Raw genomic sequence first — 56,878 nt, 5'->3', positions numbered from 1 at the left:
GCGGACGGCGCCGAGACCAGGACGGCCGCCGTCGCGGTGACCGCCAGCGCGATGCCGACGTTCCTCCTCAGAAAACGCCTTGCGCTGGATGTACTGCGCCGGGCCGTGTGCTGCTGTTGCTGCTGCATGACTCTCCTGGGTGACTCAACGAGTGGCTGATCAATGGACTTTTTCGAGGAGGCTCGGGCGGTATGGCGCCCCTGAAGCCGGACCGGGATGCCAGGCGGGCAGACGGTTGTTCTTGCAAGACACGCCGCCGTTTTCGGACGGGTGCGGGCAGGCGAGAGAGGTGGGGGTCAGTTCGGCATCCGGTTGAACCTGCGGACGATGCGGTCGAAGATCCGGGCCGGAAGGACGCGGTGGAAGAGGCTGATGCCGGCGGCCGTCGTGCCGGCGGTGCGCCGCAGTTTCGGGTTGCGGTCGGTGGCCGCCGCGACGATCACCTTGGCCACGGTGGCGGGGTCGTCGCCGCCGCTGGTGTTCTTCGCCAGCACCTCGTCGAAGGTGTGCCGTCCCGAGGCGTAGAGCGGCAGGGGGGTGTCGCCCTGCACGCTGTGGTCCCCGAACGGGGTGTTGATCGGGCCGGGCTCGACGAGCAGGATCCGCACGCCGTGCTCGCGGACCTCGTGGTCCAGCGACCCGGAGTAGCCCTCGACCGCGTGCTTGGTGGAGGTGTAGATGGCCATGAACGGACTGGGGACGAACCCGCTGAGGGAGGAGACGTTGATGACGCGCCCGCTCCGTTGCGCGCGCATGTGCGGCAGGACCGCCTTGGTCATCCGCATGATGCCGTAGACGTTGACGTCGAAGACCTCCTGGGTCCGGGCGACGGAGAACTCCTCGGCGGCGCCGTTGGCGCCGACGCCGGCGTTGTTGACCAGGACGTCGATACGCCCGAACCGGTCGATCACCTGCTTGACCACGGAGGAGACCGATTCGTCGCTGGTCACGTCGAGGTCGAGGTAGGTCACCCCGGCGGGCGCGGTGACCCGCGCGATGTTGCGAGCGGTTCCGATCACCTCGAAGCCCGCCGCGGCGAAGGCACGGGCCGTCTCCTTGCCGACCCCCGAAGAGGCACCTGTCACGAGCACTACCGGCCGGGTTGTCGCCATCACGAGCTCCCTGAGTTTTGAAGTACGTTCGTATGCCTTACGTTCGTACGACCATATGGCGATCGTCAGCCAATGGCAAGTGGTCATACCCGGCGAGTCGAGAGAGATCTGAGAAATGTGGCGCACGGATGACGAACAGTTGACACATCACCTGAGATCGCCATCGGGCGCATGAGCGGGTACGCCCAGCGCCGACGGACGAGCAGACTGTCCGACCAGGGGGCCGCGGCTGCAGGAGACGCGCGCCGGGCCGGCGTGAGTTCGGTGCGCTACCAGGCGGGCGATGATGCTGCCGGCCTCGGCCGGCGGGAATTGTGTGCGGTGATTCGAGCCTCAATGGGCGGGAGGCCGTCCCCGCCAACTCACACCTGCGCGAAGTCCACGGCCGCATGAAACGCCGGACGGTCGAGCGGATCCACCGGACCAACTCCGCATTCCGGGATGAAACAACGGGAAGAGCTGACCTCTCAAACGCGCCGCCTGACTCCACAGGCTTGACCCCGACGCGCCCGCCGCCGCGGAAACAGCGCGCCGAGAGTCGCTGCTACGGCTGTTCCCAACCGCAGCCCACCCCACGGCAGCGCCCCGGTCGTCCCGTGCGAGATCAACCGGTACGTGAAGACCGGACAACCTGCCACCACCAGGTTTCGTCAGCCTTGCGCCCCGTCCACCTGCTCATCGTCCTCAACCGGGCCGGTGCCGACACCACCACCCGCGCCAGGGGCCGCGGGCCGCCGCCGAGCGGAATACCGATGCACCCTCCAGCGTCCCGGCTGTCCTCCCCCGGCGGACCGAGGGCCCCACCCGCGGAGTCACACCCGAGGGGCGGGTACCGGGAAGAGCATGCAGCTGCTGGTGGCGTGGGCGAGGATGCGGTCCTTCGCGTCGACCAACTGGGCCTGTGCGAGGGCGGTTTGGCGGCCCTTGTTGACGACTGTGCCGATGGCGCGCACCGGGCCGGTGTCCACGGTGACCCGACGCAGGAACTTCACCGTCAGGTCGAGCGAGGTGTACGCCATCCCCTGCGGGAGGAGCGACTGGACGGCGCAGCCCGCCGCCGAGTCGAGCAGCGTGGCGAAGACGCCGCCGTGCATGCTGCCGATCGGGTTGTAGTGCTCCTCCCCCGGCGTCAGCGAGAAGACCGCCCTGCCGGGCTCCACCTCGTCCAGGGCGAAGTCGACGGTCTGGCTGATCGGCGCCCTCGGAAGCCGGCCCGCCTGCACCTCGCGCAGGAAGTCGATACCGGCCATGCGTCCGGCGGCCTCCGCCGAGATCGCGGGATCGTCCCATTGATACGTACGCGTTCGCCCCACGGTCCAGCGCCCTTCCCTCTGACTGTCAGCTGACTTTTCCAAGCGAAGCTAGACTTTTGTTCACCTGACTGTCAATGGAGAAGCCAGCCCCTTACGATGGCGGGATGGAGTGGCTTGAGGCGAGCACGGAGAACTGCCCCGTCCAGCGCACGCTCGACGTGATCGGGGAGAAATGGACGCTGCTGATCCTGCGTGACGCAGTCAACGGCGTCCGCCGCTTCGACGACTTCCACCGCCACATCGGCCTCTCGGAAGCCGTGCTCAGCGACCGCCTCCGCAAGCTGACCTCGGCCGGCATCCTGAAGACCGTCCCCTACCAGGAACCTGGCAGCCGCCCCCGCAACGAATACCGCCTGACCCGCAAGGGCTGGGACCTGTGGCCCGTTCTGATGGCACTGACCCAGTGGGGCGAGGCATACGCCCTCGGCCCCGAGGGGCCTGTCCTGGACGTCCGCCACACCGACTGCGAAGCCCCGGTCCGTGTCGTCGTCGAATGCTCCGCGGACCACTCCGCCCTCACTCCGCGCGAAGTCACCGCCCGGCTGGGAAAGGGCGCCCGCCTCCGGTCCTGAGCCGCTCAGTTCAACAGCAGCCTGCTCAGACACGTGGTACCCCCATGGGGCCATACCGGTCGGCCAGGACCGGTATGGCCGCGTCGGTCAGGCGGAGAGGGTGGGGTAGTCGGTGTAGCCGGCCTCGCTGCCGCCGTAGAAGGTGGCGGGGTCGGGGGTGTTCAGCGGCGCGCCGGTGCGTACGCGCTCGACCAGGTCGGGGTTGGCGAGTGCCAGCACGCCGACGGTGACGATGTCGGCGAGGCCGTCCTCGATGTCCTTGGCGCGGGTGGCGACGTCGGTGCCGGCCCGGTTGAGGACCAAGGTGTTCGGCCACAGCTTGCGGAGGGTGTGCAGGAGTGCGTCGTCGCCGCCGTGGCCGATGTGCAGGTAGGCGAGGTCGAGCGGGGCGAGGGCGCGTACGAGTGCCGGGTACAGCTCGTGGGTGTCGCTCTCCGCGATGTCGTTGAACGGGTTGCCGGGAGAGATCCGGAAGCCGGTGCGGCCGGCGCCGATCTCCTCGGCCACGGCGGTGGCGACCTCGACGGCGAAGCGGATGCGGTTGTCGATGGAGCCGCCGTACTGGTCGGTGCGCTGGTTGGTGTTGTCGGCGAGGAACTGGTGCACGAGGTAGCCGTTGGCGCCGTGGATCTCGACGCCGTCGGCGCCTGCCGCGACGGCGGCCGCTGCGGCGCGGCGGAAGTCGTCGACCGCCGCGGCGACCTCCTCGGTGGTCAGCTCTCGCGGCACTGGCATCTCCTGGAGACCGGACGCGGTGAACATGGTGCCCGCCGGCTGGACCGGGGAGGGAGCGACCGGCTGCCGGTGGTGGAGGGTGTTGTCGGGGTGGGACATCCGTCCGGCGTGCATGAGCTGGATGACGATGCGTCCGTCGGCCTTGTGCACGGCGTCGGTGACCTTGCGCCAGCCGGCGATGTGCTCCTCGGTGTAAATGCCGGGGGTGAGCGGGTAGCCCTGGCCGTCGGCGTTGGGCTGGGTGCCCTCGGTGATGATGAGGGCGTGCGAGGCGCGCTGGGCGTAGTACTCGGCGTTCAGCTCGGTGGGTACGCCTTCAGGGGTGGACCGGTCCCGCGTCATGGGGGCCATCGCCAGTCGGTGCGGCAGGGAGAACTCCCCGGCGACGATCGGGTTCCACAGGGCGTTCGGCATGGGTGTTTCCTCAAGTAAGGGTGCCAGGGAGCTGCGGGGTGGCGGGCAGCCTGCCCCGCGGGAAGTAACGCGTACGCGGTGATGTCGCGCACCTGACCGTCGCCGGCGGTTATCAGCCGCGACAGCTGACAACCTCGGTAGCTGTCAGCCGCGGTAGCGATCGGCCGGGACCTTCCGGGACAGGTTCGGGACGAGTGCCTGACGCGCCTTCTCGAACGACTCCCAGTCGCTGATCTCCGGCAGGGACGGGATGGTGACAGGCTCCCCGGCGTCGAGGCCGGCGAGCGCCGCGTCGACGGCGTCGTCCACGCTCATGACCCACTCGTCGGGGAACGCCTCGAGGTCGACGCCGGAGCCGTCCCAGAGCTCCGTGCGGACAGCGCCCGGCAGCACGGCCTGCACCCTGACGGGGCTCTCGGCGAGTTCCTGCTGCAGGGCCTGGGTGAACGTCAGCACATAGCTCTTGGTGCCGCTGTAGACGGCACTGAAGGGCAGGACATTGAGGGCCATGGCGGAGGAGATGTTCACGACGGTGCCGTGCCCGCGGGCCGTCAGCCCCGGCAGGACCGCGATGGTCAGCCTGGTCAGCGCTGTCACATTGAGGTTGATCAGCGCCTCGTAGGCCGCCGCGTCGGAGCCTGCCAGCGGCGTGAGCAGCGCACCGCCGGCGTTGTTGATCAGTATCTCGATGCTCTCGTCGGTCCGAAGGCGCTCCTCGACCACGGAGATCTGCGCCGCGTCGGTGAGGTCGGCGGCGACGACGTCCACCGCGCGGCCCGTGCGGCTGCGGATGTCCGACGCCAGCGTCTCCAGCCGCGCAGTGTTCCGGGCCACCAGGATCAGGTCGTAGCCCCGGTCGGCAAGCCGCTGCGCGTAGGCGGTGCCCAGGCCGGCGGATGCGCCGGTGACGACAGCGGTCTTGTTCTGCGTGGTCATGGGTGGGATCTCATTTCTGGGCTGGCGGATGAGTGGGGACCGAGGCCTCGGCCCCGATCTCGCTTTAGATTACGATAGGTATCTAAACAGATCCAGTCAACGCCCGACGCCGTCCGCGCGGTCGACCGCCCGGCAGTTCGCATACGATAGATGCACTTTGATATCTAACGTGGCAGGTGAGTGATGAGTCGCGTTTCGCAAGCACAAGCGCTCGAGAACCGCAGGCGCGCGGTCGCCGCGGCCTCCCAGCTCTTCCGGGAGCGCGGCGTCAACGGCATCAGCGTCGCCGACCTGATGAAGTCCATCGGGCTGACCACGGGCGGCTTCTACAAGCAGTTCGCCTCCAAGGAGGCACTCATCGCCGAGGCGGCTCAGGCCGCGTTCGGGGACCTCGACCAGCTCCTGGCGTCGTTCGACGCGGCCCAGGGCGATCACGACACCGCGCGCGGCGCCCTCATCGACCACTACCTGTCCCCCGAGCACCGCGACCAGCCCGGGTCCGGTTGCCCCACCGCGGGATTCGCCGGGGACACGGCTCGCGAGTCCACGACCGGGGAGGTGCGCGAAACGTACGCGGCGGGCGTCGAGAAATTCGCCGCGTGGCTGTCCACCGACGCCGACGACGGCCTTCCCATGGTGGCCACCCTGGTCGGCGCGATCCTGCTCGCCCGGGCCACGGCGGGCACGGAACTGTCGGAGAAGATCCTGGCATCCACCCACGAAGCCCTGACCGCACCACACGATGCTTGACCCGGAACCCGGAACCCGGGACGCGGACCATGCGTCCGGGGCCAACGCCACGCGATTGAGCGGCCGTTGGGCCACGGAAGGCCCACCGTGCACATGCTGCGGATCTGGACGCCGACATGCGCACCGCACCCGCGACGCCGCGCCAGGACCGCCGACCCCTCCGGGCCGGCACGGTAGCGGTCGCCCCACTGCGGCAGCCCGACACGGCCGGCACCAGATCCATCCCCGGTGACCCCGACTCACCTGAGTTTACTTTTCTATACTCAAGAAGTAGCGTCATGGTCGGCGCACCAACCGACCGCACGCGAACGGGCGCGCACGTCGACTTGCGCGAAGAATCACATCGAACACCGGGAAACCCACACAGAAAGGCGGCCGGGCATGAAGGCCTTCGTCGTCGAGAAGTACGGCAAGGACGGCGCACGCGCCGCTGACGTACCCGAGCCCACGGTCGGAGACCGCGACGTCCTGGTCAGGGTGAGCGCCGCCAGTGTCAATCCGCTGGACAAAATGGTCCGCAACGGGGAGTTCAAGCAGCTCCTGAAGTACAAACGTCCGTTCGTGCTCGGCCACGACGTGGCCGGCGTGGTGACGCGGGTCGGCTCCGCCGTACACGGCTTCGAAGTCGGCGACGAGGTCTACGCCCGCCCGCGCGACCTGCGGATCGGCGGCTTCGCGGAGTTCATCGCGATCGACATGGACGATGTCGCCCCCAAACCGGACTCCCTCACTCTTCAGGAGGCAGCCGCCGTGCCGCTGGTGGCTCTGGCCGCCTGGCAGATCCTCGTCGACCGGGCCCATGTGCAGCCGGGGCAGAAGGTGCTCATCCACGCAGGTGCCGGTGGCCTCGGCTCGACGGTCATCCAGCTCGCCAAGCATCTCGGCGCCACGGTCGCCACGACCACGAGCACCGACACGGAGAAGCTGGTCGGCAGCCTCGGCGCCGACATCGTCGTCGACTACACCAAAGAAGACTTCTCGAAGATGCTGTCCGGCTACGACCTGGTGCTGGACTCCGTGGGTGGAGCGAACCTCGAGAAGTCGCTGACCGTGCTGAAGCCCGGCGGTCTGGCCATCAGTGTCGTCGGCCCGCCGGACCCCGGCTTCGCCAAGCAGCTGGGCGCCCCCTCGTTCCTGGGCCTGGTGATGAGCATGCTCAGCCGCAAGGTCCGCAAGCAGGCGAAGGCGCTGGGCGTGCGCTACCAGTTCTTCTTCATGCAGGCCAACGGCTCCCAGCTGCGCAAGCTCGGCGCCCTCTACGACGGCGGGAAGCTCCGCCCGGTCATCGACAGCACCTTCCCGTTCGACCAGACGCTCGAGGCGATGGCGTACGTCGAGCAGGGCCGCACCAAGGCGGGCAAGGTCGTGGTCTCGATGGTGCCCGACAACGACTGAGACCGTGCCGGCCCGGATCCTGCGTCCGGCACGGTCACCGCGACCCGCCCCTCCTGCACGGCAGGCTCCCGGCGCGAGGCCATGCCCTCCTCACGGCGGGCATGATCAGGACGGCAACGTCCGTCCGTCGAGCGCCACACGCTGCCAGTCGGGGTTGCGGTCCTTGTCGACCAGGGCCGCGCGGACGCCCTCCAGGAAGTCCGGCGTGCGGATGGTCGTACGCGCGAGGGCGAGTTCAGCGGCAAGGCACTCGCGCAATGTGCGCTGCCTGCCCCGGGACAACAGGGCGTGAGTGATCTCCAGGCTCTGCGGCGAGGCCGACTCCAAGGCGACCAGTGCGCCTGCCGCCCAGGGGGTGTCGAGGTGACGCAGGCGTTTCTCGATCTCGCCGAGGGTCGCCGCGCCGAATGCCCAGTCCACCTCCCCGCGTACCTCCGCCAGCCTGCTCTCCGCCACCGGGGAACCGCCGCCGAGACGGTTGAGGACCACGTCCACCGGGTCGCCGGGGTTGTCGGCCAACGCGTCGCCGACCGCGTCGAGCCCGTCCGCGGGGACGAAGTGCGTGGCCAGCCCCGTGTAGAGGGTGTCGGCCGCGTCGAGCCGGTGCCCCGTCAGTCCCAGGTACATGCCGAGCGCGCCGGGCAGCCTCGGCAGGAAGTAGCTGGCCCCGACATCCGGGAAGAACCCGATCCCGGTCTCGGGCATCGCGAGCACCGCGCGCTCGGTGACGACGCGGAAGCCGCCGTGGACGGACAGACCGAGCCCGCCGCCCATGCACACTCCGTCGATGAGCGACACGACCGGCACGGGATATTCGGCGATCCGGGCGTTGAGCCGGTACTCGGAGGCGAAGAACCGTTCACTGGCCTCGGCGTCCCCGGCGAGGCTGTGCTCGCGGATCGTGCGGATGTCTCCACCGGCACAGAACGCCTTCGTGCTGGTGCTCGCGAGCACCACGGCGGACAGCGGCGTGTCCGCCCACTCGGCGAGCTTGCGGTCGATCGCGGCGACCATGTCCGTGGTCAGCGCGTTGAGCGCCTTGGGCCGGTTCAGCAGGATGCGGCCGACGCCCCGGTGGACGTCGGCGAGAATCTCTGCGGCAGCGGTGTCAGTCATGGGTCAGCACCTCGTGGTCCGCGCGGACCTGGCTGTCGTGGCCTTCATGTTCCTCTTCCTCATTCGCCGGGTGTCAGGCGTAGATCTGCGCGTAGAGATCCTGGATCTCGTCCACGGTGGGTACGACGGGGTTGTTGGCGGGCGACCCGGACGCGAGCGCCTGCTCGGCCATGAGGGGCGACAGGCGGGACCACTCGTCCTTGTCGATGCCGTGGGCCCGAGGGGTGGGCACGTCAAGATCCTGACACAGCGATCGCAGTGCCTCTACGAGCCTGTCGGCGGCCAAGGCGTCACCGTCGCCGTCGGTGGCGGCTCCGAGGGCGCGGGCGCAGTCGGCGTACCGGCTCTCGGCGGCGTGTGCGGAGAACGCGGTCACCGCGGGGAAGAGCATGGCGTTCGACAGGCCGTGGGCGACGTGGAAGTGAGCGCCGATCGGGCGGCTCATGCCGTGCACCAGCGCCACGCTGGAGTTGGAGAAGGCGATGCCGGCCTGGGTCGCGGCGAGCATCATCGCCTCGCGAGCCTCGCGGTCTTCCCCGTCGGGAGACGACGTCACCCAGCTCGCCCACGGCACCGCCGCCGACGCGCAGGATCCTCGGGAGGGAAAGGCTGGCGATCATGGCGGCCCTTTCGGCGGGAACGGCGGGGCAGGTGGCGCCCGCTGCCCTGACTGTGGGGCCCCGCGCAGAGTGCGAACAACGACCAATAGCGCACAGCCGCTGTGCAGAAATGCAGATACGGTCGGGCCGTGCACCCCCACTCCCCGGACGAGAACCCCGCTCCGCGGCCGGTCGGCTCTCGCTCCGTCGATCCGCGCAAACTCCGGGCGGACGATCTGCGCTACCTGCTCGCGGTGTCCCGTACCGGCCGTCTGGTGACAGCCGCCGACGCACTCGGCGTGGATCACACGACCGTGTCACGCCGTATCGCCGCACTGGAGAAGAGCCTCGGCCTGCGTCTCATCGAGCGGGGCGCGGAGGGCTGGACACTGACGGACATCGGTCGAGCCGTCTCGGAGAACGCGCGCGTGATCGAGGAGGCCATCGACCGCGTCGTGGACACCGTGGCGGGCCAGGACTCGCCGTCCCTGCACGGCACGGTGCGCGTCAGCGCGCCCGACGGCTTCGGCACCGTCTTCGCCACGCCCGCCCTCGTACGGGTACGCCGCCGGCACCCCCGGCTCCAGGTCGAACTCATCACCGCGACACGGCAGCTCGCCCTGCGCCCGTCCGGCTTCGATCTCGCTCTCGTCATCGGCGTCCCTGCCAGCAGCCACCTGGTGACGGAACACCTCACCGACTACACGCTGGGGCTCTACGCCAATGACGACTACCTCAGCCGGTACCGCCGCCCTGAGACGGTGGCCGAGCTGCGCGAGCACCCGCTCATCTTCTACATCGAGTCGATGCTGCAGGTCGGCGACCTCGACATCGAACGCCACCTTCCCGGCATGACCCCGGCATTCTCCTCGACGAACGTCTTCGCCCAGCTCGAAGCCACCCAGCAGGGCGCCGGCATCGGCGTCCTGCCGGCCTTTCTGGCCCAGCGGACCCGACTGCGCCGACTGCTCGCCGACGAGATCGACATCCGGCTCCCCATCACCCTGGCCGTCCGCCGCGAGGCGGTGACGCACCCGGCCGTACGCGTCCTGTGGACCGCCCTACGGCACGAGGTCACCGAACGGGCGGCCGAACTGATACCGGAATGAACGCCACGGCGCCTCCGGTGCCGTGAACCCCGCCGAGCTCACTCACACGCAGGGGGATTCCAACCTCATCTGAGTTTACTTTTCCATACTCAGGCCTTAGCGTCGTGACCACCCCATCAACCCGCCTGAGAAGGAGCACCACCATGGGAGTAAGCCCTGAGGCCCACGAGTTCGCGGAGTTCCTGGCGAGCGTGAGCGCGAAGTCGGCCACACCCGGCCTGGACCTGGCCGTCATCCGCGACATCGTCGACTCGAACCACAAGGCGTCGACCGAGCCGGAAGGCGTCACCTACGCCGAGGTGGACGCGGGCGGCGTCCCCGCCCTGTGGGCCATCCCCGAGGGCGCCGACCCCGACCGGGCACTGCTCCACTTCCACTTCGGCGGATCGGTCACCGCCTCGATGCACTCGGACCGCAAGGCCGCAGGCCATATCGCGAAGGCGGCCGGAGCCCGCTCCCTCGTCGTGGACTTCCGCCTGGCGCCCGAACACCCCCACCCCGCGCAGCTCGACGACGCCGAGACGGCCTACCGCTGGCTGCTCTCGCAGGGCTACGAGCCGAGGAACATCGGCAGCACCGGTCACTCGATCGGCGGCACCCTCGCGGTGATGCTGCCGCTGCGTCTGCTCGCGAAGGGCGAGGCGACCCCGGGGGCGATCGTCAGCGTCTCGCCGTGGACCGACCTCACCCTCCAGAACGCGTCGGTGGACGAGAACGAGGACAACGACAGGATGCTCAGCCGGGGCACGCTGGAACTCTTCCGCGGAGCCTGGCTGCAGGATCCCGCCGTGGACTTCACCTCACCCGAGATCAGCATTGCGAACGCCGACCTCACCGGCCTGCCGCCCACGACCGTCCACTACGGCGAGTACGAGACCCTCGCCGACGACGGCGCCGAGCTCGGCCGCCGACTGGCGGACTTCAAGGTCACTTCCGAGGTCCACCCGATGCCCGAGGGACAGCACTCGTTCGTCCTGGGCGCGGGGCGGGTACCCGAGGTGGACCAGGCCATCCAGCAGATGGGCCAGTGGCTGCGTGAGCACCTCGGCGCGTGAGCAGCAGCCGCACTGACCGGCCTCCGGCATGCTGCTCGACCGTACCGGCCGGCATGCGGTACTTGTGTCCGACACCGTTTCGCAGACGGTCCCAACACCGTCCCTCGATGCCACAAAGGAGTGCGCGATGGGAACGTACGAGGATGTCTTCCGCGCCAGTACCGAGGACCCGGAGAGCTTCTGGCTGAAGGCGGCCGAGGGCATCGACTGGGATGTCACTCCGCGGCGCGCCCTGGATCCCTCGGGCGCACCCTTCTACCGCTGGTTTCCCGACGGGCGGCTCAACGTCTGTTTCAACGCGCTCGACCGGCACGTCGAAGCCGGCCGTGGCGAACAACCCGCGCTCGTCTACGACTCCCCCGTGACCGAGGCCCGCCGCGCCTACACCTTCGCGCAGCTGAGGGACGAGGTGGCGGCCTTCGCGGGAGCCCTCGCACAGCTCGGTGTGGGGCACGGCGACCGCGTGGTGATCTACATGCCGATGGTCCCGGAGGCTGCGATCACGATGCTGGCCTGCGCTCGTATCGGCGCGGTCCACTCGGTCGTCTTCGGCGGGTTCGCCCCGCGCGAACTCGCCCTCCGTATCGATGACGCGGCCCCCAAGGTGGTCGTCTCCGCCTCCTGCGGCATCGAGGGAAAGCGTGTCATCGCGTACAAGCCCCTGCTCGACCAGGCGATCGAACTCGCGGCCCACAAGCCGGAGAAGAGCGTGATCCTGCAACGTCCGCAGGAGCCGGCCGCGCTGGGTCCGGACGATCTCGACTGGGCCGAGCTGGTCGCCGCCGCGCCGCCTGCCGGCTGCGTTCCCGTCGCCGCCACCGATCCCCTGTACATCCTCTACACGTCCGGAACGACCGGAAAGCCCAAGGGAGTCGTGCGGGACTGCGGCGGCTACGCGGTCGCGCTGCACTGGTCGATGGGCGCCGTCTACGACGTGGGCCCGGGCGAGACGATGTTCACCGGCTCCGACGTCGGCTGGGTCGTCGGCCACTCCTACATCGTCTACGCGCCCCTGCTGGCCGGCGCGACGACGGTCCTGTACGAGGGCAAGCCGGTCGGCACCCCGGACGCGGGGCAGTTCTGGCGGGTGGCCGCCGAATACCGGGCCAAGACCATGTTCACGGCGCCCACCGCCTTCCGGGCGATCAGGAAGGAGGACCCGAAGGGCGCACTCACCGCCGGCTACGACCTCTCGCACCTGCGCTATCTCTTCCTCGCCGGTGAGCGCCTCGACCCGGAGACGTATCACTGGGCGAGCGCTCTCCTGGGCATCCCGGTGATCGACCACTGGTGGCAGACCGAGACCGGCTGGCCCATCGTCGCCAACCCGGCCGGCATCGAAGTCGCCCCCATCAAGCCCGGCTCCCCCAGCCGCCCCCTGCCGGGCTGGGACGTCCGCGTCGTCGATCCCGCGGGCGAGCCGGTGCCCCCGGGCGTCGACGGCGCGATCGTCGTCAAGCTTCCCCTGCCGCCCGGCGCACTCCCCACCCTCTGGAACGACGACAACCGCTACATCGCCTCCTACCTGTCCGCCTTCGACGGCTACTACCTCACCGGCGACAGCGGCCACCTCGACGACGACGGCTACGTCTTCGTCATGGGCCGCACCGACGACGTCATCAACGTCGCCGGACACCGGCTGTCCACCGGCAGCATGGAGGAGGCCCTGGCCGCCCACCCCGACGTCGCCGAATGCGCCGTCATCGGCGTCGCCGACGAACTCAAGGGACAGGTACCGCGAGGCTTCGTCGTCCTCAAGGCAGGCACCGCCCGCGAACCGGGCGAGGTCGAAGCCGAACTCGTCCAACTCGTACGCGAGCGCATCGGCGCCGTCGCCTCTCTCAAGGACGTCACGGTCGTGGCCGCCCTGCCCAAGACCCGCTCGGGAAAGATCCTGCGCAAGACCATGCGCGGCATCGCCGACGGCCGCGACGAACCCATCCCGTCCACGGTGGACGACCCCGGCGTCATCGAGACCCTGCGCCCTGTCCTCCGCCGCGCCGGTCACACTCCGTAAACGGCTGACCGTGTTTGACCGAGGATGGGGGGAGGTCAGGCGCGGCGGCCGTAGGTGTGCGGGTGGGCAGGCTGCTGAGGCTTGGTAGCCGAGGGTGATCATCACATGCTCGTGACGCAGGGCGGCCCGCTTCGTCGGGGGCCGATTTGAGCATGAAGACCTTGCCGCGCACCTTGAGCGGGGCGGATCACGGTCGGAGGCTCCCCCCGCGCCTCGCTGACTGAGCTGTTCAGCGGAAGAAGAGCTGTTCGCCAGGAAAATATGCGCACCTGTACGCGTGCCCCCGGCCGGTCGGCCGATCAGGCGGGGTCGTCGTCCAGCTTCGCCACCACTCGGTCGGAGATGTCGGCCAGAGTCCGCAGCTCCGCCGGCGTGACATGGTCCAGGAACAGCTCTCGTACCGCTTCCACATGCAGCGGAGCCGCCGCCTCGATCGCCGCCCGCCCGGCGTCCGTGATCACCACGAACGCTCCCCGCGCGTCCTCGGGGCACTCCTCGCGGATCACCAGCCCTCGTCCTGCCATCCGAGCGATGTGGTGGGACATACGGCTCTTCTCCCACTCGAGCGCGCGGGCCAGATCCTGGTAACGCTGCCGGCCGTCCGGCACATCCGTCAGATTGACCAACACGCCGAAATCCGCGGCCGAAAGCTTCGACTCGCTCTGCAACATGCGCGCCAGGCGACCCCCCAGACGCTCATGCAACCGAACAAAACTCCGCCAGGCGTGCTGCTCCTCCGCCGTCAGCCACCGAACCTCTTCATCCATAAAAGCGAGTGTAGGGGAGTTGACGGGTCACCCTTATTAGTTGACACATCACTTATATGGTCAACCTTGACACGTCAACCGTTGGTGCCAGGGACACGTTCGGCGATGTTCCGGAGGACGATTCCGGCGCCCCGGTGTCCGAGCACGGACCATCCGTCAGGTCGTGGACGAGGCCGTTCTCGCGGAGGAGACCGTCGACGTCCTCGTTCCCGGAATCGGAGCGCGGACGGGCCGTCGCCACCGTACGGGCCCGATGAACAGCCATACCGCCACCCTGCTGCCTGGGATTTAGTTGTTACAGCAACTACGATGCCGTGATCACCAGGCCACAACCAGCAGACAACAAGCAGGAGACATGCGGATCTTCATCGACAAGCAGAGCCCCAAGGCCTTCCACGCCCTGGTGCAGACGGCGGAATCGGTGCGCGCAGTCGCCGCCGAAGCGGGGCTCGACCGTACCGCCGTGGAACTGATCAACCTTCGCGTGTCGCAGATCAACGGCTGCGCCTACTGCCTCGACACCCACACCAGGGCGGCAGTACGCGCGGGCGAGTCGGCGCGCCGGCTGGGAGTGCTGGCCGCCTGGCGGGACACCGACCTGTTCACGCCCGTGGAGCGGGCGGCCCTCGCACTGGCCGAGGCCACGACCGACCCCACCGACGCCGTCGCACAGGAATCCGCCTACGAGACCGCTCGACACGCGCTCACCGATGACCAGATCTCCGCTGCGATCTGGGTCGCGGTCACCATAAACGCGTTCAACCGGGTCTCGATCATGAGCAAGCATCCGGTACGGGCGAATCGAGGTGCTCCGGACGAGGAGAGCGGTCCCACCGTGTCCGGTGGGTGATGTGACCCCTGGGAGTGCAGTTCGGGAATTGGTTGACGCATCATCAAATGCCCGCGATCCCTGTCGAGGATCTTGCTGCACTCACCGTAGGCCTACTCCGCCTTGCCAACGCGGAGTCCTCCTTAACCCGGGCGACGGCAACCGCACTCGTATGGGCTCGTGTGACGCAGGGCGACCATCCGCACAGCCCATCGCTGGAGGCACTCCGCGAAGCGCAGCGAAGTACCAAGGCGTTGGTCTCCGCCATCGGACAGTTGCAGACCCCCAGCAACCGTAAAGGCACCAGACTCCGCTTCCTTCAACGCATCAACGATTACGCCGATGGCCTCGCCCGGGCGCTCGATGAGGGGCGGAGTCGGTTGAAACGCCAGCACCCACTGGCGTCCTTGACAGCCGAGGCTCTCGCCGCAACATGACGCCCCGACAGGGCCGGGCGGTCCCCCAAGCCCGCCGTCCGGCCCTGTCCTCGGCCAGCCGCTGAGGCTGCGGATGAATGAGGCTGTATCAGGGCAAGGGCTCGCTCCCGCAGAACGGCCAGCTGCCGATACTCGTCCTCTTCGAGCTCTCCGCAGGCGTACCGCTGAGACAGCGTCTCTTCCGGAACTGGTGGGGTCTCACCTGTGCGTGGTCGGACGGCGCCGTGGCTGAGGGCGCGGTAGAACAGCACGCCAACAGCGATCAAAACGCTCTGAAGGTCGACTGTGCCCCAGCCGTTCATGGCGTGCGGATACCAGTACGCCTCGACCGCCGACCTTCCTGATGAGCAGTCGTGGACCGTCGGCGTGGCCCACGATCGTCAGTCGTGGGGCACCAGCGCGACCGGCCGAGTCACATGGTGGATCAGGGCATGGGCCACCGTGCCGGTGTACGAGCCGACTGCGCCACGGCGCCTGCGGTGCCCCACGACCAGCAGGCCGGCCCCGTTCGTTGCCCGTACGAGGACATGTGCGGGACGGCCCTCGTGCAGGTTCTCGCGGACAGCCACGTCGGGGTACTTCGCGCGCCACGGTTCGAGCAGTGCCGCGAGTTCGCGTTCCACCTCCGCCCTGATCAGCGCGCGCTCCTCGGTTCCGGGCATCGGCTGGGTGAGAGGAACATGCCAGGCGTGCACCGCGCGCAGCGGTGCCTGCCGCAGTTGCGCCGCCCTGAAGGCGAAGTCGAGGACCTCGTCGCAGGATCCGCCGATGTCCACGGCTACCGCGACATCGCGGTACGGAGTACGAGGCGACGCTGTCCTGGAGCCGTCCGGGAGATGTTCGTCCGCCGCCGTCTCGTCCGCGCGGACAAGGACGACCGGCCGCTCGACGTGGGCCACGGTGGACATGGCGACCGACCCCGCCATGAACCCGCCGATGCCGCCGAGCCCCTGGCTTCCGATGACCAGCAACTCGGCGTTCTCCGCCTCGGCGAGCAGCGCCGGCGCGGGCTGCCTACGCACCTGCTCGGCGGCGATGTACAGCTGCGGGTAACGCTCGTTCAGCCGCTCGACCGCGGCGCGCAGCACCAGAGATGGGGTACGACGGCCACGGGGCAGCCGACGTGATGGATCGCGGCGTGTGTGACGGGGCCGGTGTGTGGGCCCACAGGCCGCTCGGTGAGGCGGTGACCGACCACGAGGAGGCTCGCTCCGGTCGAGGCCCGGACGAGTGCGGTCGAGGCCTTGTCCTCCACCACCGTCTCCAGGACCTCCACATCGGGGTACTTGTCGCGCCACCCCTGGAGCACGGCCTTGAGGAAGCCCAGCCACTCGTCGGAGCGCTGAGGGTCGCTGACCAGACCGATGTCACCGGCGCCGAGGCTGAGAGGGCTGGGCGCCTGCCAGGCGTGCACGGCCCGAAGCCGGGCGTGCCGAAGCCGAGCCGCCTGGAAGGCGAACTCAATGACCTCGTCGCACGCGTCGTGAAGGTCGATGGCGAGGACGACGTCTCGGTAGTCGGCGTCCGTCGGAGCGCCTCCGTCGCCGGCCGGGACATGTTCGTCCGCAGCCTCCTCGGCGGCCCGCACGAGGACGACCGGTCGCGTCGCCTTGGCCACGACGCCGAGCGCGACCGAACCCACGACGAATCCGGTGAAGCCGCTCAGGCCACGCGAGCCCAGGACCATCAGGTCGGCCTGGTCAGCCACCTTCAACAAGGCTGCGGTCGCTGGGCCTTCCATCTGCTCGTCGGACAGGCGGATGTCCGGGTAGGCGGCACGGACCCGCTCCTCCGCCTGCCGCAGGGAGCGCCGCGCCAGGTGCCGCTGGGCGGCGTTGGCGATCTCGCCTTCCTGCTGACGGGGGTGCCAGTTCCAGACGTGCACCAGATGCAGCGGCTGTGCGCGTCGCACGGCCTCACGGGCCGCCCATTCGGCGGCGGCCAGACTCTCGGCGGATCCGTCGACTCCGGCGACAACGGGCAGCACCATGACGACACCTCCAGAATGAGGTCTGGTCCACTTGTCACTACCAGCGTCGCGCCGTCTCGCAGGTGCGGGGAGGGACTGTCCAGGTCCTCCGGGGGACCAACCGGCCCCTGTTGGAGGGGCATCCGGCCGAGTTCGCGGCAGGACGGCGGGGTCAGTCCGGAAGAACCAGTCGGCAGGTCTCGCCCGGCTCCACGCTGACCGCGCGGTCCGGCAGCCGGACGTCGATCGGTGAGCGGTCGGACGAGGGGACCTCGATGTTGAGGCAGCCGTGCTCCAGGCGCAGCCGGACACCCCAGTGCCCCTGGTAGCGGAGGGAGAATCCGTACGACGACAGTTCGGGCACCGGCACCGGGTCGAGCCATAGGGCGCCAGAGCGGGTCTCCAGGCCGGTCAGGCCGCGCTGGACGAGGTCGAGCGTGCCGGCCATGGCGCCCAGGTGGATGCCCTCTCCGGTGGTGCCGCCCTGGAGGTCGGCGATGTCTCCGCGCAGGGCCTCCTGGCAGTACGTCCAGGCGTCCGCGCGGCGCGCCCGGGCCAGGACCCAGCCGTGGACCAGGCCGCTGAGGGTGGAGCCGTGGCTGGTGCGGCGCAGGTAGTGGTCGACCGTGCGGTGCCATGTCTCCTCGTCCAACCGGTGGCCCAATCGTCCGAAGAGGGAGCGGAGTTCGGCCGGGGAGAAGAGGTAGCCGAGCATCAGGACGTCGGCCTGTTTCGACGCCTGGTAGCGGTTGACCGTGTCGCCCTCCGCCTCCAGGATCCGGTCCAGGCGGCGGATGTCGTCGTATCGCTTGCGGTAGCCGTCCCAGTCGAGTTCGGTGAGGTCGCCGTAACCCTCGAACTGGCTGATGACGCCCTCGTGGAAGGGCACGTGCAGGGTGCGGGAGACGGCCTCCCACTGTTCGAGTTCGCCGTCGTCCAGGCCGGTGCGCTCGGCGAGTTCGCGCCGCCGGGGTTCGGGCAGGGTGCGCAGCACTTCCAGGGTGCGGGTGAGGACCCAGGCGGCGGTGACGTTGGTGTACGTGTTGTCGTCGAGCCCGGGCTCCGGCGCGTCCGGGTAGGCCTCGTGGTATTCGTCCGGGCCGACCACGCCCTTGATGCGGTGGCGCCCCAGTTGGTCGTCCCAGGTGGCGGAGTCGGCCCAGAAGCGGGCGATCTGCAGGAGCATTTCGGCGCCCTTGGTGTGCAGGAACTCGGTGTCGCCGCTTGCCTCGCAGTACTGCCACACGTTGTACGCGATCGCCGAGCCGACATGGTGCTGGAGCCGGGAGTGGTCCGGCAGCCAGCGCCCCGAACGGGGGTTGAGATGCAGTTGCTGGGTCTCCTCCCGGCCGTCGCTGCCGCTCTGCCACGGGTACAGGGCGCCGCGCCGGCCGACGGCGCGGGCCGAGGCACGGGCCTGGTCCAGGCGGCGGTGGCGGTAGCGCAGAAGGGCGCGCGATACCTCGGGGAAGTGCAGGTTGAGGTAGGGCAGGACGAACAACTCGTCCCAGAAGACGTGCCCGCGGTACGACTCGCCGTGCAGTCCCCGGGCCGGGACTCCCACGTCAAGGTCCGCCGTGTGCGGGGAGAGGGTCTGCAGGACGTGGAAGAGGTGCAGCCGAAGGATGCGGCCGGCCTGCCCGGGCACTTCGAGTTCGGCTCGCCGCCACAACTGGTCCCACGCGGTCAGGTGTGTCTCCAGCAACTCATCGAATCCGGGCGCCGCGACCACGCGGTCGATGGCGGCGCGCAGTGGGTCGCTGATCGCGGGGTCGTGCGAAGTGTGCACGGCGACCGCCTTGTCGACGGTGACAGTCCGGCCCGGTGTCAACTGCAGGCGCGTCCGCTGTACGGCGCGCGAGGGTTCGTGCTCGTCCGACACCGGCTCGTCCGCGATCAGCTGGGCAGCCAGTGCGATGCGGATGTCAGAGGTGCGGGTACGGCAGCGCAGCCACGCGGTGTCCGGGGCGACGGTACCCGTGTGCACGTGGGTCAGATGACGGCCGTCCAGATCCCGGTAGCGGGGCACCCCCGCGTTGGTGACGCTTCCGTCGAGCGCGGCCTCGACCTCCAGTTCGCCCGTGAAGCCATCGGGGGTGAACTCTGTGCGCAGGGCGGCCAGATGGGGATCGGCCATGTGTACCAGCCGCTGCTGCCGCACGGTCAAGACCCGCCCCGCGCCGAGCCCGAACCGCGTCCTGCGCTCCAGCAGCCCACAGGACAGATGCAGGACGTGCCGGTGGTCGAGCACCTCCGCGGTGTACGGCGTGATCCACTCCTGCCCCGGGAGCCGGAAGCGCAGCGGCAGCCAGTTCGGCAGGTTGACCATGTCCTCGTTCTCTACCCGGCGTCCCGCAACCTCCGAGGTGAGCCGGTTGTAGCAGCCGGCCGCGTAGGTGCCCGGGTAGTGCACGTCGTCCGCCGTGCACTCCGGGAGCGCCCCGCGAGTGGCCAGGTATCCGTTGCCCAGGGTGCACAGCGACTCCCTGAGACGCTCACCGGTGGGCTCGTAGCCGTCGTACTCCCAGGTCCAGGACGTCACCGTCGTACTCCCTCTTGGAGCAGCTCTGCCAGGTCGTGTACGACGATGTCGGCGCCGTGCTCGAGCAGTCGCGCCCCGCTGTCCGGATCGTGGGCTCGGTTCACTCCGACAACGAGGGCGAACCCGCCCCGCCGACCTGCCTCGACGCCCGCCAGCGCGTCCTCCACGACGGCGCACCGCCCGGTGGGCACGCCAAGGCGGCGTGCAGCTTCCAGGAACAGGTCGGGCTGCGGTTTGCCCGCGAGGCCCAGCCGGGCCGCCTCACCCCCGTCGACCAGGACGTCGAAGAGGTCGAGGACCTCGGCCCGGGTGAGGAGCTCGTGTGCGTGCCGGGACGCGGAGGCCGCAGCACACGGCATCCCGGCCCGCCGCAGGGCGCGCACGAGCCGTACGGTCCCCGGGTAGGCGTCGATGCCGTGCTCGCGCAACCGCTCGGTGAACAGGCGCTCCTTGTGCTCCGCCACGGCGCGCACGGTTGCTTCCGTCGGGTCGAGACCACGTGACGCCAGGAATGCGGAGGCACCGTCGAACCGGGACTTGCCGTCCACGTATCGCACGTAGTCGTCGCGGATGCTGAAGGGGCGCCGCTGTCCAGGGTCCTCGGGCGGGTGTTCGGTCAGCAAGGCGTCGAAGGCGGTTTTCCATGCGGCTGCGTGCACTCGGGCGGAGTCGGTGATGACCCCATCGGTGTCGAACACGACCGCCTTGACGTCCCGCAGCACGGCTGCGACCACCTCGTGGGGCTGGACGGTCATTGCTGCTCCTCTCTCGAGGGCCAAGGACAACGTTCACACCAGCTGTGGAACGACCGCCACCGGGCAGTGCGCGTGGTGCAGCAGGGTGTGGCTCACCCGGCCGAGCTGCAGGCCGAAGTGGCCCTGCCTGCGACGGGCCCCGATGATCACGAGGTCGGCGGCGGCCGAGCGGTTCACGAGGATCCTGCGGGCGGGGCCTTCGACAGTGGTACGGCGCACACGGACGTCGGGGTGTTCGGCCATGGCTTCGCGCATTAGCTCGTCGAGTTGGGCCGAGGCCTGCTCCTCGTGCTGATGCATGGGTTCGTCGGCGAGGGCGGGGTGGTCGGCGCCCTCGTGCGCGGGGCAGCGCCAGGCGCGTACGGCGTCGAGGGCGCACCCGCGCACCGCGGCCTCATCGAAGGCGAAGCGCACGGCTTCACCACCGGTGGCCGGGTCTCCCGCACCGAGCAGGATCCGCTCGTGCGTACCTGCCAGGCTTGCGTTGTCGCCCCGGACCACAACGACCGGGCAGTGCGCGCGGGCCGCCACGGCAAGGCCGACCGAACCGAGCAGCAGTCCCTGCAGCTCACCGCGGCCGCGTGCCCCTGTCACCAGGGCGAAGGCGTTGTTGCCCGCACGAAGGAGGGCGTCAGCCGCTTCGGCGGAGACGATGTCGGTGGACACCTTCACGGCCGCGTCGCGTCGTGCGGCACGCTCGGCCGCCGAGGCGACGATGTGCTCGGCCAGCACTTGCTCCGAGGGGCGTTTCCGCCCCGTCGACGGCAAAGCCCCCTCGTATCGCTCCCAGAGGGAGGCGTATATCAGCCGCAGTGGCACATCGCGGCGGGCGGCTTCGTCCACCGCCCAGTCGACGGCCAGCAGACTCGCATCCGATCCGTCGACTCCCACGACCAGGGGGAGCGTCATCGTCCTCACCGCCTTCCGCCAGGCTGCCTCGCAGGCAGCCAGGGCTTTCATCTCACCGTCCCACTCGCTGGCGGGCTGCACGAGAGGCCGATGGGCCCTTGCCGAGGACGTTCGGCCCATGCCATCGGCCTACGTCTCGGGCGTTGGCGGTCGGCACCCTCGTCGACGAACGGCGACGGAACCTCTGGGTCGGTCGGATCCCGCCGTGGCCCATCTGACCCACGGGTCAAGGCCAGGCGCCCCTATCGCCGGAGCACTGCTGGCGGAGAAGCCTGTCGTACATGCGGTGCCGGTGTATCGGCAGACCGCAGCCCTTGAGGAGGCGACGATTATGAAGCGGATGCAGGTGGACAGGCGTCCCTGGATTCCGCGCCGACCGGAGCCCCCCTGACCTGCGGACACCCTGCGGACGTCCACTCCCGTGCTGAGCGCGGTCCGTCCGAGGGACGGCCGACGTGGGTACAAGGGCGTGCGTGGCCGGGGAAGCCCCCGGCCACGCACACCCGTGCGACTCGGCGTGCCCCTGTCTCAGCCGCGCCGCACCGGGATGGTCCTGGTACCCGTCTTCGCCTCCGGGACCGGGACCGTGATCGTCAGGACACCGTCCTTGTACTCCGCAGTCGCCTCCTCGCCCTTGGCTTCGGCCGGCAGCCGGACCGAGCGGGCGAAGTTGCCGTAGCGGAACTCGGTGCGGTGCTCTTCGGTGGTCTCTTCCGTGCGCTCGGTCCGGAGGGTCAGAACGCCTTCCGACACGGTGATTTCGACGTCCTTGGCGGGGTCGATGCCGGGAAGCTCCGCACGCAACACGTAGGTTCCGTCCGTCAGGCGCTCTTCGACCCGGATGCCGTGCAGCCCCGGTACCGCGTGCGCCCCGGGGAGCCCGGACTCGGCCCACCCGAACAGATCGGGAAGCGTCGGCCAGCCCGGGAGCCGCGCGATGATGCCGTTCATGTCTCCCTCCTCCGTACACTTGTCAGCCTTTTCGCCACTTCCAGCTTCCCGCACCGGAGTTGAACCACGCGTGAGCCGAACGGCCCGGTCAGGAGGACGTTTGGCTCCTGCCGTTTCGGATCGATCACATTCCTGCACTACCGGGAAGGTCGGGATCGAGGTTCGGGCGGCGCAGCGGTCCTTGGAGTGCGCAATGAACGTCCACCACACCCTCGACGGCCCGCACCAGGCGGGTGGCCAAGGGCAGGAGTGTGGTGTCGCGGACGCGACCGGTGAGTGTCACGACGCCGTCGCGCACTTCCACCCCGATCGGTTGAACGGGAACCGCCATCAGGTGCGTCGCGATCTCACGGCGGACGTCATCCGCGATGTCTTCGTCACTCCTGAGGAACACCTTGAGGAGGTCGGAACGGCTGACGATTCCTTTCAGGACGCCTTCGTCGTCGACCACTGGCAGTCGCTTGACCTTGGCGTGCGCCATCGTGCGCGCGGCCCGGACAAGGGTGGTGTCCTCACCCACCGTGACTGCGGGGCTGGTCATCAGCTTCTGGGCGGTCACGGCGTCAGCCTTGGCCAGGTCGGACGGGCGCCGTGCCGCCGGCCAAGGATCCGGGTCCTGGTCACTGACGCGGTACTCCTCCTTGGGCAGCAGATCGGCCTCGGAGACGACACCGATGACCCTGTTGTCCGAGTCCAGCACGGGCAGCGCGCTCACCCGCCAGCGCCGCATCGTCCTCACGATGTCCTTGAACTCTGCGCCGCCATGCACTGCGACGACGGTACGGGTCATCACGTCGTTCACGGCATACGGAGTGCCGGGCATGGCGTCCTCCCATGTGCTCGGATGCCTTCACATCACCCTCAGGCTCCGACACCTGGCCGCCCGGGACATGGGCCGAACGGCCCAAGCCTTGCGGCCGAAGGACCTCGTTGCCGCGACCTGTCACGCGGTCGGCGTCGGCACCCACCACGTCAATGAGGTACCGCCGTCCCCAGGGCTGCTCAACTCCAGTTCTCCGCCCAGCTGTTCGGCCCGTTCGGCCATGTTGCGCAGTCCGCTGCGGCGGCCGCCGGGAGAGACGCCGGTGCCGTTGTCCGTGACCGTGAGACGGACCTGGCGCGAGTCGGCTGTGAGGACGACGCCGGCGCGCCCGGCCTGGGCATGCCGGGCGATGTTGGTCAGTGCCTCGGAGAGTACGGCCACCACGTGCTCGGCGATCTCCCGCGGTACGTCGGTGTCGACCAGCCCCTCCAGCCGCACGCTGGGCGCGAAGCCCAGGAGTGGCGCCGCCTCGCCTGCGATCCGCACCACGCGCGCCCGCAGCCCACTCCCATCGGTGCCCTCGCGCGAGCGCAGGCCGAAGATCGTCGACCTGATGATCTTGATGGTCTCGTCGAGGTCGTCCACCGCTCGCACGACGCGCTCGGACGCCTCGGGATGCTCGATGAAGCGGCCCGCGCTCTGCAGGGTCATGCCCGTGGCGAACAGCCGCTGGATGGCCAGGTCGTGCAGGTCCCGGGCGATACGGTCGCGGTCCTTGAGTACCGCGACCTCCTCCGCGACCTGACGTCGCTCCGCGAGTTCCATCGCGACGGCGGCCTGTGCGGCGAAGGCTTGCAGGGTCTCGGTCTCCGTCGGGGAGAACTCCGGTCCGCCGGAATTCCGCGCCAGCAGAAGCACGCCTCGGACACCGCCCTCGCGCGTGCCGATGGGCACGGCGACGGCGGGGCCGAGGCCCTGGAAGCGAGGGGGCTCCGGAGAGATCCGATCGTCGTGGGAGACGTCCGTGCTGACGGCCGGGGCGGCAGCGGAGAAGGCGAGCCCCATCAAGGTCGTGTCCACGGGCAGCACGAGCCCCTGGTGCGCCTTGGCGTCCAGCCCGACGGCGATCTCCACTGCGAGTGACCCGGTGTCCTCCATGGGCAGTGCGACCACGGACAGCGCCGATCCCGTGATCTCGCCGGCCCGCTCGGCGATCAGGCCGAGCACCTCGCTGCGCCCTCCGCCGGACATCAGGCTGTGCGTGACCTCCGCGTTGGCCTGCAGCCAACGTTCCCGCAGCCGGGACTGCTCGTAGAGGCGGGCGTTGTCGATGGCGACGCCCGCGGCGACGGCCAAGGTCGACAGGACCGATTCGTCGTCCTCGTCGAACTGCGCGCCGCCGCGTTTCTCGGTGAGGTACAGGTTGCCGAAGACCTGGTCGCGCACCCGGATGGGGACGCCGAGGAAGGTGTTCATCGGCGGGTGGTTGGGCGGGAAGCCGTACGACGCGGCGTGCTCGGAGAGCTTCGTCAGGCGGAGCGGCTCGGGATGGCGGATCAGCTCGCCGAGAATGCCGTGCCCCTCGGGGTAGGGGCCGATCCGGGCGATCTGCTCCTCGGTGACCCCAACCGTGTGGAAGGCGGACAGCCGCTTGCCGTCGGGATCGATCACGCCGAGCGCGGCGTACTCGGCGTCGACCAACGTCGCGGCGGCTTCGACGATGCTGTACAGCGCCTGCTCCAGATCCAGCTCACGGCCGACCGAGAGCACCGCTTCCAGCAGACTGTGCACCCGGTCCCGAGTTCCACGGGCCGCGTCCAGCCGCGCCTGAAGCTCCTCCAAGAGCTCGTCCAGCCTCAGCTGCGGCAGCCGTACACGGGCCTCCTGCGGCTCCTCGGGGCTCGCCACCTGCGCCTCCTCCGACCTCGGGCAGGCTGACGTCAGCCGCTTCAGTCATGGGTCACGCTACCGGCCGACGGCTGGTGACGATACGGGTACGGCCCCGGCGGCAGGGGGCCCGGTGGCCGCCTTCCCCGTGAACTGACGCTTGACGGGCGCCTGCCTTCACCCCACCGACGCACTGGGGCCGTTCGGCCCTGCGAAGGGGACGGACAGTACCTGCCGGGCGGACCGGGCGGTGTTCGACGCTGGGGCTGTGTCGTGACCGAAGTGCAGAACCGAGCCCGTCGAGCCGAGGAGTGCAGCGTCATGGTCCGTTACGTGTACGACTTCCGCGAGGGCCGCCGGGACATGGCGGATCTGTTGGGCGGCAAGGGCGCGAACCTGGCCGAGATGCCCCGGCTGGGCCTGCCGGTCCCGCCGGGCTTCACCGTGACCACCGACGCCTGCCGGGCTTTCCTCGCGACCGGCGCCGAGCCGGAGGGCATGTCGGCCGAGGTCTCCCGGCACCTGTCCGCCCTGGAGGAGTCCGCCGGGCGCCGACTGGGGCAGCGGGACGACCCGCTGCTGGTGTCCGTCCGGTCCGGGGCGCGCTTCTCCATGCCCGGCATGATGGAGACCGTCCTGGACATCGGCCTGAACGACGACTCCGTCCTGGGCCTCGCCAAGGCGTCCGGCAGCGACCGCTTCGCCTGGGACTCGTACCGCCGGCTCGTCCAGATGTTCGGCAGCACGGTCATGGGAGTCGACACCACCCGGTTCGACGAGGCCATGACCCTGCTCAAGGAGGCCCGCGAAGCCCCCGACGACCTGCACCTGGACGCGAGCGACCTCGCCGGCCTGGTCGAGACCTACAAGCGGCTGATCCTCGACGAGACGGGCCGGGCCTTCCCCCAGTCCCCCGCCGAGCAGCTGCGCCTGGCGATCCTCGCCGTCTTCCGGTCCTGGAACGGCGAACGCGCCCGCCTGTACCGCCGCCGCGAGCACATCCCCGACGACCTCGGCACAGCGGTCACCGTGCAGCGCATGGTCTACGGCAATCTCGGCCCCGACTCCGGCAGCGGCGTCGCCTTCACCCGCGACCCGGCCACCGGCCGGCCCGGCCTGTACGGCGACTACCTGGCCAACGCCCAGGGCGAGGACGTTGTCGCCGGCATCCGCAACACCGTGCCCCTGACCGAGCTGAAGCAGCTGGACCCGGACTCCTACCTGCGCCTGCGCGACCACATGGGGACCCTGGAGCGGCACTACCGCGACCTGTGCGACATCGAGTTCACCATCGAGCGCGGCACGCTGTGGATGCTCCAGACCCGGGTCGGCAAGCGCACCGCCGAGGCCGCGTTCGCCATCGCCGCCGAACTGGTCGAGGAAGGGCAGATCACTGCGGACGAGGCACTGGCACGGGTCAGCGGAGACGGCCTGGCCCGGCTGATGTTCCCGCGCTTCGACACCGACGCCACCGGCGCCGCGCTCGCCCACGGCCTCCCGGCCTCGCCCGGCGCGGCGGTCGGCGCGGCGGTCTTCGACTCCGCCGAGGCCGTACGGCGTGCCGCGGCCGGCGAGAGGACGGTGCTCGTCCGCCAGGAGACCACCCCCGACGACCTGCCCGGCATGGTCGCCGCCGAGGCCGTGCTGACCAGCCGGGGCGGCAAGACGAGCCACGCGGCCGTGGTCGCCCGCGGCATGGGCAAGGTGTGCGTCTGCGGCGCGGAGGAACTCACCGTGGACACCGCGGCCCGGCACTTCACCACCCCCGACGGAACCGTCGTCGAGGAGGGCACGGTCATCTCGGTGGACGGCACCGCGGGAGCCGTGTACGCGGGTGCGGTGCCGCTGGTCGCCTCCGAGGCGATGCGGTACCTGGAGACCGGCGAGCAGTCCGACGGGGTCGTGGCCGCAGTGGCCCGCTCTCTCGAACAGGCCGACTCCCTACGGCGGTTGGAGGTCCGCGCCAACGCCGACACCCCCGAGGACGCGCGGCGAGCCCGCCGGTTCGGCGCGCAGGGCATCGGGCTGTGCCGTACCGAGCACATGTTCCTCGGCGAGCGCCGCAAGCTGGTCGAGGCGATGATCCTCGCCGGAACGGACTCCGATCGCGACCAGGCACTGGCGGCTCTCCTGCCACTCCAGCGGCAGGACTTCACCGACATCCTGGAGGCAATGGACGGACTGCCCGTGACCATCCGCCTGCTGGATCCCCCGTTGCACGAGTTCCTGCCCGACCGCACCGAACTCGCCGTACGCATCGCGGCCGCCGAGGCCCGCGGTGAGCAACCGGAGCCGCACGAGGCCGAGTTGCTCGCCGCGGTGAACCGCATGCACGAGGAGAACCCGATGCTCGGCCTGCGCGGCGTGCGCCTGGGGCTGGTGGTTCCGGGTCTGGTCGCCATGCAGGTACGAGCCGTCGCCGAGGCCGTCGTGGCCCGCACGAGGGCCGGAGGCTCTCCGCGGGCCGAGATCATGGTGCCGCTGGTCGGCGCGGTGGAGGAACTGCGGATCGAACGCGCCGAGGTGGAGCGGGTACTGGACGAGGTGTCACACGAGTCCGGAGTTCCGGTGCGGTGCCCGGTCGGCACGATGATCGAGCTGCCCCGCGCCGCGCTCACCGCCGGCCGGATCGCCGAGGAGGCGGAGTTCTTCTCCTTCGGCACGAACGACCTCACCCAGACCACCTGGGGCTTCTCCCGCGACGACGTCGAGGCGGCGTTCTTCTCCGCCTACCTCGACAAGGGCGTCTTCCCCACCTCACCGTTCGAGACCATCGACCGCGACGGCGTGGGACGGCTGATCCGGATCGCGGTCGAGGAGGGCCGCGCCGCCCGCCCCGGCCTGACGCTCGGCGTCTGCGGCGAACACGGCGGCGATCCCGACTCCGTCCACTTCTTCCACGCGGCGGGACTGGACTACGTCTCCTGCTCGCCGTTCCGGGTCCCGGTGGCGCGTCTGGAGGCGGGCCGGGCCGCACTGCCCGCGAGCGAGGCCAGTGACAGCCGATGAGGCCGCATGGGCCCCACCAGGGTCCATCGGCCCTACAGAGAGGTCGCGGTTCGGGAGACAGTGAACTCAAGGAGCGGCACCGATCCCCCGCGGTGTCGCTCCGGCCGTATCTCGGTCAAACAGCGAGCAGCACACCCTTCGAACACACGCCAACGGAAGCCCGTCATGAATCACGACACCGATCACCGGCACATCACCGCGGAACCGCGCCGCCGCATCGAACTGGGCAGCGTCGAGGCGCTCCGCCTGCTGGGCAGCGTGTCGTTGGGGAGGATCGTCTTCACCCAGCACGCCCTGCCGACCGTACGTCCGGTCAACCACGTCCTGGACGGCGGTGACATCGTCATCCGCACCCATGAGGCCGCAGCCCTGACCATGCACGCCCGGCAGACCGAGGGCTCCGGTGTCGTCGTCGCCTACGAGGCCGACGACATCGACCCGGACACCCATCTGGGCTGGAGCGTGGTGGTGACGGGATATGCCCGCCTGGTGACCGAACCCGGTGAGCTGGCCCGTTATCGGGGGATGTTGCACCCGTGGGTGGACCAGAGCATGGACCAGGCGATTCGAATCCATCCGGACTTGGTCACCGGTGTCCTGCTCATCGCGGACGGCCGCCCGGGCGAGGTCTGAACCACGCTCGGGCGGCCTGCGGAATCGGGGGTGCGGGGGCGCTTACCCGGTGGGGACGACGAGCACAGGGCAGTGCGAGCGGTGCAGGAGGGCGTGGGTGACCGACCCGAAATGAGCGCCGTGAGGGCCACCCGTGCGGTGCGATCCGATGACGACAACGGCGGCCCCACGGGTGGCCTCGACCAATGCGTGCGCCGGGGTGGTGCGGACAGTTCGGCTTTCGACCTCCACGCCGGGGTGCTGTTCGCATATCTCTGCCATGGTGAAGCGTGAGACCGCTTCCTCTGCCCGGCTGTGCACGGCCAGGCGCGTCTGTCCCGGGCTGGTCGCCGGTATCGGCGAGGGCAGTTCGGGGGTCGTGTGCCGGTGCGTCCAGGAGTGAAGCACCTGGAGGCGTGCACCGCGCCGCTCTGCCTCCTGCAGGGCGTAGACGGCGGCCTCCGCGTCGGTGTCGCTCTCCAGGCCGAGCAGTACGTTGCGGCGGTCGTCGTCGTGCGGTCGGTCACCGCGCACGACGAGCAGCGGACTGCGCAGGTGCGCGGCGAGTCGCAGACTCACCGAACCGAGCACGAGGCCGGCGACGCCACCCAGCCCTCGCGTGCCCACGACGGTCAGGGCCGCGCCCGCGCTCTCACGCGCCAGCGCCCGTGCGGCGTCTCCCGCCACGGCTGTGGGCACGACCTTCACAGCGGGGTACCGTTTGTGTACCCGCGACACGGCTGAGACCAGGACCGGTCCCGCTTCGTCATGGTCGGTCACGGCGTACACCACGCGCAGCGCGGTCCCGCGACGAGCCGCCTCGTCCGCGGCCAGGTCCAGTGCCCGGGTGGAGACCAGCGAACCGTCCACTCCGACTACCACGTGATGACGAAGAGTCATAGCCTGGTTCCCTTCTGTGCGCGCTCTGTTGGTCTGCTTCCACCGGTGATGCTCCTCGTCCGCCGCTGTTCGGGGCAGGGGTCGAGGGGGACCTGCCGAGACGCCGAACAGCCCTCTGGGACAGGGCCGTTCGGTACAGGTGGCAGGAAGGTCAGACAGTGATCCGGCGCCCGGTGATCGTGCGCGGCTCGATCCGTATCCAGAGGTCACGATGGCCGCCCGCCCAAGGAGCGGTGTATGCCTGTTCGTCGAGCCGACGCGTCTCGTCAGGATCCGTGACGATGTGTGCGGGCCCGCGCGCGAGCACGCTCCAGCCACTGCTGAAGGCGTCGTCGATGCGATCGACCTCGAAGGCCACCTGGTGACCGGACGCCAGCGACGGCGTCGTGCCGGGGGCTGTCCGGAATACGATCGCGCCGTCGACGACGCTGTAGTTGACCGGCACGACGGCGGGCGCCGAAGGGGTCGACACCGCGATCCTCCCCACGCCGTGCGTGCCGAGCAGGGCCCTGCACTCGTCCGTGCCCAGCTCCGTGAACTCGGGTGTACGGGCAGCCTGTTCGAGGCCGGGTGGACGGTCGGCGGCTCCGCCGGTGAGCTCCGACACCGTGGTCTCCAGGACGGAGGCCAGACTCAGGAGCGTGCCCCTGTTCGGAGCGGCGCCGGGATGCTCCTCCAGGTGTTTCAGGTAGCTGGGCGCCATGCCCGCCCGGGCGGCTGTCTCCTGCCGGGTCAGGCCAAGGTGTGCGCGCCGGTCGGCGAGTCGGCGTCCCAGGTCGCCCAACGGCCGTTCCGCCGTCGTAGCGGCGTCGGTCCTTGTCCGTTCGGGCATGGCCGTCACCTCCTTTCGTCAGGCCTCGCGCACGGCGACGGCCTCGTGCTGCTCCTCGCCGAGAACGACCTTGAGGGCGCCGGTGTCGCCGGCGCGGGAGAAGACGTCGTACGCCTCCTCCATGCTGTTGAGCGGGAAGGTGTGGGTGACCAGCTGTGCGGTGGGCAGCCGTCCGGCAGCGGCCATCCGCAGCAGGGTGGGAGTGGAGTAGGTGTCGACCAGACCAGTGGTGATCGTGATGTTCTTGATCCACAGGTCTTCGAGGTGCAGGGTCGCGGGGGCGCCGTGCACGCCGACGTTGGCGACGTGTCCACCGGGGCGGACCATGCGGGTGCACAGTTCGAAGCTCTCCGGCACGCCCACGGCCTCGATGACGACGTCCGCGCCGAGCCCGTCGGTGAGGTCGGCGATCAGCTGCTCGGGGGTTTCCCGAGCGTCGGCCACAGCGTCGGCGCCGAGCTTCCGGGCGGCCTCCAGCCGGGAGGGGGCCAGGTCCACCGCGACGATCCGCTCGGGAGAGAACAGCCGGGCCGTGGCGATCGCCGCCAGCCCGATGGGACCGGCGCCGACGACGGCCACGGTGTCTCCGGGACGCACGTGCCCGTTGAGCACGCCCACCTCGTAGGAGGTCGGGAAGATGTCCGCCAGCAGGACGGCTTCCTTGCTGTCCATAGCGGCGGGCAGGGGGTGCACGGACAGGTCGGCGTAGGGTACGCGGACGTACTCGGCCTGGGTGCCGTCGATCAAGTGGCCCAGGATCCAGCCTCCGCCGCCCCGGCACTGGCCGTACATCGTCTGACGGCAGTAGGAGCACCGGCCGCACGCGGTGATGCAGGAGACCAGGACCTGGTCTCCCGGCCGCACGGTCCGGACGTCGCTGCCGACCTCGACGATCTCGCCGACCGCCTCGTGCCCCAGCACGGTGCCGGGGCGCACCTCGGGAACGTCACCCTTGAGGATGTGCAGGTCCGTGCCGCAGATGGTGACGGCGCGGACGCGCACGATCGCGTCGGTGGGCTCCTTGATGGCCGGGTCCGGGACCTCTTCCCAGGCGGACTGTCCGGCGCCGTGGAACACGTAGCCTTTCATGGCGCTCCTCACTCCACTCGATCGGTTGCGGAGCCCGGGTCCGGCCGCGAGGCGTCGACTGCCAGTACGAGCCTGGTGCCGTTCCCGCGGCTGGATTTGCCCCGCAAGTCCAGCCTGGCCCGTGTCCAGGAGCGTCGCTTGGGCCGGTCGGGCCACTTCCGGCGCCGGACGGGGCCCGCCCGCTGCACACGGCAGTCACGAGATACCCCCGTGGGCCCACCAGGCCCAGCCCGCAGGGGCCGATCGGCCCTTCCGTACCGTCCACCGGAGCGGCTTGGTTCTCACCATGTCCGAAAAGCGCACGCGGCCCGCACCACCCGTCTCGGTCCGCACGATCGACGGAACGACCGTCGTGACGCTGTACGGCGAGATCGACCTCGTAGCGGCGATCTCGCTGGCATCGGGCCTCGACGCCCTGTCCTCGGGCCCGCGCCCCGATCTGGTGCTCGACCTGCGCCTCGTCTCCTTCATCGACTGCGCCGGCCTGGGCGTCCTGTGTCGGACCCGGAACAGGGTCCGGTCGCGGCGGGGCAGGCTCCGGCTCGTCACCGAGAACGGCGGTTTCCTGCGGGTTCTCCGTGCTGCCGGGCTGGGCGGGGTGTTCGAGATGGACTCCCATCTGCCGCCTCCCGTGCCGAACGGCCCTACTCCCGGTGGGGAACCGGTCCCGAGCGGCCCCGCGATGGCGTCTTCTCGGCCCATGTGACCGCCCGCCCAGGGCTGCCACCTTCGAAGGTGTGACGACTGGAGGAGGTGCGGAGCCATGGACGGCAACGAGTCCGCGAGGAAGCTGTTCTGGCGCTGGCGGAGCAATCCGCTGCGACGCCACGACGACATCGTCGAGGCCTGGCTCGTGCTGGCCTTGTGGGCGGTCGTCGCGGTGGGAGGCACGGCCGCCGGTCTGGTGACCGCACACGCCGCCGACGAGACATTCGCACAGCAGCGTGCCGAGCGGCACTCCGTCCAAGCCGTCCTCCTCACCGATGCGCCCAAGCGCGCCTCATCGGTCCGCTCGTCGAGCGACCAGGTCCTGGCCGACGTCCGCTGGACGGCCCTCGACGGCTCCGTCCGCACCGACCGCACTCCGGTCGACACCGGCATGCGAGCCGGAAGCCATGTGGTGCTCTGGCAGGACGACCAGGGCAGCCTGGCCACCCAACCGCCGAGCCCCGCGGAGGCCGCTGTCGAGGCGGGTGTCCTGGGTACCTTCGCCGGGCTCGCCCTCGCAGGCGGTGTCTACGCCCTCGGAGCCGTCGCACGGTGGCGGCTGGAACTGCGGCGCATCGAAGGGTGGGGCAGGGAGTGGGACCTCGCGGGTCCTCAGTGGGGGCACAGGACCACCTGAAGGCACTGCCCATCGTCCACTCGAGAAAAGGCGGATCTCATGAAGCACGTCATCGTCGCCCACGTCGACCGCTCTGGAAATGCCCAGGCAGTGCTCCGATGGGCGCCTGCCGGTCATGGTGGTCCGCCTCCTCTCACAGCTTGCGCAGCCAGTCGTCGGCCACACCGTGCAGTGCCTGTTCGTCGGGCTGGAGCCGTTCGTCGTCCAGGCGCCAGGTGAGGTTGTCGACCACGGCGACCACGCCGTCGATCTGTCGGGTCATCGAGACGGTGATCTCCGTCTCGCTCTTGCGCTCCATCTGGCCGGTAAGGGTGACGACCCCTTCCGTCACGGAGACGTCGATGCTGTGGGGCGGCACCCACAAGGCGCGAAGCAGCACCTCCTGGACGACCTGTTCGCGGATCTCCGCGTCGGGCCGCAGGAAGACCTGGAGCAGGTCGCGGCGGGTGACGATGCCGACGAGCCGGTGTTCCTCGTCGAGGACGGGCAGCCGCTCCACGCGCCGCTGGGCCATCGTCCGGGCGGCCTCGACGATGCTGTCGTCGGCGCGCACGGTGACCGGCGGCTCGCTCATCAGCTGTCCGGCCGTACGTGCCTTGACCTTCACGGACTGCCGCCGGGCGCTGCGCGTCAGCGCGGGGAGCCGCCGACGGCGCGGGGGGTCGAAGGGATCAGGGGTTGCCGCCTGGCGCACCATGAGGTCCGTTTCGGAGATGACGCCGATGACCTTGTCGTCCTCGTCGACGACCGGCAGTCCGCTGATGTGGTGGTCGGCGAGCAGCCGCGCCACCTCCTTGAACGGGGTGCCGTACTCGGCCCGGACGACATCACCGGTCATCACGGAGCCGACCTTGTTGTGCTTCATGGCTGATCCTCCTCAGCGGAGTCGGCGCAGATAGGGGTCGTGAGGCCGGCGCGGCAGCAGGCGGATCCGTGCGTCGAGCACGGTGACCTGGCCCGGAGCCGCGAGGACCGGGTTGAAGTCGGCCTCGGCGAGCTGCGGGAGATCCGCGGCCATCCGGGACAGCCGCAGCAGCAGGTGTTCCAGGGCTTCGAGGTCGACAGGGGCGCTGCCCTGCACGCCGAACAGCAGCGGGGCGCAGCGCGGGGACGTGATCAGGTCGTGCACGTCGTGGTCGGTGAGCGGGGCGAGCCGGGCCGCGTGGTCCGCGAGTACTTCGGTCGCCGTACCGCCGAGGCCGAACAGGACCAGTGGACCGAAGACCTCGTCCTGGACGACACCCGCGAACAGTTCGGTGCCGCGGGCGGCGAGCGGCTGTACGACCACCCCGGTCATCAGCCCGGCGAACCGCGTCTCCAAGTCGCGGAAGGCGGACCGCACTTGGGCGTCACCCCGCAGGTCGAGGTGGACCGCGTGCTGCTGCGTCTTGTGCACGAGTCCCGGCCAGTGGGCTTTCATGACCACTCGGCCGTCGAAGCCGCGCAGCCGGTCGGCCGCGAGGACGGCGTCGTCCTCGGTCTCGGCCCAGGCCCAGGGAATCTGGGGGATGCCGTAGCAGGACAGGAGTGCGGCACAGGTGCGCGGGTCGAGCCAGCCGCCGTCCGGATGCGCCCTCATATGGTCATCGACGATGGTGTGCGCGCGCCGGGTGTCGACGCCCGGGAGCTCCGGCACGGTGCCCGCAGGACGGGCGAGCCAGGCAGCGCGTCGGGCGGCGTGGGCGAATGCGCGGGCAGCCGCGTGCGGTTCGGCGTAGGAGGGGATGGTACCGCCGTCCGCTGCGAGCAGCAGCTCGACCGGCAGCGCCTGTCCCAGACGTACGACGGCGACCGGCCGGGCCCGGCGTCCAGGGGCTCGGGTGAGTGCCCGCACCAGGTCGTCGCCGGTCGCCTCGGCGACCGCGGTGGGGACCAGCGCCACCAGTACGGCGTCGATGCCCGCGCTTGCCATGAGCCGGTCCACGCAGTCGCCGAGCCGTTCCTCCGTCACCGCAGCGGTGGCGTCGACCGGGTTGCCGATCGAGGCGCCGTCGGGGAGTACGGCGAGCAAGCCGTCGATCACTGCGGGGGTGAACGGCGGCAGGGCGAGCCCCGCCTCCGCGCAGGCGTCCGCGGCCAGGACGCCGGCGCCGCCGGCGTTGGTCACTATGGCCACCCGAGAACCCTCAGGCAGCGGTTGGGAGTGCAACAGAGCGGCGGCTTCCAGGAGTTCGCCGACCGAGCGGGTTGCCGTGATCCCGGCCTGGGTGAACAGGGCCTGGCGGGTCATGGTGTGCGTCGCGGCGGCCGCGGTGTGCGAGGCGGCGGCACGTCGTCCGGCGTCCGTGCGGCCGGCGTCGACGGTGAGCACCGGCATCCGGCGGGTCACCCGGCGGGCGGTACGTGAGAAGGCGCGCGGGTTGCCGAAGGACTCCAGGTGGAGCAGAGCAAGGTCGGTGCGGCCGTCGCTCTCCCACCACTGGAGCATGTCGTTGCCGCTGACGTCGTACTTGTCGCCGAGGGAGACGAACGAGGAGACGCCGATTCCGAGCCGGGACAGCCCGTCCAGCAGGGCGATGCCGACACCACCGGACTGCACGGCGACTCCCGCCGTGCCGGGGCGCGGGTGATCCGCCGCGAACGTGGCGTCCAGGCTCAGTTCGGGGTCGGTGTTGGAAATACCCAGGCAGTTGGGTCCGACGAGGCGCATGCCGTAGGTGCGGCAGGCGGACAGCAGTGCTCGGGCCTGGTCGGCGTCCAGCCCCGCGGTGACGACCAGAAGGGCTCGTACGCCCGCCTTGCCGCATTCCTCGGCTGTCGCCGGGATCGCGGCGGCGGGTACGGCGAGCACCGCGAGGTCGGGAGTTCTGGGGAGGGAGCCGACCGCCGGGTGGGACGGCACCCCCAGGATCGAGTGCGCCGCGGGGTTCACCGCGAACAGACGGCCGGCGTAGCCACCGGTGTGCAGATGGTGGAGAATCGCCCGGCCGACCGACCCCGGTTTGCGTCCGGCGCCGACGACCGCGACGGCCTTCGGCCGCAGCAGGGGCTGGAGACTGGCCACGTCGGCGGAGCTCCCGCGGGCCTCCACGGCCGACAGATAGGCGTCGTCCTCGTCGAGCGCGACCGTGCAGCGCACCTCTGGGCCCTCGAAGTGCCGGGCGGTGCGCAACCCGAGGTCGGCGAAGAGGCGGAGCACCTCGTGGTTCTCGCTGAGCGCGTCGGCGGTGAAGGTGGTGATGCCGTCCGCGCGGGCCGCGGAGACCAGGTGCTCGACGAGCAGGGTGCCCACACCCCGGTGGTGCAGCCCGTCGGCCACGGCGATGGAGATCTCTGCGGCGTCCTTGTCGTCGCCCGTGTCGTACTCGGCGAGGCCGATCACCCGGCCCTGGGTCTCCGCCAGCAGGGCGCGGTAGCCGGAGCGGCCCGGGGCACAGGCGCGGTCGGCGGACAGGGCGGCCGACCGGCGGCTCGCCGCGAAGAACCTGAGCCTCAGGTTCTCCGGGGACATCTCCTCGTAGAGCCCTTCCAGTTGATCGTGGTCTCCGGGCGCCACGGGGCGGATGCACACGGTGGTGCCGTCCGCGAGCAGGGCGTGGACCGGGGGTCGATTGAGCACGTCGTCCGTCATGGGGGATCTCCTCCAAGCCTCTCGGCACTTCGAGCATCCAGCGGATCGTGGCTGGCTCCCATGGGCTGTCCGGGGTGCTCCGGAGGGCCGGTCGGCCCAACGTTTCCGCCGGTCGTCCCAGGCATGCGAAGGGGACCGGTGATCGGCGGCACCGGCCCCCTCCGGGCTGTGTCAGTCGTCGGCGACGAGGGCCGTGAGGTCGAGAAGCCTGTTGGTGTAGCCCCACTCGTTGTCGTACCAGCCGAAGATCTTGACGAGGGTGCCGTTGGCCTGGGTGAGGGCCGGGTCGAAGATGCAGGAGGAGGGATCGCCTATGACGTCGCGAGACACGATGGGCGCCTTCGACACCCGGAGGATGCCGTGCAGCGGTCCCTCGGCGGCCGCGGTGAAAGCCTCGTTGATCTCGCCCACGGTCGCTTCGCGGCGCAGGACCACGGCGAGGTCGGTGAGGGAACCGTCCTCGACCGGAACACGGACCGCGATCCCGTCCAGCGCCCCGGCCAGCTCCGGCACCACGAGCCCGACGGCACGGGCGGCGCCCGTACTGGTCGGGATGATGCTGAGCGCTGCCGAGCGGGCCCGGCGCAGGTCCTTGTGCGGGCTGTCGATCAGGGACTGGTCGTTGGTGTAGCCGTGGATGGTGGTCATCATGCCGCGGTCGATGCCGAAGGCCTCGTGCAGCACCTTCACCATCGGGGCGACGCAGTTGGTGGTGCAGGAGGCGGCCGAGATGATCCGGTCGCTGTGACGGTCGTAGGTGTCGTCGTTGACACCCATCACGATGGTCGCGTCCGCGTTTTTGCCGGGCGCGGACAGCAGCACGGTGTGGGCGCCGGACTTCAGGTGAAGGGCGGCGGAGTCGCGATCACGGAAGCGGCCGGTGGACTCCACGACGATGTCGGCACCGTAGTCGGACCAGTGGAGCGACGCCGGGTCACGCTCGGCGCTCACAGCGATGCGTCGCCCGTCGACGGTGATCGAGCTGTCGTCGTGAACGACCTCGCGTCCGATGTGTCCGAACGTGGAGTCGTACTCCAGGAGGTGGGCCAGGGTGGCGGGCGAGGTGATGTCGTTGATGGCGACCACCTCGACGTCCTGGGTGCCCGCTTCGGCGCGGTCGAGTGCCGCGCGGAGATAGGTGCGGCCTATGCGACCAAAGCCGTTGATGCCGACACGTACGGTCATGGTGGTGAACTCCTTTGCGGGGCCGGGGCTTTCAGTTGCTCCAGGTCCAGTCGGCGACCTCGGGCAGGTCGGTGCCGTGCTCGCGGATCCACGCATGGTGGCGAGTGCGGGCGTCGGCCATCTCCTGCCGTACGGCGGCGGCGCGGACGGCGAGGCCGGGGACGCGGTCGATGACGTCCATGACCAGGCGGTAGCGGTCGAGGTCGTTGCGGACCACCATGTCGAAGGGGGTGGTCGTGGTGCCGGACTCCTTGTAGCCGCGCACGTGCAGGTTCTTGTGGCCGGTGCGGCGGTAGCTGAGGCGGTGGATGAGCCAGGGGTAGCCGTGGTAGGCGAAGATCACCGGCTTGTCGGTGGTGAACAGGCCGTCGTACTCGAAGTCGCTCATTCCGTGCGGGTGTTCCTCGCGGGGCAGCAGCCGGGTCATGTCGACGACGTTGACCACGCGGACGGCGAGCTGCGGCAGGTGGCGACGCAGCAACTGCGCGGCGGCCAGCACCTCCTGGGTGGGGACGTCGCCGGCGCAAGCGAGCACCACGTCCGGTTCGCCGCCGTTCTCCGTACCCGCCCACTCCCAGATCCCGGCGCCGCGGGCGCAGTGCGCCTTCGCCTCGTCCATGGACAGCCAGTCGAAGCAGGGCTGCTTGCCGGCCACGATCACGTTCACGTAGTCGCGGCTGCGCAGCACGTGATCCGCCACGGAGAGCAGGGTGTTGGCGTCCGGCGGCAGATAGACGCGGACGACCTCGGGGCTCTTGTTGAGGACGTGGTCGACGAAGCCGGGGTCCTGGTGGGAGAAGCCGTTGTGGTCCTGGCGCCACACGTGCGAGGTCAGCAGGTAGTTGAGGGAAGCGATCGGAGCGCGCCAGGCCAACTCCCGCGATGTCTTCAGCCACTTGATGTGCTGGTTGACCATCGAGTCGACGATGTGCACGAACGCCTCGTAGCAGGAGAACAGCCCGTGCCGACCGGTCAGCAGATAGCCCTCCAGCCAGCCCTGGCAGGTGTGTTCGGAGAGGATCTCCATCACCCGGCCGTGCCGTTCGAGGTGCTCGTCGACCGGAAGGTGCTCGGCCTGCCAGGCCTTGCCGCTGGCGTTGAAGACGGCCTGCAGTCGGTTGGAGGCGGTCTCGTCGGGTCCGACGACCCGGAAGTCGCGGCTTGCCGAGGTGTCGTGCATGACCTGTTCGAGGAGGTCGCCGAGGACCCGGGTCGGCTCGTGCAGGGTGGTGCCCGGCTTGTCGACGGGTACGGCGAAGCGGTCGAGATCCGGGACGGGCAGGTCGCGTACCAGCAGGCCGCCGTTCGCGTACGGGCTGGAACCGAGACGCCTGGCGCCTTCGGGCACGCAGGCGAGGACGTCCGCGACGGGCCGGCCGTCGGCGTCGAAGAGCTGCTGCGGGTGGTACGAGCGCAGCCAGGCCTCCAACTGCCTCAGATGCTCCGGGTTCTCGCGTACGCCCGACAGCGGGACCTGGTGCGCGCGCCAGGTGCCCTCGACGGGGACACCGTCCACCTCGGCGGGGCCGGTCCAGCCTTTCGGGGTGCGCAGCACAATCATGGGCCAGTGCACGCGCCCGGGGACGCCGTCCTCGCGGGCGGTGGACTGCATCACTGCGATGCGCTCCAGCGCGTCGTCGAACGCGGCGGCCATGGCCCGGTGCACCTGGAGCGGATCGTCGCCGGTGACGTGGATCGGTTCGTGGCCGTAGCCCCGCAGGAGCTCGTCGAGTTCGGACTCGGGCAGGCGGGAGAGCACGGTCGGGTTGGCGATCTTGTAGCCGTTGAGGTGGAGAATCGGGAGGACAGCGCCGTCGTGCACCGGGTCCAGGAACTTGTTGGAGTGCCAGGACGCCGCCAGCGGTCCGGTCTCCGCCTCGCCGTCCCCGATCACGCAGGCGACCAGCAGGTCCGGGTTGTCGAAGGCGGCCCCGTACGCGTGGGCGAGCGAATATCCGAGCTCACCGCCCTCGTGGATCGAGCCCGGGGTCTCCGGGGCGACGTGGCTCGGCACGCCACCGGGGAAGGAGAACTGTCGGAACAGCCGTTCCATCCCCTGCGCGTCCCGGGAGACGTCCGGGTAGGTCTCGCTGTAGCTGCCCTCCAGCCAGGAGTTCGCGAGCACGGACGGCCCGCCGTGCCCCGGCCCCCACACGCACAGCGCGTCGAGCCCCCGCGCCTTGATCACCCGGTTGAGGTGCGCGTACACGAGGTTCAGCCCCGGGGAGGTGCCCCAGTGGCCGAGCAGCCGCGGCTTGATGTGCTCCGGCTTCAGGGGCTCGGTCAGCAGCGGGTTCGCCATCAGGTAGATCTGTCCGGCGGTCAGGTAGTTGGCGGCCCGCCAGTGGGCGTCCAGCGTGCGCAGTTCGGCATCGGAGAGTCCGGACGAAGCGGTGGCGTCCAGGTGTTCGACCTTGGGCATGAGTGGCTCCGGAAGTCATCGGTACGGGTCGATCAGGGCGGGGGCGTTCGCAGCGCGTCTCCGAGCAGCCGGTCGCCGCGCTCACGCCTGTTCGGGCACGATCGCGACCGGGCAGGCGGAGTGGTGCAGGACTCCGTGGGCCACCCGGCCCAGCTGGAGCCCGAAGTGCCGCGGGCGGCGCCTGGCCCCGAGGATCAGGAGGTCGGCGTGGTGCGAGGCGTCCACCAGCACGGTGCGGGCGGGACCCTCGACGGTGCGGCGGCGCAGTTCGACATCGGCGGGGGCGTCCTGGAGTGCGGCGTCCAGAGCCTCGACGGCCTGCTGTTCGTGCAGCCGGGCGGGCTCTCCGGCGAGCAGCGGGTGGTCGGTGGTCTCGTGCGCGGGGCACCGCCAGGCCCGTATCGCTTCCACCGGCACCGCGCGCCGCCGCGCCTCCTCGAAGGCGAAGTCCAGGGTCGTCTTCTCGCCTACCCCGACGACGATGCGGCCGTGCCGCCCGGCCCGGGCCTGGTTGTCGTGGCTGCCCCGGACGACGATCATCGGGCAGTGCGCGTGCCCGGCCACGGTCAGGCTCACGGAGCCCAGCAGGGCCTCGGTCATGCCGCCGCGGCCGCGGGTGCCGGTCACCAGTGCGCAGGCGTTGCGGCTCTCACGGACCAGCGCGTACTCGGGTTCCTCGAAGACCACCTCCGAGGTCACCTTCAGGTCCGGGTGGCGAGTTCCGGCGCGCCGGACGGCATCCCGGACAAGGTCCTGCGGCAGCACCTCTCCGGCGGGTTTGCCGAGGTCGTGGACGAGAGCGGCCCCCTCGTAGCGTTCCCACAGGCAGGCGTTCACGATCCGCAGCGGCACGCTCCGGAGGACGGCCTCCTCGGCCGCCCAGTCGACGGCCCGCAGACTCGGCTCGGAGCCGTCGACACCGACGACCACCGGGAGATCCATCGACATCGCGCTCACCGCCCCGCACCGAGGTCGAAGACGATCCGGGCCTTGACCTGGCCGCTCAGGACGTCGTCGATGGACTCGTTCACGGAGGCGAGCGGGCGGGTCTCGTGGATGACCCGGGTGCGGCCGGCCGCGTGCAGCTGGAACACCTCGGCGAGGTCCTGCCGGGTGCCGACGATCGAACCGATCACGCTCGTGCCGTTCAGGACGGTGTCGAAGATCGGGACCTGGATCGTGCCGTGCGCGGGCAGGGCGACCATGACGAGCTTTCCGCCGCGCCGCAGCCCGGAGTTGACCGCCGCGAAAGCGGCCTCGTTCACGGCGAGGGCGATCGCCGCGTGCGCGCCGCCGTACCGCTTGAGCACCTCGCCCACGTTGTCCTTGCGGGCGTCGATGACCAGGTCCGCGCCGAGCTCGGCGGCGAGTTCCAGCTTCTCGTCGGTGACGTCGATCGCCGCGACCTGCGCCCCGGCGATCTTCGCGTACTGCACGGCCAGGTGACCGAGGCCGCCGATGCCGGAGATCGCGACGAGCTGCGCGGGCCGCACACCGGCGACCTTGAGCGCCTTGTACGTCGTCACGCCGGCGCAGGTCAGCGGGGCGGCGTCGAAGGCCGTGACGCCGTGCGGCACCGGCTGCGCGAAGTCGGCCCAGGCCAGCATCTTCTCGGCGTACCCGCCGTCACAGCCGTAGCCGGTGTTGATCTGCTGCTCGCACAGCGTCTCCCAGCCGGACAGGCAGTGTTCGCACCGCCCGCACGCTTTGCCCAGCCAGGGCACGGCGACCCGCTGCCCGACGCTCAGGTGGGTGACACCCTGGCCGAACTTCTCGACCAGGCCGACGCCCTCGTGACCGGGGACGAACGGCGGAGTCGGCTTGACGGGCCAGTCGCCCCGGGCGGCGTGGATGTCGGTGTGGCACAGCCCGGAGGCCTCGACCCGGACGCGGACCTGGCCGGGGCCGGGCTCGGGGTCGGGCCGGTCCTCGATGACCAGGGGTTCGCCGAAGGCTCGTACGACCGCTGCCTTCATGTCTGCTTCTCCTCAAGTGCGGGTCAGCCGTGCGGAACGACGGCGACAGGGGCGGTGGAGTGGTGCAGGACGGCATGCGTGACGGGGCCGACGTGGGCGCCGAACGGGCTGCGGCGGATCCTCCGGCCCACGACCACGAGCGAGGCTGCGCGGGAGGCGTCGACGAGGTGGTTGCCGGGGCTGCCGTAGGAGGACTCCTCGACGACCACGACCTCAGGGAACTTCTTCCGCCACGAACTCATGACCTCACTCAGCGCAGTGGTCTCGGACCGGGCCAGTTCACCGTGGAGTTCCAGATCGACGGAGAGGCCGTAGGCGTAGTACGGCGGCGGGTTCCAGCCGTGGACCACCCGCAGGGACGTGCTCCGGCGGACGGCGGCCGCGAACGCGAAGGCGATCAGCTCCTCGTCGGGGCTCTCGATGTCGAGACCGAGGACGACGGGCCGGAACGGGGTGGCGGCGGACGGGATGCCCACCGGGTCCATCTCGTGCTCGTCGGCGGCCTGTTCGCCGGCCCTCACCAGGACGACCGGCCGCTCGGCATGCGCCACGGCCGACAGGCCCACCGAACCGACCATGAACCCGCCGATCCCGCTCAGCCCGCGGGAGCCCAGCACCAGCAGCTCGGCGTCCTTCGCCGCGCCCGCCAGCTCTTCGGCGGGCCGGCCGGACAACTGCTCGGTGAGCACGTCGAGGCCGGGGTGGCGCAGACGGACACCTTCGGCCGCCTCGCGGGGGATCCGCTCGGTCCAGTGCTGCTGGGTCTCGGCGCCCAGAAGAGGCGCCTGCGCGATGGGCGCCGGCACCGGCTCCCAGACGTGCACCAGCTTCAGCGGCAGGCCGAGCAGCTGCGCCTCGCGGGCCGCCCACTCGGCCGCCGCGCGACTCTCGGCCGAGCCGTCGAGACCGACCGTGACGGTGCGGGTCATGATCTCCACCTCCTGGATCGGGGATCCCGATTCGAGCTTCGTCTTCGGATGAGGCCCATGGCAGGGGCCGCAGGTCCCTGCCATAGGCCGACCGGCCCAGGCCGGCCTTCGGCACGGCGGACCCTGCCCCCCTGATGGGGCCCGCCGCGCCTCCCGCGGGTCACCGCAGCCAGCGGCTGTGGCGGACGAGCGGGAGCTTGGCCCAGGCCCAGCCGAGGCCGAAGGTGTCGCCCGCGGATGCAGCGGCCAGGGCGATCAGGACGACCGCGTAGATGAGGTGGTAGTCCGCGAAGGGGTTCGTCGACATGCTCGGCGAACCGTCGGAGAGGTGCTGGGCGGGCGGCCACTCGGCGACCCACATCAGCGCCATCATCAAAGTGCCGGCCACGGCCGCGAACCGCATCGCCACACCGGCGATGAGCGCGACGCCGATCCCGAGCAGACCGAGCATGAACAGCCAGTCCGCCCACGGGTCCCCGGCCCAGGAGTGGAACGTGGACTCCATCGGTCCGGCGGCGACACCGCTGAGGAAGCCCTTGGTCGGCGAGCCGTCGTCGGTCCAGCCCTTGCCGGACTGAGTGGCGTAGCCGAAGCCGAAGGTCTTGTCGAGGAAGGCCCACAGGAAGACGAACCCGGTGAGCAGGCGCAGGGACGCGAAGATGTAAGCCTGCGCGGTGTGCGTGCCGCTGAGTGCCGACACGCCGGACTCGGATGCGGAGGCGGTCCCGTTCCTGCGGAACGACGGCAGGTGGAAGCCGGAGCTCCGGTGAGGGTGCTCGTGCACGGCCATGGCGGTGATCCCTTCGGGGAGGGTGAGTCCGTTCGGTATCTGTCGTCCCTCACCCTCGTCTCGCGCGGTGGTGGCCGCCGGATGCCGAAGGTCCGCGGGTGGGGGGCTGAACGGCCCTGTCCTCAGGGGCCGTTGGGGTGCAGGCCTGGGATCCTGAGACCGATCGCGTGCTCGTCGGCGTCGGCCTGTCGATGGCTGAGCTGCTGACCCGGGTCGCCCGTCCGCACGACGCCGCCGAGGGAGTCGTGCCCGGCATCGCCGGCATGCACGACGTTCGACTACTACCTGCAGGCCCGCACGATCCCTGCCCTGCTGGTCTACCGCTCTGTTCTTCGCCGACGCGGCCGACTTCCACCGCCGCGCGCTCGCCGCCGTGGACGAACAGACCGACGCCGTGCGCTGGTTGGTCCTCAACACCGAGGCCAACGTCGAGGTCGACATCACCGCCCTCGACGCGGTCGATGAACTCCGTCGCGAACTCACCAGCCGTGGCGTCGTGTTCGCCCTGGCCCCGGTCAAGCAGGACCTCAAGGACAACACCGGATAGACCATGCTGAGTCAGATAGAAGCTGCGATCCGGGCCCCAAGGTGAAATCAGACGACACAGCGTCTGTCGGGCTGGGAAGATTCCGGAGTGAAACTGATTTCGTCGCCCGTCATCGGGTGCGCTGCCGATATCGCGAGGGATGTCTTCTCCAAGGCCGATCTGGAGATCGTCTTCATGAAGGCCGGACTGGACGACTTCATGCCGTCCTCGTCGTACGGCAAGGCCGAGCTGGTGATCCGCACGGTACGTGGCGCACAGCAGCAGGCTGCCGACGCCGACCTGGCGGCCCGCAAGGCGCTGTACGAATTCGTGCGGCTGATCGCGGAGCGGACTGCTCCCTCAGACCAAGGGGACATCCGTGCCGGAACACCGTTCTGGCGTCTCCGGGAGGCGCTCAGGGCGGACGGCTTCGATCTTGTCGCGGAGTACGCGACTTCCCAGGGCACGTGGGGCGAGCCGCAAACGCACCTGGTCGGCGTTCGTCTCCTGCCCCTTGACGAGCCGCGCGCGTCGCTCAGCGATGAGATCACGGCTTTGGAGCACGACTTCGACCGGCTCGGGATGACCGTCGCGAAGAACTGTTACCGCCAGGCCGTGGACAACCTCGTGGAGCAGCGTTTCGAGGCGGCGAACGGGCAGCTGCGAGCCATGTTCGAGTCCGTGGTCGTTCACGTGGCGACCGCGCAGGGATTCACCACCACGAAGCAGGGCGACGGGGGGCAGGCCATCGCGTATCTCATCGACCAGGGCCTGCTGCCCGAGAGGGACGGTGGGCACTTCGTTCGCGGCCTCTGGCAGATCACACACACCAACGGACCTCACCCGGGTACCTCCGACGCCGGCGAGGCACGTTTCCGTCTGCAGGCCCTGACCGGTGCGGCTCGCTACCTGATCGACCGCTTCGCCCCCGTTCAGTAGGTCTTCAAGCCATGCTCGCGGAACTGCTCCCGTACCCGCTCGACCGAATCCCGCGTCGGGCCCGGGGTGTCACGCAGCGGGAAGGGGAGGCCGAGGACCTCGTATTTCGCGGCGCCCAGCTTGTGGAACGGCAGGACGTCCACGCGGTCGACGGTGCCGAGCCCGGCCACGAAGCTGGCCAGGCCCTCCACGGACTCCGGATCGTCCGTCCAGCCGGGTACCAGGACGTATCTGATCCACATCGGTACGCCGAGCCGGTCGAGACGCGTGGCGAAGTTCAGGGTAGGACCGAGCTCACCACCCGTCAGACGCCGGTAGGTGTTGACGTCGAAAGACTTGATGTCCAGAAGCACCAGGTCGGTCTCGGAGAGAAATTCGTCGGAGGCGCGCACACCGAGGAAGCCCGAAGTGTCGAGCGCCGTGTGCAGCCCCGCGTCCTTGCAGAGGCGCAAGATCTCGCCGGTGAAGGCGGGCTGGAGCAGCGGCTCGCCGCCCGTGACGGTCACTCCGCCGCCGGCCGTGGTGATGAAGGCGCGGTACTTCTCGATCTCCTGCATCACCTCGTCCACGGTCGTCTCCTTGCCGTCCCTCATGTGCCAGGTGTCGGGGTTGGCGCAGTACAGACAGCGCAGCGGACAGCCGGAAACGAAGAGGACGAACCGGGTCCCGGGGCCGTCCACACCGGTGGACAGGTCCCAGGAGTGGATCCGGCCGTTCATCGTCCCCGCCATCGCGCTCACAGCGTTCCGTGGAAGGTACGGCTGATCACGTCGAGCTGCTGCTCGCGGGTGAGACGGACGAAGTTGACGGCGTATCCGGAGACGCGGATGGTCAGGTCCGGGTACTTCTCCGGATGTTCCATGGCGTCCTCCAGCGTGGCGCGGTCCAGGACGTTGACGTTCATGTGGAAGCCGCCCGCGGCCGTGTAGGCGTCGAGGATGCCGACCATGTGGCCGGCCCGCTCGACCGGGTGGTGCCCCAGTCCCTCGGGGGTGATGGTCGTGGTCAGCGAGATGCCGTCGCGGGCCTGTTCGTACGGCAGCTTGGCGACCGAGAGCGCCGAGGCGGCCGCTCCGTGCCGGTCGCGGCCGTTCATGGGGTTGGCCCCGGGGGCGAAGGGCTCTCCGGCGCGGCGGCCGTCGGGGGTGTTGCCGGTGTGCTTGCCGTAGACGACGTTGGAGGTGATCGTCAGTACGGACTGGGTGTGTTCGGCGTCCCGGTAGGTGGGGTGCTGACGCACCTTCGCCATGAAGGACTCCACCAGTCCTACGGCGATGCTGTCGGCGCGGTCGTCGTTGTTGCCGTACGCCGGGAAGTCGCCCTCGGTGCGGAAGTCGACGGCGAGGCCGCTGGCGTCCCGGAACACCTTCACGCGCGCGTACTTGACGGCGGACAGGCTGTCCACGGCGACCGACAGGCCGGCGATGCCGCAGGCCATGAAGCGGTGCACGGGGTGGTCGTGCAGGGCCATCTCGACGCGCTCGTAGGCATACTTGTCGTGCATGTAGTGGATGACGTTCAGGGCGTCGACGTACGTCTGTGCCAGCCAGTCCAGGACGCGGTCGTACGCCGCGGACAGCTCGTCGTAGTCGAGGTACTCGCCGGTCAGCGGTTGCGCTACAGGTGCGACCTGGTCGCCGGTCATCTCATCCCGGCCGCCGTTGACCGCGTACAGCAGCGCCTTGGCCACGTTGACCCGCGCCCCGAAGAACTGCATCTGCTTGCCGACCGCCATCGCCGAGACACAGCAGGCGATGGCGGTGTCGTCACCGGTCCGGGGCCGCATCAGTTCGTCGGACTCGTACTGGACGGCACTGGTGTCGATCGAGACCTGGGCGCAGAACTCCTTGAAGCCGGTGGGGAGTTGTGGGGACCACAGCACGGTGAGGTTCGGCTCCGGAGCCGGGCCGAGGTTGTAGAGGGTCTGGAGGAAGCGGAAGGAGGTGCGGGTGACCAGGGTCCGGCCGTCGGCGCCCATGCCGCCGATGGACTCCGTCACCCAGGTCGGGTCGCCGGAGAAGAGGGCGTCGTACTCGGGGGTGCGCAGGAACCGTACGATCCGCAGCTTGATCACGAAGTCGTCGATCAGTTCCTGGGCCCGGGTCTCGTCGATGGTCCCGGCCGTCAGGTCGCGCTGGAGGTAGACGTCGAGGAAGGTCGACGTGCGGCCCAGGGACATGGCGGCGCCGTTCTGCTCTTTCACGGCGGCGAGATAGCCGAGGTAGAGCCACTGCACGGCCTCGTGGGCGGTGGTGGCGGGGCGGGAGATGTCACAGCCGTACGTTTCCGCCATCCGCGCCAGCTCGCCCAACGCCCGTATCTGTTCGGCGAGTTCCTCACGGTCCCGGATCACGTCGGACGTGGAGGGCCGGGCGTCCAGCAGGGCCCGCTCGGCTCGCTTGGCTTCGATCAGCCGGTCCGTGCCGTACAGCGCCACGCGCCGGTAGTCGCCGATGATCCGGCCACGGCCGTAGGCGTCGGGCAGCCCGGTGATGATGCCGGCCTTGCGCGCGGCGCGCATCTCGGGTGTGTAGGCATCGAAGACACCGTCGTTGTGGGTCTTGCGGTAGGTCCCGAAGACCCTCGTCACGAACGGGTCGGGTGCGTATCCGTACGCCTCCAGTCCGGTCTCCACCATCCGCAGGCCGCCGTTCGGCATGATCGCGCGCTTCAACGGGGCGTCGGTCTGCAGGCCAACGATCAGTTCGCGGTCGCGATCGATGTAGCCGGGGGCATGCGAGGTGATCGTGGAGGGGGTGGCGGTGTCGACGTCGAAGACGCCGCGGCTCCGCTCCTCCGGGAAGAGCGCGCTGACCGTCTCCCAGACGGCCCGCGTACGGTCGGTGGGGCCGGTGAGGAAGGACGCGTCGCTCTCGTACGGCGTGTAGTTGGCCTGGATGAAGTCGCGCACGTCGACGCGCTCACGCCAGCCGGTTCCCGCGAAGTCTCGCCAGGCACCGGCCGTCCGGTCGTCTGCTGTCACGGTGGCGGTCATCGCCGGTCCCCTCTCGTGCTCGTTCCTGCGCGCATGTGCCTTCCACCTCTGATCCTGGTGAGCGGTACCGGCGGGGGCGAGTGCCGACCAGGGTCGTGGACGGGACCGTGTGGCCCTGGCCATGCGCCGATCGGCCCCAGGGCACGCATCCGGGGCGCCTGTCGCGGCCAGTCCGCCGGTGCGCTCGAGGAACCGGGCGGCCTCCAAACCACTCGGTTCGCGCAAGACCGACACGACGCCTTGGAGACACGGGGTCGCGTCGGTCCGTGTGCCTCAGTGGTGGACCAGTGTCCGGCGTGGCCGGTCGGCCCAGTAAGGCGTCGTACCAGTGCGGTCGTCGGTCAGCCGACGCTGACGACGGCGCTGCTGCAGCCGGACGACCAGCGTGTCGAGCGCAGCACTCACCACGAAGGTGACCGCCATCGAGATCACCAGGAGAACACCGAACAACTTCCAAAAGTCGGGTGTCAGTGAGGTACCCACAGAGCTCACCCCCTCCAATGGGCGGGTCGTCGTCTCACACCCTCATGGAACAGCCAAGTCGGCGTGGCCGCAGGGTGCCGCACGTCTCCTTGTCGGAGCCGAGTGGCCCGGCCGATGGACCGGGTGGCCCATGGCCTGCTGCCCGGCGTCGGACAGACGCTGGCCATGGCAGTTCCTACATCCCGTCGGGAGGCACGCCATGATCACCACCACGCTCAGCATGCTGCGCGCCCTGCCGGCCGAACACCGGCACCGGCTCATGCGCGTCGCCCGCGAGGTCTCCTTCCCGCAAGGGGCGCGCCTGTTCGAGGAGGGCGGCAAGGCAGACCGGTTCTGGATCGTACGCACCGGCACCGTCGAACTCGACATGCACGTGCCCGGTCGCCGTGCGGCCATCATCGAGACGCTCCACCACAACGAGCTCGTCGGGTGGTCCTGGCTGTTCACCCCCCATGTCTGGCATCTGGGCGCCGAGGCGACGACCCCGGTGCGGGCCTACGAGTTCGACGCCACGGCCGTTCGCCTGATGTGCCAGGAGGACCCGGCCATGGGCAACGCCATCGCCCAATGGGTCGGTGGAGTACTGGCCCACCGGCTGCGCTCCGCCCGGACGCGATTGCTGGACCTGTATGCCCCGTACGGCGCGGGCAGCCACGTCTGACCGCGCCGTACGGGCCGAAGCGACAACGAGAGGGAGCCACCATGCACGGCACCCCGCACATCGTCAGCGACGTCATGACCCACACGGTCGCCGCCATCGGCCGCAAGGCAACGTTCAAGGAGATCGTGCGGCTGATGCAGGACTGGAAAGTCAGCGCCCTGCCCGTGCTCGAAGGCGAGGGGCGCGTGGTCGGCCTCGTCTCCGAGGCAGACCTCCTGCCCAAGGAGGAGTTCCGCGACAGCGACCCCGACCTCCCCCAGTCTCGACTTCGCTCGACCGGGGGGACCCCCATCACGCAGCTGCGCCGCCTGTCCGACCTGGCGAAGGCCGGCGCGCTCACCGCGGAAGAACTGATGACCTCCCCGGCGCTCACCACCCGCCCGGACGCCACCCTCGCTCAGGCCGCCCGGACCATGGCGCACTCCAGGGTCAAGCGGCTCCCGGTGGTGAACGAGCTGGGCATGCTGGAGGGCATCGTCAGCAGGGCCGACCTGCTCAAGGTGTTCCTGCGGGGTGACGAGGAGATCGAGGAGGAGGTCCGCCGCGAGGTCGTGGCCTACCTCTTCCCCACGCCGGGCTCGGCGATCCGAGTCCAGGTGCACGACGGCGTGGTGAAGCTCGCTGGGCGCGTCCGGGACACGTCCTTGATCCCCGTGGCTGCCCGTCTGGTACGCGCAGTGGAGGGCGTGGTGGACGTGGACTTCGAGCTGGTAGGCCGTGGCGATTCGGACGGTTCGTCGGACGCGCAGGCCGCACAGCCGGGAAGTTCCGCTCCCGTTTAGCGATTCGAGAACTGTCTGTGGGTATGGCCCTCGCCCTCTGGGCGAGGGCCATACCCACAGCCGTCAGGTGTCCGGACGATCTGCGGTATGTGGGGGCGGATGTTCGGTCAGCCACCGGCGTTCCACGGTCAGATGGGGAGCAAGGACGTCGTACTCCAGGCTGTACATCGGCGCTGAATGGCTGTCGCCGTTCCAGGGGGAGGGATGACGCGGACCCGATGGTTGCCAGTGGCGCCAGGGATCGTGCCGGGGGTGGTGGGCGACGAATGCGTCGGCCACGTCGTAGGTGACTTGGACGAGCGCAATCCCCACGCCGCCGGGGATCACCAGGCGGTGGTCGGTCCGCTTGCGCGGATCGCGAGCCAGCATGGCGGCGCTGGGCAGGAACAGAAGTCGATGAGGATCCAGCGGGAGCAGGATGTCACAGGCCGCCGCGGCGGCCTGCTGGTCCTCCGCGTCCGGAGCGTTGAAGAGCACTACGGGCACGTCGCTGGTCAGCAGGCACATCGATGTGAATGCCAGCCCCCATGGCCTCGCGAAGAGGGTGAAAGCGAGGGAAGCCAGGTGCTCGACGATGTACCGCAGGTGTGGGTTGTTCGAGGCGATCGCGGCGACTTCTGCGGGCACATCCAGACGTTTGGCCTCCCGGTCGGCATGCGCAAGTCGCTTGCGTTGTCTGGTGGTACGCAGGATCTGGGCGGCCATCCACCAGGCGAGGTGGAGGCGTTCCTCGGTGTCGAGAGGCCATCGGCCGGTGAGGGCTCCGTCAGGGTCGTCGAGCACTGTCTTCATCACGGTGGCGGCGGCGCCTTCGAGCTGCGTGAACAGGTCCTCCACGCCATGGTGCGGCACGCCGTCCGGTGTCGTCCCCCAGTAGTAGCCGCGTACGGCGAAAACGTTGTTCGGCATCGCGGGAAACGGCTCGTCGACGTTGCCGATGCGACGCACCGTGAGTTCGTGGTGCCTGCGGCTTCGATGCTCGGCGAACTGGCGCAGATACATCTGCGGGACGGTGTGGTCCCGTGTTTGCCCGGTCTCGCGTGCCTTGCGCTTCCCCGCCGACGCCCTGCCCATCCGCCCTCCCCGACCCTGCCGTCACACAGTAGGCGGCAGCCCTCGGGGAGCGAACCGGTTTCTCGATCAGGTGGCGGGTGTCAGCAGCCCGGCTCTTCTGCCGACTGACAAGCTCTGGACTGCCAGCGCGGAATCACTAGCTGGTCCTGCGTCCCCACTGAGGCCCCATCCGATCCCATTCGACGGCCCATTGGTCCGTGGCCTGCCGTTCGATCCGCAGACGCACCATCCGCCCGGCCGCCAGGATCAGCAGCCCGTCGACGAGGCCCGCCCCAGCGCCGGCCAGCCCGACACGTGCCGCTGCCTCCGCAGAGCTGATCGGCCCGGACACCAGGTGGCCCCGGCCGTCGGTCCACACCGTCACCGCCGAACCGGCCGCGGTCCCGGCGTTCACACTCGTCTCGCTGGTTCGTACGGTGCCGCCGGTGTCGGTCCAGCGCACCTCGGCCGTCACATGGTCGTATGTCACTCCGGTGGCCACGTCCTGCGTCGCGCTCGGCGCATCGCCCACCATCACGGCGGTCACCAGCCTTCGCTCCGCATGGTCGTGCTGGATCGCTCCGTCCACAGCCTGCGCAACAACCGCGCCGACAGCCGCTCCGCCGACGACCGCTGCGGCCCAGGTACCCAGAATGATCCTCGCCTCGACCACGTCGCTGTGCCGCCGCAGCGGATTACGCCGCCAACGCCACCACCGGACCTTCGTGCGCTGTGCCTTCCGCATCGGTCACACCCCCTCATGGGCAGAACCAGCCTGGGTGCCGCATGCAAGGTCTCACCGGTCGATCCTCTGGCAGCAGGGGCCGTCAGGGGATGAGCATGGGGTCGGTGAGGCACATTTCGATGCCGAGCGGGGCCGGTCGGCCCTAGTGCATCAGGGCCAGGCGGGCAATGATCGGCCTCACGGAAACCCGCAGCCCTTCCGCCACCGGGGAAACAAGGGGTCGTCATGACCGGGACACGCACCTTCACCGACCAGGATCCGATCCGTGTCTTCCTGCTCGACGACCATGAGGTCGTACGACGCGGCATCACCGACCTGCTCGACGCCGAACCGGACATCTCGGTGGTCGGCGACGCGGGCACGGTCGAGCACGCCCTCGTCCGCGGCCTGGCGCTGCGCCCGGACGTCGCCGTGCTCGACGTTCGGCTCCCGGACGGAGACGGCATCACGGTCTGCCGGGAGCTGCGAAACCAGATGCCGGAGCTGGCCTGTCTCATGCTGACCTCGTTCGACGACGAGGACGCACTGCTGGACGCCATCATGGCCGGCGCCTCGGGCTACGTCCTCAAGCAGATCAGGGGCACCGACCTGGTCTCGGCCGTGCGCACGGTCGCCTCGGGCCAGTCGATGCTCGACCCCGCGACCACGGCCCGCCTGATGCGCTCGCTGCGCGCCGACCCCGCCGAGACACCCGCCATGGCCCCCGAGCTTGCGAGCCTGTCCCCCCGCGAGCGGGACATCCTGGCCCTGATCGGCGACGGCCTGACCAACCGCGAGATCGGCAAGAAGCTCTACCTGTCGGAGAAGACCGTCAAGAACCACATCTCCCGGCTCCTGGCCAAACTCGGTGTCCAGCGCCGCGTCCAGGCCGCGGTCCTGGCCTCGCACCTGGAGCAGCCGGACGCCGGCGACCGCCCCGGAAAGTGAACTCCGACGGGGGACGACCAGGACCTATCCAGGGCCGGACGGCCCCTGCTCCTCCCGGCGTACGGGACTCCACGCTGGTTCGGTCACCGAGAAGCCCCGATGCCTCCCATGGCGCAGGGCGGGGAGGAGCCCCCGATGCGTACCACCGTCCTCGACGCGACGACCCTGGAGACGCTGGTCTCCGCAGCCGTGGCCGCACCGTCGATCCACAACACCCAGCCCTGGCGCTTCCGCCTCGACCCGGACACGCTCACGCTGGAGATCCGCGCGGCGACGCAACGCGGCCTGCGCCACATCGACCCGACCGGACGGGCCCTGCACGTGTCCGTTGGCTGCGCCCTATTGAACCTGCGGATAGGGGTCGAGCACTTCGGCTGGGAACCGGTGACGCGGCTGCTCCCGCGCCCCGCCGAGCCTGACCTGCTCGCCACCGTACGTCTCGGCGGTACGCCCAGGACTTCCTCGTGCACCTCGCTGTACGACGTGATCTGGCGTCGCCACAGCAGCCGATTCCCCTTCTCGGAACAGCCGCTACCCATCGCTGTGATCACCGAACTCACCGAAGCCGCGCACGCGGAAGGGGCCCGCCTGCACCACCTCTCCCCCCACCGGACCGACAGCGTCCTTCAGCTCACCAGGGAGGCAGAGCACCGCAACACCACCGATGCGGAGCGGGCCACGGATAGCCGCCGCTGGGTGGCAGAAGCAGACGGCACTGGCCTGGGCATGCCACCCGAGGTGCTCGGACCTCAGGACTACCGGGACCGCATCCCGATGCGGGACTTCGGTGCCCACCGCCACGCGGAGGTGCTCACAGCCCGAACCTTCGAGAGGCACCCGACGATCGCAGTGCTGTCCACGGCGCACGATCGCCGGACCGACTGGCTCCGCACGGGCCAAGCCCTCGAACGGGTCCTGCTCATCGCCACCGCTCACGGAGTTCGGGCGTCACTGCTGCACCAGGGACTGGAATGGCCTGACCTGCGCGAACAACTGGCTCCATCGGCGGATGCCCGCCCCTCTCACGCGCAGATGGTGATCCGCCTCGGGTACGGGCCCGAGGGACCCGCCTCACCCCGCAGCAACGAGCCCCTGCTGCGGGGAAGCGCTTGATGCAACTGATGGCTGCCGTGCTCCTCAATGACGGACCCCAGCCAGGTCGATCCGCTGGTCGAGATCGTGGGCGCACGCCGTTCGGGTCGGCCCCGCACCACCGGCAGCGGGCAGGCAGCTGGCGTGCGCGGCCATACACGGCCGGTGGAACCGAGCAGCAAGCTGTCGAACGCCCCCGGGGCCCCGGTTGCCGACCTTCCTAGGCTCCAGCAGGCCACAACACCCCGCATCAACCGGCCGCACATTACGTAGTCGGCGCCAGCCAGCCGGGGGCCGCACAGCCAGGCACCGCCAGACCGAGCGCTCGCGGAGCGGTGACGTGGCGGCTCCCGACGGCTGGGGTCACGCTGGAAGGACCGTGAGAGGACGGCGGCGACGGCAATCTCCTGGAGGTGCCATGAGCAGTGCGGACGGGCGTCGGGCGATCGTCGTGGGGGTCGACCCCGACCCCTCGAAGCGGCTGGCACTCGCCTGGGCCGTCGACGAGGCGGATCGCCGTGGCCTGCCGGTTCGGCTCGTGCACGCCCAAGGTGTGCCGACAGGTGGATACCGCACGGGTGAGGCACGGCCCTCCTGGGAGGAGTGGAACCGCACGCTGCACGAAGCGGGTACCGAGTCCCTCAAGGAGGCGGTCGCCTTCGTCGAGTCCCGGCGGCCAACGGTGGAGGTCTCGACGGTGCTGGCGGAAGGAGAGCCGGCGTGGGTTCTGCGCGAGGAGGCACGGGACGCCTCCCTGGTCGTGGTGGGCTCCTGGCATCTGAGCACCCGGCGCGAAATGTTCACCTCCGCCTCCGTGGCGCTCCCGCTCTCCGCACACGCTCCCTGCCCGGTCGTCGCCGTTCCGGAGCCGGAGCACATCACCCAGGAGCCCGCGTACTTCGTCGTCGGCGTCGATGGCAGCCCGCATGCCGCCGCGGCGGTGGACTGGGCGTTCGATGAGGCCGCCCTGCGCGGAGCAGTCCTCAGGGCTCTGTACGTGTGGCATCCGCCGCTCCTGGGTGTCCGCGACGAGGACACGGCGGTGCGGGAATGCCGCCGCGTGCTGTCCGAGACGGTCGCGGGCCGCACCGCGACGCACCCGGAAGTCGAGCTGCACCACGAAGTCGTCCTTGGCCACCCCGTGCGGGTCCTGACAGAAGCATCCGAACACGCCCTCGGCCTGGTCGTGGGAACCCGCGGGCACGGCGGGTTCACGGGCATGCTGCTGGGCTCGGTGAGCCAGGGAGTACTGCACCACGCCCACTGCCCCGTCATCACGGTCCCGGTGTGAGGAGGCACCGAACGGCCCCCTCCCCTGCCCCGGACGGGGGCGCCGCCGAACGGCGGTGGTGCGCCGACGGGACGGCCGCCGAACTCATTGGAGTCCGTGATGGAAACCGCACGCGAGGGGCCCCCGCGATCCCGAGCGGTTCCGCCCGAACCGAGGTCGTGGCGCCAGGCGGGAGGGCGCGGCAGAAGGACGATCCGGCCGAGCTGGACTGGGACGCCTACCGGCCAGCCCGGTGTCGGCAGCAGCGGCCGGACCTCAGCCCACTCCGCGTCCGTCATGTCCGTCGGGTACCGGCGCAGTTCGGGCCGGTCGGCCGCGTTGCCGTACAGGTGCGCGAGGCAATCACACGTTGGAGCGGCCGAGTCGGATTACCTTGCCATCGACACGGAAGAATGCGGCACCGGTGCCTCCTGGTGCTCTGGATTCGACACCCACGAGCTGTTCAGGAAGCCCCGTCTTCATGCCTTGCCACGACCAGATCGCCCGACCGGGAACCCGCGTTCGACTGCCACCACTCAAGGTCGAAAAACAAAAGCTACTTACGTCTTCAGGTGCGCATTGAAGAAGGCGACGATGCGGCGGCGGGCATCTTGGGCGGAGGGCTCGTGGTAGCGGGTCCCAGAGATCTTGCTCAGCACCACCGTCAGCGCTGTCATGTCGGAGGGCGGGTGGTTGTTGAGAAACCCATGGCCGGCATCGGGATAGACCTTGACGTCGTGTTCCACCCCGTTGGCGGTCAAAGCCTGCTCCAGTTGACCGGCGGCGCGGCGTCCCATCGGCGAGCGGTCCTTGCCGCCATAGCTGGCTACGACCGGACAGGCCCCCGCCAGCAGCCGCTCGGCGTCCTTCGGACAGCCGCCATAGTTGCTGCTGGAGGCAGCAAACCCTCGGCCGGGGGCCAGTGCCAGGGCATACCCACCGCCCATGCAGTAGCCGATCACCCCGATTCTGCCGGTGCACCAGTCGTGGTTGGCCAGCCAGGCACGAGCGGCTTCGATGTCGTCGAAGGTGCGTCCCTGCCGGGTGTCCAGTTCGCGGACGATGGTGCGCAGGCAACGCAGCATGCCGCCCCACCAGTATTGGTCCGGAGCGGCGGCCAGGTAGCCCTCGTCGGCCAGCCAGTCGGCCTGGTTGCGCGTGTCTTGACTCATCCCCCCGAAGTCGTGCAGCACCACCACCCCCGGCCAAGGCCCCTGTCCGGCTGGAGTGGCCACGTAGGCCGGCATCGCTCCCCTGGGGGTGGCGATCTTCACCTCGGCCATGAGACCTCCCGTCCGTTGCCGCCAACCGTAACCCGGTCATGTCCGCGCTGTGCTGCGCTGCGGGACCCAAGGATTGATACTGCGGCATTGAGGCCTGCTTGTGCTGTGGATTCGACATTCACGAGCTATTCAGGAGGCCCGCCGCGTCTTCATGCCATGACCACGGCAGATACCGAAACGGAACCCGCCGTCGGCCGCCACCGCTCAAGAGCGGAAAGACAACAGCTTCTTATGAGACAAGCCGTAGGGAGACACGAATGAAGTGGTTGGTGTCGCTTGTCGGCGCCGCGCTCGTCATGGTCACCTTGCGGGACCTGTTCCATACGCTGTGGCACCCCACCCGGCACGGTGGTCTGAGCCGCCTCGTGATGACAGCGCTGTGGCGACTTGCCCGGCGTTTTCGTGCACCCGGGCGCGTAGTGGGGCTCGTCGGGCCGCTCGCCATGGTGACGGTCGTGGGCATGTGGGCCGTCATGGTCGTCCTTGGCTGGGCGATCGTCTACTGGCCCCACATGCCGGGGGCATTCACG

At 69.8% G+C, this 56,878-nt stretch carries 50 protein-coding genes and 2 pseudogenes (2 of these 52 cut by a window edge); 19 read left to right on the top strand and 33 right to left on the bottom strand.

Annotated elements, in window-relative coordinates; translation table 11 throughout:
* From M2157_RS43650 to M2157_RS43640, 3 genes are all read right to left on the bottom strand, one after another.
* Positions 1-128, bottom strand: partial view of a hypothetical protein gene (locus M2157_RS43650; RefSeq protein WP_280855608.1) — the 5' end (the start) only. The gene continues 955 nt to the left of window position 1, outside the view; the window shows 128 of its 1,083 coding nt (coding positions 1-128); its start codon is at positions 126-128; its stop codon lies beyond the left edge, outside the window.
* A gap of 168 nt (positions 129-296) precedes the next feature.
* Positions 297-1,112, bottom strand: a complete 816-nt coding sequence (locus M2157_RS43645; protein ID WP_280855609.1) for an oxidoreductase — start codon at positions 1,110-1,112, stop codon at positions 297-299.
* Positions 1,113-1,924: 812 nt separating this feature from the next.
* Positions 1,925-2,425, bottom strand: coding sequence for a PaaI family thioesterase (locus tag M2157_RS43640; protein WP_280855610.1), 501 nt, complete (start codon positions 2,423-2,425; stop codon positions 1,925-1,927).
* A gap of 104 nt (positions 2,426-2,529) precedes the next feature.
* On the opposite strand from M2157_RS43640, the gene M2157_RS43635 reads away from it, so the two are divergent.
* The gene (locus M2157_RS43635) at positions 2,530-2,997 is read left to right on the top strand and encodes a helix-turn-helix domain-containing protein (RefSeq protein WP_280855611.1); all 468 of its coding nucleotides are present in this window, start codon (positions 2,530-2,532) and stop codon (positions 2,995-2,997) included.
* 87 nt (positions 2,998-3,084) lie between these two features.
* On the opposite strand, the gene M2157_RS43630 is transcribed toward M2157_RS43635, so the two are convergent.
* A complete protein-coding gene (locus M2157_RS43630) occupies positions 3,085-4,146 on the bottom strand; it encodes an alkene reductase (RefSeq protein ID WP_280855612.1) in 1,062 nt (353 codons plus the stop codon).
* A gap of 144 nt (positions 4,147-4,290) precedes the next feature.
* Positions 4,291-5,082, bottom strand: coding sequence for an SDR family oxidoreductase (locus tag M2157_RS43625; RefSeq protein ID WP_280855613.1), 792 nt, complete (start codon positions 5,080-5,082; stop codon positions 4,291-4,293).
* A gap of 183 nt (positions 5,083-5,265) precedes the next feature.
* On the opposite strand from M2157_RS43625, the gene M2157_RS43620 reads away from it, so the two are divergent.
* Together M2157_RS43620 and M2157_RS43615 are read left to right on the top strand one after the other, a co-directional pair.
* The gene (locus M2157_RS43620) at positions 5,266-5,832 is read left to right on the top strand and encodes a TetR family transcriptional regulator (RefSeq protein ID WP_280855614.1); all 567 of its coding nucleotides are present in this window, start codon (positions 5,266-5,268) and stop codon (positions 5,830-5,832) included.
* Positions 5,833-6,213: 381 nt separating this feature from the next.
* Positions 6,214-7,227: an NADP-dependent oxidoreductase gene (locus M2157_RS43615; protein WP_280855615.1), complete on the top strand. Its 1,014-nt coding sequence runs from the start codon at positions 6,214-6,216 to the stop codon at positions 7,225-7,227.
* A gap of 105 nt (positions 7,228-7,332) precedes the next feature.
* Here M2157_RS43615 and M2157_RS43610 read toward each other — a convergent pair whose 3' ends face one another.
* Both M2157_RS43610 and M2157_RS43605 read right to left on the bottom strand, forming a co-directional pair.
* On the bottom strand, positions 7,333-8,343 hold the full coding sequence (locus tag M2157_RS43610; RefSeq protein WP_280855616.1) for an enoyl-CoA hydratase/isomerase family protein: 1,011 nt from the start codon (positions 8,341-8,343) through the stop codon (positions 7,333-7,335).
* Positions 8,344-8,416: 73 nt separating this feature from the next.
* The gene (locus M2157_RS43605; RefSeq protein ID WP_280867958.1) at positions 8,417-8,899 is read right to left on the bottom strand and encodes an iron-containing alcohol dehydrogenase; all 483 of its coding nucleotides are present in this window, start codon (positions 8,897-8,899) and stop codon (positions 8,417-8,419) included.
* Between the two features lie 192 nt (positions 8,900-9,091).
* Between M2157_RS43605 and M2157_RS43600 the strand changes: the two genes are divergently transcribed.
* The 3 genes from M2157_RS43600 to M2157_RS43590 all read left to right on the top strand — a co-directional run bounded on the left by M2157_RS43600 (position 9,092) and on the right by M2157_RS43590 (position 13,123).
* On the top strand, positions 9,092-10,051 hold the full coding sequence (locus tag M2157_RS43600; RefSeq protein ID WP_280855619.1) for a LysR family transcriptional regulator: 960 nt from the start codon (positions 9,092-9,094) through the stop codon (positions 10,049-10,051).
* 143 nt (positions 10,052-10,194) lie between these two features.
* Positions 10,195-11,106 carry an alpha/beta hydrolase gene (locus M2157_RS43595; RefSeq protein WP_280855620.1) on the top strand — a complete coding sequence of 304 codons (912 nt, stop codon included), beginning with the start codon at positions 10,195-10,197 and terminating at the stop codon, positions 11,104-11,106.
* 127 nt (positions 11,107-11,233) lie between these two features.
* Entirely contained in the window at positions 11,234-13,123 is a 1,890-nt protein-coding gene (locus M2157_RS43590) for a propionyl-CoA synthetase (RefSeq protein WP_280867957.1), read from the top strand.
* A gap of 299 nt (positions 13,124-13,422) precedes the next feature.
* Here the strand turns inward: M2157_RS43590 and M2157_RS43585 are convergent, their stop codons facing one another.
* The gene (locus tag M2157_RS43585) at positions 13,423-13,890 is read right to left on the bottom strand and encodes a MarR family winged helix-turn-helix transcriptional regulator (protein ID WP_266520456.1); all 468 of its coding nucleotides are present in this window, start codon (positions 13,888-13,890) and stop codon (positions 13,423-13,425) included.
* A gap of 355 nt (positions 13,891-14,245) precedes the next feature.
* Here M2157_RS43585 and M2157_RS43580 point away from each other — a divergent pair, with 355 nt between their 5' ends.
* Entirely contained in the window at positions 14,246-14,740 is a 495-nt protein-coding gene (locus M2157_RS43580; protein ID WP_280855622.1) for a carboxymuconolactone decarboxylase family protein, read from the top strand.
* A gap of 796 nt (positions 14,741-15,536) precedes the next feature.
* Here the strand turns inward: M2157_RS43580 and M2157_RS43575 are convergent.
* The 8 genes and pseudogenes from M2157_RS43575 to M2157_RS43540 all read right to left on the bottom strand — a co-directional run bounded on the left by M2157_RS43575 (position 15,537) and on the right by M2157_RS43540 (position 24,953).
* A complete protein-coding gene (locus M2157_RS43575; RefSeq protein WP_280867956.1) occupies positions 15,537-16,244 on the bottom strand; it encodes a universal stress protein in 708 nt (235 codons plus the stop codon).
* The gene (locus M2157_RS43570) at positions 16,217-17,146 is read right to left on the bottom strand and encodes a universal stress protein (protein WP_280867955.1); all 930 of its coding nucleotides are present in this window, start codon (positions 17,144-17,146) and stop codon (positions 16,217-16,219) included. Before M2157_RS43570 ends, M2157_RS43575 begins: the two co-directional genes overlap by 28 nt.
* Before the next feature lie 154 nt (positions 17,147-17,300).
* Positions 17,301-19,667 (bottom strand): annotated as a pseudogene (locus tag M2157_RS43565) (glycosyl hydrolase family 65 protein); the annotation flags it as partial.
* Positions 19,664-20,422 carry a beta-phosphoglucomutase family hydrolase gene (locus tag M2157_RS43560; RefSeq protein ID WP_280855629.1) on the bottom strand — a complete coding sequence of 253 codons (759 nt, stop codon included), beginning with the start codon at positions 20,420-20,422 and terminating at the stop codon, positions 19,664-19,666. The pseudogene M2157_RS43565 and the gene M2157_RS43560, both read right to left, overlap by 4 nt.
* A gap of 33 nt (positions 20,423-20,455) precedes the next feature.
* Entirely contained in the window at positions 20,456-21,331 is an 876-nt protein-coding gene (locus M2157_RS43555; RefSeq protein WP_280867954.1) for a universal stress protein, read from the bottom strand.
* Positions 21,332-21,859: 528 nt separating this feature from the next.
* Positions 21,860-22,282: an Hsp20/alpha crystallin family protein gene (locus M2157_RS43550; protein ID WP_280855631.1), complete on the bottom strand. Its 423-nt coding sequence runs from the start codon at positions 22,280-22,282 to the stop codon at positions 21,860-21,862.
* Between the two features lie 124 nt (positions 22,283-22,406).
* Entirely contained in the window at positions 22,407-23,105 is a 699-nt protein-coding gene (locus M2157_RS43545) for a CBS domain-containing protein (protein ID WP_280855632.1), read from the bottom strand.
* Positions 23,106-23,225: 120 nt separating this feature from the next.
* Positions 23,226-24,953: a GAF domain-containing sensor histidine kinase gene (locus tag M2157_RS43540; protein ID WP_280867953.1), complete on the bottom strand. Its 1,728-nt coding sequence runs from the start codon at positions 24,951-24,953 to the stop codon at positions 23,226-23,228.
* Positions 24,954-25,253: 300 nt separating this feature from the next.
* Here M2157_RS43540 and ppdK point away from each other — a divergent pair, with 300 nt between their 5' ends.
* Entirely contained in the window at positions 25,254-27,941 is a 2,688-nt protein-coding gene (gene ppdK, locus M2157_RS43535) for a pyruvate, phosphate dikinase (protein WP_280867952.1), read from the top strand.
* A gap of 165 nt (positions 27,942-28,106) precedes the next feature.
* A complete protein-coding gene (locus M2157_RS43530) occupies positions 28,107-28,574 on the top strand; it encodes a pyridoxamine 5'-phosphate oxidase family protein (protein ID WP_280867951.1) in 468 nt (155 codons plus the stop codon).
* A 42-nt stretch (positions 28,575-28,616) separates the two neighbouring features.
* Here M2157_RS43530 and M2157_RS43525 read toward each other — a convergent pair whose 3' ends face one another.
* The 3 genes from M2157_RS43525 to M2157_RS43515 all read right to left on the bottom strand — a co-directional run bounded on the left by M2157_RS43525 (position 28,617) and on the right by M2157_RS43515 (position 31,374).
* Positions 28,617-29,453 (bottom strand): universal stress protein, encoded by an 837-nt coding sequence (locus M2157_RS43525; protein WP_280867950.1) that lies wholly within the window; start codon positions 29,451-29,453, stop codon positions 28,617-28,619.
* A gap of 151 nt (positions 29,454-29,604) precedes the next feature.
* On the bottom strand, positions 29,605-30,285 hold the full coding sequence (locus tag M2157_RS43520) for a pyridoxamine 5'-phosphate oxidase family protein (RefSeq protein WP_280867949.1): 681 nt from the start codon (positions 30,283-30,285) through the stop codon (positions 29,605-29,607).
* A gap of 18 nt (positions 30,286-30,303) precedes the next feature.
* Positions 30,304-31,374, bottom strand: a complete 1,071-nt coding sequence (locus M2157_RS43515) for a zinc-dependent alcohol dehydrogenase family protein (protein WP_280867948.1) — start codon at positions 31,372-31,374, stop codon at positions 30,304-30,306.
* 286 nt (positions 31,375-31,660) lie between these two features.
* On the opposite strand from M2157_RS43515, the gene M2157_RS43510 reads away from it, so the two are divergent.
* A complete protein-coding gene (locus M2157_RS43510) occupies positions 31,661-32,080 on the top strand; it encodes an STAS domain-containing protein (protein ID WP_280867947.1) in 420 nt (139 codons plus the stop codon).
* 57 nt (positions 32,081-32,137) lie between these two features.
* Positions 32,138-32,719: a hypothetical protein gene (locus tag M2157_RS43505; RefSeq protein WP_280855640.1), complete on the top strand. Its 582-nt coding sequence runs from the start codon at positions 32,138-32,140 to the stop codon at positions 32,717-32,719.
* Positions 32,720-32,852: 133 nt separating this feature from the next.
* On the opposite strand, the gene M2157_RS43500 is transcribed toward M2157_RS43505, so the two are convergent.
* The 8 genes from M2157_RS43500 to M2157_RS43465 all read right to left on the bottom strand — a co-directional run bounded on the left by M2157_RS43500 (position 32,853) and on the right by M2157_RS43465 (position 43,592).
* A complete protein-coding gene (locus tag M2157_RS43500) occupies positions 32,853-33,584 on the bottom strand; it encodes a CBS domain-containing protein (protein WP_280867946.1) in 732 nt (243 codons plus the stop codon).
* Positions 33,585-33,596: 12 nt separating this feature from the next.
* Positions 33,597-36,290: a bifunctional GNAT family N-acetyltransferase/acetate--CoA ligase family protein gene (locus M2157_RS43495; protein ID WP_280867945.1), complete on the bottom strand. Its 2,694-nt coding sequence runs from the start codon at positions 36,288-36,290 to the stop codon at positions 33,597-33,599.
* A 171-nt stretch (positions 36,291-36,461) separates the two neighbouring features.
* A complete protein-coding gene (gene gap, locus M2157_RS43490) occupies positions 36,462-37,475 on the bottom strand; it encodes a type I glyceraldehyde-3-phosphate dehydrogenase (RefSeq protein WP_280855645.1) in 1,014 nt (337 codons plus the stop codon).
* Between the two features lie 31 nt (positions 37,476-37,506).
* Positions 37,507-39,897: a phosphoketolase family protein gene (locus tag M2157_RS43485; protein ID WP_280867944.1), complete on the bottom strand. Its 2,391-nt coding sequence runs from the start codon at positions 39,895-39,897 to the stop codon at positions 37,507-37,509.
* Positions 39,898-39,978: 81 nt separating this feature from the next.
* Complete coding sequence (locus tag M2157_RS43480; RefSeq protein WP_280867943.1) at positions 39,979-40,845, bottom strand: universal stress protein; 867 nt, start codon at positions 40,843-40,845, stop codon at positions 39,979-39,981.
* 5 nt (positions 40,846-40,850) lie between these two features.
* Positions 40,851-41,873: a zinc-dependent alcohol dehydrogenase gene (locus M2157_RS43475; RefSeq protein ID WP_280867942.1), complete on the bottom strand. Its 1,023-nt coding sequence runs from the start codon at positions 41,871-41,873 to the stop codon at positions 40,851-40,853.
* A gap of 23 nt (positions 41,874-41,896) precedes the next feature.
* Complete coding sequence (locus M2157_RS43470) at positions 41,897-42,802, bottom strand: universal stress protein (RefSeq protein WP_280867941.1); 906 nt, start codon at positions 42,800-42,802, stop codon at positions 41,897-41,899.
* A 160-nt stretch (positions 42,803-42,962) separates the two neighbouring features.
* Complete coding sequence (locus M2157_RS43465) at positions 42,963-43,592, bottom strand: hypothetical protein (protein ID WP_280867940.1); 630 nt, start codon at positions 43,590-43,592, stop codon at positions 42,963-42,965.
* Positions 43,593-43,759: 167 nt separating this feature from the next.
* On the opposite strand from M2157_RS43465, the pseudogene M2157_RS43460 reads away from it, so the two are divergent.
* Together M2157_RS43460 and M2157_RS43455 are read left to right on the top strand one after the other, a co-directional pair.
* Positions 43,760-44,127 (top strand): annotated as a pseudogene (locus tag M2157_RS43460) (STAS domain-containing protein); the annotation flags it as partial.
* Positions 44,128-44,226: 99 nt separating this feature from the next.
* Positions 44,227-45,057 (top strand): hypothetical protein, encoded by an 831-nt coding sequence (locus M2157_RS43455; RefSeq protein WP_280867939.1) that lies wholly within the window; start codon positions 44,227-44,229, stop codon positions 45,055-45,057.
* Here M2157_RS43455 and pflA read toward each other — a convergent pair.
* From pflA to M2157_RS43440, 3 genes are all read right to left on the bottom strand, one after another.
* Positions 45,051-45,788: a pyruvate formate-lyase-activating protein gene (gene pflA / locus M2157_RS43450; protein ID WP_280868353.1), complete on the bottom strand. Its 738-nt coding sequence runs from the start codon at positions 45,786-45,788 to the stop codon at positions 45,051-45,053. The two genes, M2157_RS43455 and pflA, sit on opposite strands and share 7 nt — an antisense overlap.
* A gap of 5 nt (positions 45,789-45,793) precedes the next feature.
* Positions 45,794-48,052, bottom strand: a complete 2,259-nt coding sequence (pflB, locus tag M2157_RS43445) for a formate C-acetyltransferase (protein ID WP_280867938.1) — start codon at positions 48,050-48,052, stop codon at positions 45,794-45,796.
* Positions 48,053-48,325: 273 nt separating this feature from the next.
* Positions 48,326-48,502 carry a hypothetical protein gene (locus M2157_RS43440; protein ID WP_280867937.1) on the bottom strand — a complete coding sequence of 59 codons (177 nt, stop codon included), beginning with the start codon at positions 48,500-48,502 and terminating at the stop codon, positions 48,326-48,328.
* A gap of 232 nt (positions 48,503-48,734) precedes the next feature.
* On the opposite strand from M2157_RS43440, the gene M2157_RS43435 reads away from it, so the two are divergent.
* Together M2157_RS43435 and M2157_RS43430 are read left to right on the top strand one after the other, a co-directional pair.
* A complete protein-coding gene (locus M2157_RS43435; RefSeq protein ID WP_280867936.1) occupies positions 48,735-49,196 on the top strand; it encodes a cyclic nucleotide-binding domain-containing protein in 462 nt (153 codons plus the stop codon).
* A 41-nt stretch (positions 49,197-49,237) separates the two neighbouring features.
* Positions 49,238-49,978 carry a CBS domain-containing protein gene (locus M2157_RS43430; RefSeq protein WP_280867935.1) on the top strand — a complete coding sequence of 247 codons (741 nt, stop codon included), beginning with the start codon at positions 49,238-49,240 and terminating at the stop codon, positions 49,976-49,978.
* A gap of 63 nt (positions 49,979-50,041) precedes the next feature.
* On the opposite strand, the gene M2157_RS43425 is transcribed toward M2157_RS43430, so the two are convergent.
* Positions 50,042-51,052, bottom strand: a complete 1,011-nt coding sequence (locus M2157_RS43425) for a DUF4238 domain-containing protein (RefSeq protein ID WP_280867934.1) — start codon at positions 51,050-51,052, stop codon at positions 50,042-50,044.
* Positions 51,053-51,188: 136 nt separating this feature from the next.
* Positions 51,189-51,776: a hypothetical protein gene (locus M2157_RS43420; protein ID WP_280867933.1), complete on the bottom strand. Its 588-nt coding sequence runs from the start codon at positions 51,774-51,776 to the stop codon at positions 51,189-51,191.
* A 225-nt stretch (positions 51,777-52,001) separates the two neighbouring features.
* On the opposite strand from M2157_RS43420, the gene M2157_RS43415 reads away from it, so the two are divergent.
* The 3 genes from M2157_RS43415 to M2157_RS43405 all read left to right on the top strand — a co-directional run bounded on the left by M2157_RS43415 (position 52,002) and on the right by M2157_RS43405 (position 55,086).
* Positions 52,002-52,703, top strand: coding sequence for a response regulator transcription factor (locus M2157_RS43415; RefSeq protein WP_280855659.1), 702 nt, complete (start codon positions 52,002-52,004; stop codon positions 52,701-52,703).
* Positions 52,704-52,838: 135 nt separating this feature from the next.
* Positions 52,839-53,816, top strand: a complete 978-nt coding sequence (locus M2157_RS43410; RefSeq protein WP_280867932.1) for a nitroreductase family protein — start codon at positions 52,839-52,841, stop codon at positions 53,814-53,816.
* A gap of 397 nt (positions 53,817-54,213) precedes the next feature.
* A complete protein-coding gene (locus M2157_RS43405; protein ID WP_280855660.1) occupies positions 54,214-55,086 on the top strand; it encodes a universal stress protein in 873 nt (290 codons plus the stop codon).
* Positions 55,087-55,625: 539 nt separating this feature from the next.
* On the opposite strand, the gene M2157_RS43400 is transcribed toward M2157_RS43405, so the two are convergent.
* Positions 55,626-56,348, bottom strand: coding sequence for a dienelactone hydrolase family protein (locus tag M2157_RS43400; RefSeq protein ID WP_280867931.1), 723 nt, complete (start codon positions 56,346-56,348; stop codon positions 55,626-55,628).
* 257 nt (positions 56,349-56,605) lie between these two features.
* Here M2157_RS43400 and M2157_RS43395 point away from each other — a divergent pair, with 257 nt between their 5' ends.
* On the top strand, positions 56,606-56,878 hold the 5' end (the start) of the coding sequence (locus tag M2157_RS43395; protein WP_280867930.1) for a potassium channel family protein. The gene runs 606 nt beyond the window's last position; the window shows 273 of its 879 coding nt (coding positions 1-273); the start codon lies at positions 56,606-56,608; its stop codon lies off the right edge, out of view.

It is taken from the genome of Streptomyces sp. SAI-127 (genome assembly GCF_029894425.1).
Taxonomy (GTDB): Bacteria; Actinomycetota; Actinomycetes; order Streptomycetales; family Streptomycetaceae; genus Streptomyces.
Note: the sequence above shows the minus strand (reverse complement) of the source record. Positions and strands in the feature narration are given on the sequence as shown.

Bases quoted from the DNA above. Each gene is read 5' to 3' on its own strand.
- M2157_RS43645 (WP_280855609.1), bottom strand. From the start codon at position 1,112: ATGGCGACAACCCGGCCGGTAGTGCTCGTGACAGGTGCCTCTTCGGGG.
- M2157_RS43635 (WP_280855611.1), top strand. From the start codon at position 2,530: ATGGAGTGGCTTGAGGCGAGCACGGAGAACTGCCCCGTCCAGCGCACG.
- M2157_RS43630 (WP_280855612.1), bottom strand. From the start codon at position 4,146: ATGCCGAACGCCCTGTGGAACCCGATCGTCGCCGGGGAGTTCTCCCTG.
- M2157_RS43625 (WP_280855613.1), bottom strand. From the start codon at position 5,082: ATGACCACGCAGAACAAGACCGCTGTCGTCACCGGCGCATCCGCCGGC.
- M2157_RS43620 (WP_280855614.1), top strand. From the start codon at position 5,266: ATGAGTCGCGTTTCGCAAGCACAAGCGCTCGAGAACCGCAGGCGCGCG.
- M2157_RS43615 (WP_280855615.1), top strand. From the start codon at position 6,214: ATGAAGGCCTTCGTCGTCGAGAAGTACGGCAAGGACGGCGCACGCGCC.
- M2157_RS43610 (WP_280855616.1), bottom strand. From the start codon at position 8,343: ATGACTGACACCGCTGCCGCAGAGATTCTCGCCGACGTCCACCGGGGC.
- M2157_RS43595 (WP_280855620.1), top strand. From the start codon at position 10,195: ATGGGAGTAAGCCCTGAGGCCCACGAGTTCGCGGAGTTCCTGGCGAGC.
- M2157_RS43590 (WP_280867957.1), top strand. From the start codon at position 11,234: ATGGGAACGTACGAGGATGTCTTCCGCGCCAGTACCGAGGACCCGGAG.
- M2157_RS43585 (WP_266520456.1), bottom strand. From the start codon at position 13,890: ATGGATGAAGAGGTTCGGTGGCTGACGGCGGAGGAGCAGCACGCCTGG.
- M2157_RS43580 (WP_280855622.1), top strand. From the start codon at position 14,246: ATGCGGATCTTCATCGACAAGCAGAGCCCCAAGGCCTTCCACGCCCTG.
- M2157_RS43570 (WP_280867955.1), bottom strand. From the start codon at position 17,146: ATGGTGCTGCCCGTTGTCGCCGGAGTCGACGGATCCGCCGAGAGTCTG.
- M2157_RS43560 (WP_280855629.1), bottom strand. From the start codon at position 20,422: ATGACCGTCCAGCCCCACGAGGTGGTCGCAGCCGTGCTGCGGGACGTC.
- M2157_RS43555 (WP_280867954.1), bottom strand. From the start codon at position 21,331: ATGACGCTCCCCCTGGTCGTGGGAGTCGACGGATCGGATGCGAGTCTG.
- M2157_RS43550 (WP_280855631.1), bottom strand. From the start codon at position 22,282: ATGAACGGCATCATCGCGCGGCTCCCGGGCTGGCCGACGCTTCCCGAT.
- M2157_RS43545 (WP_280855632.1), bottom strand. From the start codon at position 23,105: ATGCCCGGCACTCCGTATGCCGTGAACGACGTGATGACCCGTACCGTC.
- ppdK (WP_280867952.1), top strand. From the start codon at position 25,254: ATGGTCCGTTACGTGTACGACTTCCGCGAGGGCCGCCGGGACATGGCG.
- M2157_RS43530 (WP_280867951.1), top strand. From the start codon at position 28,107: ATGAATCACGACACCGATCACCGGCACATCACCGCGGAACCGCGCCGC.
- M2157_RS43525 (WP_280867950.1), bottom strand. From the start codon at position 29,453: ATGACTCTTCGTCATCACGTGGTAGTCGGAGTGGACGGTTCGCTGGTC.
- M2157_RS43520 (WP_280867949.1), bottom strand. From the start codon at position 30,285: ATGCCCGAACGGACAAGGACCGACGCCGCTACGACGGCGGAACGGCCG.
- M2157_RS43515 (WP_280867948.1), bottom strand. From the start codon at position 31,374: ATGAAAGGCTACGTGTTCCACGGCGCCGGACAGTCCGCCTGGGAAGAG.
- M2157_RS43510 (WP_280867947.1), top strand. From the start codon at position 31,661: ATGTCCGAAAAGCGCACGCGGCCCGCACCACCCGTCTCGGTCCGCACG.
- M2157_RS43505 (WP_280855640.1), top strand. From the start codon at position 32,138: ATGGACGGCAACGAGTCCGCGAGGAAGCTGTTCTGGCGCTGGCGGAGC.
- M2157_RS43500 (WP_280867946.1), bottom strand. From the start codon at position 33,584: ATGAAGCACAACAAGGTCGGCTCCGTGATGACCGGTGATGTCGTCCGG.
- M2157_RS43495 (WP_280867945.1), bottom strand. From the start codon at position 36,290: ATGACGGACGACGTGCTCAATCGACCCCCGGTCCACGCCCTGCTCGCG.
- gap (WP_280855645.1), bottom strand. From the start codon at position 37,475: ATGACCGTACGTGTCGGCATCAACGGCTTTGGTCGCATAGGCCGCACC.
- M2157_RS43485 (WP_280867944.1), bottom strand. From the start codon at position 39,897: ATGCCCAAGGTCGAACACCTGGACGCCACCGCTTCGTCCGGACTCTCC.
- M2157_RS43480 (WP_280867943.1), bottom strand. From the start codon at position 40,845: ATGTCGATGGATCTCCCGGTGGTCGTCGGTGTCGACGGCTCCGAGCCG.
- M2157_RS43475 (WP_280867942.1), bottom strand. From the start codon at position 41,873: ATGAAGGCAGCGGTCGTACGAGCCTTCGGCGAACCCCTGGTCATCGAG.
- M2157_RS43470 (WP_280867941.1), bottom strand. From the start codon at position 42,802: ATGACCCGCACCGTCACGGTCGGTCTCGACGGCTCGGCCGAGAGTCGC.
- M2157_RS43465 (WP_280867940.1), bottom strand. From the start codon at position 43,592: ATGGCCGTGCACGAGCACCCTCACCGGAGCTCCGGCTTCCACCTGCCG.
- pflA (WP_280868353.1), bottom strand. From the start codon at position 45,788: ATGGCGGGGACGATGAACGGCCGGATCCACTCCTGGGACCTGTCCACC.
- pflB (WP_280867938.1), bottom strand. From the start codon at position 48,052: ATGACCGCCACCGTGACAGCAGACGACCGGACGGCCGGTGCCTGGCGA.
- M2157_RS43435 (WP_280867936.1), top strand. From the start codon at position 48,735: ATGATCACCACCACGCTCAGCATGCTGCGCGCCCTGCCGGCCGAACAC.
- M2157_RS43430 (WP_280867935.1), top strand. From the start codon at position 49,238: ATGCACGGCACCCCGCACATCGTCAGCGACGTCATGACCCACACGGTC.
- M2157_RS43425 (WP_280867934.1), bottom strand. From the start codon at position 51,052: ATGGGCAGGGCGTCGGCGGGGAAGCGCAAGGCACGCGAGACCGGGCAA.
- M2157_RS43420 (WP_280867933.1), bottom strand. From the start codon at position 51,776: ATGCGGAAGGCACAGCGCACGAAGGTCCGGTGGTGGCGTTGGCGGCGT.
- M2157_RS43415 (WP_280855659.1), top strand. From the start codon at position 52,002: ATGACCGGGACACGCACCTTCACCGACCAGGATCCGATCCGTGTCTTC.
- M2157_RS43410 (WP_280867932.1), top strand. From the start codon at position 52,839: ATGCGTACCACCGTCCTCGACGCGACGACCCTGGAGACGCTGGTCTCC.
- M2157_RS43405 (WP_280855660.1), top strand. From the start codon at position 54,214: ATGAGCAGTGCGGACGGGCGTCGGGCGATCGTCGTGGGGGTCGACCCC.
- M2157_RS43400 (WP_280867931.1), bottom strand. From the start codon at position 56,348: ATGGCCGAGGTGAAGATCGCCACCCCCAGGGGAGCGATGCCGGCCTAC.